Origin of the sequence: Cellulophaga baltica (assembly GCF_900102165.1) — a bacterium.
In the GTDB taxonomy this organism is placed as follows: Bacteria; Bacteroidota; Bacteroidia; order Flavobacteriales; family Flavobacteriaceae; genus Cellulophaga; species Cellulophaga baltica.
In genome coordinates this window covers 57,100-114,770 of the sequence record NZ_FNBD01000005.1, presented here as the reverse complement: position 1 = coordinate 114,770, position 57,671 = coordinate 57,100, and the positions used below count along the sequence as shown (strand labels likewise).

Annotated in this window: 48 protein-coding genes (2 of these 48 only partly in view); 25 read left to right on the top strand and 23 right to left on the bottom strand. The window is 34.8% G+C overall.

From position 1 onward, the window contains the following. Positions 1-58, top strand: partial view of a peptidylprolyl isomerase gene (locus BLQ19_RS10125; RefSeq protein WP_074538276.1) — the 3' portion only. 2,063 nt of this gene lie to the left of the window's left edge; 58 of the gene's 2,121 nt are visible here — the last part of the coding sequence; its start codon lies beyond the left edge, outside the window; the stop codon is at positions 56-58. A 71-nt stretch (positions 59-129) separates the two neighbouring features. Here the strand turns inward: BLQ19_RS10125 and BLQ19_RS10120 are convergent, their stop codons facing one another. Next, a complete protein-coding gene (locus BLQ19_RS10120; protein WP_074538275.1) occupies positions 130-1,038 on the bottom strand; it encodes a GYDIA family GHMP kinase in 909 nt (302 codons plus the stop codon). Beyond that, positions 1,035-2,357, bottom strand: coding sequence for a hydroxymethylglutaryl-CoA reductase, degradative (locus tag BLQ19_RS10115; RefSeq protein ID WP_074538274.1), 1,323 nt, complete (start codon positions 2,355-2,357; stop codon positions 1,035-1,037). The genes BLQ19_RS10120 and BLQ19_RS10115 overlap by 4 nt, the downstream gene beginning before the upstream one ends. A gap of 263 nt (positions 2,358-2,620) precedes the next feature. On the opposite strand from BLQ19_RS10115, the gene BLQ19_RS10110 reads away from it, so the two are divergent. Further along, positions 2,621-4,786: a S9 family peptidase gene (locus BLQ19_RS10110; protein ID WP_074538273.1), complete on the top strand. Its 2,166-nt coding sequence runs from the start codon at positions 2,621-2,623 to the stop codon at positions 4,784-4,786. A gap of 32 nt (positions 4,787-4,818) precedes the next feature. Then, the gene (locus BLQ19_RS10105; RefSeq protein WP_074538272.1) at positions 4,819-6,351 is read left to right on the top strand and encodes a peptide MFS transporter; all 1,533 of its coding nucleotides are present in this window, start codon (positions 4,819-4,821) and stop codon (positions 6,349-6,351) included. On the opposite strand, the gene BLQ19_RS10100 is transcribed toward BLQ19_RS10105, so the two are convergent. From BLQ19_RS10100 to surE, 5 genes are all read right to left on the bottom strand, one after another. Continuing rightward, positions 6,348-8,366 (bottom strand): ComEC/Rec2 family competence protein, encoded by a 2,019-nt coding sequence (locus tag BLQ19_RS10100; RefSeq protein ID WP_074538271.1) that lies wholly within the window; start codon positions 8,364-8,366, stop codon positions 6,348-6,350. The genes BLQ19_RS10105 and BLQ19_RS10100 overlap by 4 nt on opposite strands. Before the next feature lie 13 nt (positions 8,367-8,379). Further along, a complete protein-coding gene (locus BLQ19_RS10095; RefSeq protein ID WP_074538270.1) occupies positions 8,380-8,949 on the bottom strand; it encodes a C40 family peptidase in 570 nt (189 codons plus the stop codon). Between the two features lie 93 nt (positions 8,950-9,042). Next, positions 9,043-10,161: a lipid-A-disaccharide synthase gene (gene lpxB / locus BLQ19_RS10090; RefSeq protein ID WP_074538269.1), complete on the bottom strand. Its 1,119-nt coding sequence runs from the start codon at positions 10,159-10,161 to the stop codon at positions 9,043-9,045. A gap of 60 nt (positions 10,162-10,221) precedes the next feature. Next, complete coding sequence (locus BLQ19_RS10085) at positions 10,222-10,503, bottom strand: hypothetical protein (RefSeq protein ID WP_029444945.1); 282 nt, start codon at positions 10,501-10,503, stop codon at positions 10,222-10,224. Next, on the bottom strand, positions 10,503-11,282 hold the full coding sequence (surE, locus tag BLQ19_RS10080) for a 5'/3'-nucleotidase SurE (RefSeq protein WP_024478988.1): 780 nt from the start codon (positions 11,280-11,282) through the stop codon (positions 10,503-10,505). The genes BLQ19_RS10085 and surE overlap by 1 nt, the downstream gene beginning before the upstream one ends. A gap of 180 nt (positions 11,283-11,462) precedes the next feature. Here surE and BLQ19_RS10075 point away from each other — a divergent pair, with 180 nt between their 5' ends. Then, positions 11,463-13,601 (top strand): carboxy terminal-processing peptidase, encoded by a 2,139-nt coding sequence (locus BLQ19_RS10075; RefSeq protein ID WP_074538268.1) that lies wholly within the window; start codon positions 11,463-11,465, stop codon positions 13,599-13,601. Between the two features lie 50 nt (positions 13,602-13,651). Here BLQ19_RS10075 and BLQ19_RS10070 read toward each other — a convergent pair whose 3' ends face one another. Next, positions 13,652-15,217, bottom strand: a complete 1,566-nt coding sequence (locus BLQ19_RS10070; RefSeq protein ID WP_074538267.1) for a protein adenylyltransferase SelO — start codon at positions 15,215-15,217, stop codon at positions 13,652-13,654. An 84-nt stretch (positions 15,218-15,301) separates the two neighbouring features. Here BLQ19_RS10070 and BLQ19_RS10065 point away from each other — a divergent pair, with 84 nt between their 5' ends. Beyond that, positions 15,302-16,102 carry a DNA/RNA non-specific endonuclease gene (locus BLQ19_RS10065; protein WP_074538266.1) on the top strand — a complete coding sequence of 267 codons (801 nt, stop codon included), beginning with the start codon at positions 15,302-15,304 and terminating at the stop codon, positions 16,100-16,102. On the opposite strand, the gene rodA is transcribed toward BLQ19_RS10065, so the two are convergent. The 6 genes from rodA to BLQ19_RS10030 form a co-directional block, all read right to left on the bottom strand. Further along, entirely contained in the window at positions 16,099-17,382 is a 1,284-nt protein-coding gene (gene rodA / locus BLQ19_RS10060) for a rod shape-determining protein RodA (RefSeq protein WP_025613752.1), read from the bottom strand. The two genes, BLQ19_RS10065 and rodA, sit on opposite strands and share 4 nt — an antisense overlap. Beyond that, entirely contained in the window at positions 17,372-19,240 is a 1,869-nt protein-coding gene (locus tag BLQ19_RS10055; protein WP_074538265.1) for a peptidoglycan D,D-transpeptidase FtsI family protein, read from the bottom strand. Before BLQ19_RS10055 ends, rodA begins: the two co-directional genes overlap by 11 nt. 574 nt (positions 19,241-19,814) lie before the next feature. Then, on the bottom strand, positions 19,815-20,648 hold the full coding sequence (gene mreC, locus BLQ19_RS10045; protein WP_029444939.1) for a rod shape-determining protein MreC: 834 nt from the start codon (positions 20,646-20,648) through the stop codon (positions 19,815-19,817). An 88-nt stretch (positions 20,649-20,736) separates the two neighbouring features. Further along, complete coding sequence (locus BLQ19_RS10040) at positions 20,737-21,765, bottom strand: rod shape-determining protein (protein ID WP_024478980.1); 1,029 nt, start codon at positions 21,763-21,765, stop codon at positions 20,737-20,739. Positions 21,766-21,820: 55 nt separating this feature from the next. After that, positions 21,821-23,353, bottom strand: a complete 1,533-nt coding sequence (gene purH / locus BLQ19_RS10035; RefSeq protein WP_024478979.1) for a bifunctional phosphoribosylaminoimidazolecarboxamide formyltransferase/IMP cyclohydrolase — start codon at positions 23,351-23,353, stop codon at positions 21,821-21,823. Between the two features lie 93 nt (positions 23,354-23,446). Next, entirely contained in the window at positions 23,447-23,899 is a 453-nt protein-coding gene (locus BLQ19_RS10030; protein ID WP_074538264.1) for a GAF domain-containing protein, read from the bottom strand. 132 nt (positions 23,900-24,031) lie between these two features. Between BLQ19_RS10030 and BLQ19_RS10025 the strand changes: the two genes are divergently transcribed. The 3 genes from BLQ19_RS10025 (at position 24,032) to BLQ19_RS10015 (ending at position 27,266) form a co-directional block, all read left to right on the top strand. Next, the gene (locus tag BLQ19_RS10025) at positions 24,032-24,451 is read left to right on the top strand and encodes an HYC_CC_PP family protein (RefSeq protein WP_074538263.1); all 420 of its coding nucleotides are present in this window, start codon (positions 24,032-24,034) and stop codon (positions 24,449-24,451) included. A 140-nt stretch (positions 24,452-24,591) separates the two neighbouring features. Then, a complete protein-coding gene (locus BLQ19_RS10020) occupies positions 24,592-26,880 on the top strand; it encodes a TonB-dependent receptor plug domain-containing protein (RefSeq protein ID WP_074538262.1) in 2,289 nt (762 codons plus the stop codon). Between the two features lie 29 nt (positions 26,881-26,909). Then, on the top strand, positions 26,910-27,266 hold the full coding sequence (locus tag BLQ19_RS10015; protein ID WP_029447786.1) for a heavy-metal-associated domain-containing protein: 357 nt from the start codon (positions 26,910-26,912) through the stop codon (positions 27,264-27,266). Between the two features lie 94 nt (positions 27,267-27,360). Here BLQ19_RS10015 and groL read toward each other — a convergent pair whose 3' ends face one another. From groL to miaB, 7 genes are all read right to left on the bottom strand, one after another. Then, positions 27,361-28,989 (bottom strand): chaperonin GroEL, encoded by a 1,629-nt coding sequence (gene groL, locus BLQ19_RS10010; RefSeq protein ID WP_024478974.1) that lies wholly within the window; start codon positions 28,987-28,989, stop codon positions 27,361-27,363. Positions 28,990-29,097: 108 nt separating this feature from the next. Beyond that, positions 29,098-29,376, bottom strand: coding sequence for a co-chaperone GroES (locus BLQ19_RS10005; protein WP_024478973.1), 279 nt, complete (start codon positions 29,374-29,376; stop codon positions 29,098-29,100). 146 nt (positions 29,377-29,522) lie between these two features. Further along, entirely contained in the window at positions 29,523-29,858 is a 336-nt protein-coding gene (secG, locus tag BLQ19_RS10000) for a preprotein translocase subunit SecG (RefSeq protein WP_025613748.1), read from the bottom strand. After that, the gene (locus BLQ19_RS09995) at positions 29,855-30,790 is read right to left on the bottom strand and encodes a DUF8458 domain-containing protein (protein ID WP_074538261.1); all 936 of its coding nucleotides are present in this window, start codon (positions 30,788-30,790) and stop codon (positions 29,855-29,857) included. Before BLQ19_RS09995 ends, secG begins: the two co-directional genes overlap by 4 nt. Before the next feature lie 4 nt (positions 30,791-30,794). Then, complete coding sequence (locus BLQ19_RS09990; protein ID WP_034667713.1) at positions 30,795-31,313, bottom strand: LptE family protein; 519 nt, start codon at positions 31,311-31,313, stop codon at positions 30,795-30,797. 37 nt (positions 31,314-31,350) lie between these two features. Next, positions 31,351-32,622 (bottom strand): sigma-54 interaction domain-containing protein, encoded by a 1,272-nt coding sequence (locus tag BLQ19_RS09985; RefSeq protein ID WP_074538260.1) that lies wholly within the window; start codon positions 32,620-32,622, stop codon positions 31,351-31,353. 9 nt (positions 32,623-32,631) lie between these two features. Next, positions 32,632-34,074, bottom strand: a complete 1,443-nt coding sequence (gene miaB, locus BLQ19_RS09980) for a tRNA (N6-isopentenyl adenosine(37)-C2)-methylthiotransferase MiaB (RefSeq protein ID WP_024478968.1) — start codon at positions 34,072-34,074, stop codon at positions 32,632-32,634. Positions 34,075-34,227: 153 nt separating this feature from the next. Here miaB and BLQ19_RS09975 point away from each other — a divergent pair, with 153 nt between their 5' ends. The 9 genes from BLQ19_RS09975 (at position 34,228) to BLQ19_RS09935 (ending at position 46,119) form a co-directional block, all read left to right on the top strand. Further along, complete coding sequence (locus tag BLQ19_RS09975) at positions 34,228-34,896, top strand: class I SAM-dependent methyltransferase (protein WP_074538259.1); 669 nt, start codon at positions 34,228-34,230, stop codon at positions 34,894-34,896. Between the two features lie 66 nt (positions 34,897-34,962). Next, positions 34,963-36,198 carry an LVIVD repeat-containing protein gene (locus BLQ19_RS09970; RefSeq protein WP_074538258.1) on the top strand — a complete coding sequence of 412 codons (1,236 nt, stop codon included), beginning with the start codon at positions 34,963-34,965 and terminating at the stop codon, positions 36,196-36,198. Between the two features lie 151 nt (positions 36,199-36,349). Further along, positions 36,350-38,860 (top strand): type I DNA topoisomerase, encoded by a 2,511-nt coding sequence (topA, locus tag BLQ19_RS09965; protein WP_074538257.1) that lies wholly within the window; start codon positions 36,350-36,352, stop codon positions 38,858-38,860. A gap of 120 nt (positions 38,861-38,980) precedes the next feature. Continuing rightward, positions 38,981-40,138, top strand: a complete 1,158-nt coding sequence (locus BLQ19_RS09960) for a formimidoylglutamase (protein ID WP_034667709.1) — start codon at positions 38,981-38,983, stop codon at positions 40,136-40,138. 113 nt (positions 40,139-40,251) lie between these two features. Beyond that, positions 40,252-41,619: a T9SS ring complex lipoprotein PorK/GldK gene (porK, locus tag BLQ19_RS09955; protein WP_024478963.1), complete on the top strand. Its 1,368-nt coding sequence runs from the start codon at positions 40,252-40,254 to the stop codon at positions 41,617-41,619. 80 nt (positions 41,620-41,699) lie between these two features. Further along, entirely contained in the window at positions 41,700-42,353 is a 654-nt protein-coding gene (gene porL, locus BLQ19_RS09950; RefSeq protein WP_024478962.1) for a type IX secretion system motor protein PorL/GldL, read from the top strand. A 55-nt stretch (positions 42,354-42,408) separates the two neighbouring features. Further along, positions 42,409-43,968, top strand: coding sequence for a type IX secretion system motor protein PorM/GldM (porM, locus tag BLQ19_RS09945; RefSeq protein ID WP_074538256.1), 1,560 nt, complete (start codon positions 42,409-42,411; stop codon positions 43,966-43,968). 103 nt (positions 43,969-44,071) lie between these two features. Continuing rightward, positions 44,072-44,974: a type IX secretion system ring subunit PorN/GldN gene (gene porN / locus BLQ19_RS09940; protein ID WP_029447779.1), complete on the top strand. Its 903-nt coding sequence runs from the start codon at positions 44,072-44,074 to the stop codon at positions 44,972-44,974. Positions 44,975-45,036: 62 nt separating this feature from the next. Further along, complete coding sequence (locus BLQ19_RS09935; RefSeq protein WP_083332231.1) at positions 45,037-46,119, top strand: NAD(P)/FAD-dependent oxidoreductase; 1,083 nt, start codon at positions 45,037-45,039, stop codon at positions 46,117-46,119. A 5-nt stretch (positions 46,120-46,124) separates the two neighbouring features. Here BLQ19_RS09935 and BLQ19_RS09930 read toward each other — a convergent pair whose 3' ends face one another. Next, on the bottom strand, positions 46,125-46,529 hold the full coding sequence (locus BLQ19_RS09930) for a DUF983 domain-containing protein (protein ID WP_074538389.1): 405 nt from the start codon (positions 46,527-46,529) through the stop codon (positions 46,125-46,127). Positions 46,530-46,619: 90 nt separating this feature from the next. Here BLQ19_RS09930 and BLQ19_RS09925 point away from each other — a divergent pair, with 90 nt between their 5' ends. From BLQ19_RS09925 to BLQ19_RS09890, 8 genes are all read left to right on the top strand, one after another. Further along, positions 46,620-48,536: an ABC-F family ATP-binding cassette domain-containing protein gene (locus tag BLQ19_RS09925; protein WP_074538254.1), complete on the top strand. Its 1,917-nt coding sequence runs from the start codon at positions 46,620-46,622 to the stop codon at positions 48,534-48,536. Positions 48,537-48,706: 170 nt separating this feature from the next. Further along, positions 48,707-49,606, top strand: coding sequence for a leucine-rich repeat domain-containing protein (locus tag BLQ19_RS09920; RefSeq protein ID WP_074538253.1), 900 nt, complete (start codon positions 48,707-48,709; stop codon positions 49,604-49,606). Positions 49,607-49,626: 20 nt separating this feature from the next. Continuing rightward, entirely contained in the window at positions 49,627-50,514 is an 888-nt protein-coding gene (locus BLQ19_RS09915; RefSeq protein WP_074538252.1) for a leucine-rich repeat domain-containing protein, read from the top strand. Between the two features lie 170 nt (positions 50,515-50,684). Beyond that, complete coding sequence (locus BLQ19_RS09910; protein WP_074538251.1) at positions 50,685-51,569, top strand: leucine-rich repeat domain-containing protein; 885 nt, start codon at positions 50,685-50,687, stop codon at positions 51,567-51,569. 164 nt (positions 51,570-51,733) lie between these two features. Then, a complete protein-coding gene (locus BLQ19_RS09905; RefSeq protein ID WP_025613734.1) occupies positions 51,734-52,864 on the top strand; it encodes an efflux RND transporter periplasmic adaptor subunit in 1,131 nt (376 codons plus the stop codon). After that, positions 52,864-56,088: an efflux RND transporter permease subunit gene (locus BLQ19_RS09900; RefSeq protein WP_074538250.1), complete on the top strand. Its 3,225-nt coding sequence runs from the start codon at positions 52,864-52,866 to the stop codon at positions 56,086-56,088. Before BLQ19_RS09905 ends, BLQ19_RS09900 begins: the two co-directional genes overlap by 1 nt. After that, the gene (locus BLQ19_RS09895) at positions 56,088-57,437 is read left to right on the top strand and encodes a TolC family protein (RefSeq protein WP_074538249.1); all 1,350 of its coding nucleotides are present in this window, start codon (positions 56,088-56,090) and stop codon (positions 57,435-57,437) included. Before BLQ19_RS09900 ends, BLQ19_RS09895 begins: the two co-directional genes overlap by 1 nt. A 1-nt stretch (position 57,438) precedes the next feature. Then, the gene (locus tag BLQ19_RS09890; RefSeq protein ID WP_074538248.1) at positions 57,439-57,621 is read left to right on the top strand and encodes a CPXCG motif-containing cysteine-rich protein; all 183 of its coding nucleotides are present in this window, start codon (positions 57,439-57,441) and stop codon (positions 57,619-57,621) included. A gap of 4 nt (positions 57,622-57,625) precedes the next feature. On the opposite strand, the gene BLQ19_RS09885 is transcribed toward BLQ19_RS09890, so the two are convergent. Then, positions 57,626-57,671: the end of an SDR family oxidoreductase gene (locus BLQ19_RS09885; RefSeq protein WP_074538247.1), read on the bottom strand. The gene runs 584 nt beyond the window's last position; only the last 46 of its 630 coding nucleotides appear in the window; the start codon falls outside the window, past its right edge; its stop codon occupies positions 57,626-57,628.

Below are 57,671 nucleotides of genomic sequence, written 5' to 3'. Positions count from 1 at the left end.
ATACCAAGCCTTAAAAGCGGCTTCTGAAATTGAAGATAATAGATCAATGTTTTACTAGAGTTCTAGTATTTAAAATAACAAAAAAGGCTTCCCAACGGGAAGCCTTTTTTGTTATGGGCTGTTTTAGAATCATAAAATCATGTCTTTGTAAGAGCGTATGGTATTATAACCTTTTTCTTTAAAATAATTAGGAGTGGTATTGTCTCCTGCAGCTAAAATAAAATCACCTCCCCAGGCTCCTAAGCTCTTAATAGCGCCCTTATAATCTGAGAATAAGAGTTCTTTTACAGGTTTCATGTTTAAGACCTCACTGACGGTTGTTTCATGTTGCATGAGCAGGCTTTTGAATACAGTACTATCTTCACAGGCTATAATTGCTTTTGTTAAAGCATTTATCTCTGAAATAAATGCCTGTTTACTAAAGTCCGCTTTGCGATAGGTGGAAATACCTTCTCGACTATTCTGTTTTTTATTCAGATGTACAAAGTATATATCATCTTTAAACGTTGGCTGAAAGGTTGTTTCGGTTACGTTGGGTGTTGTATTGTCTAGTTGATATAGAATAGGGGTGTTGTGCTTAGCGCAGGCAATATCATAGCCACTTCCGGAAAATGAATTCCATAATAAGGTATAAGGGCTTACTTTGGCCCATTGTGCTATATTGTTGAGTAAGGTTGAAGAGGAACCTAGGCCCCAATCTCTAGGAAAGTCTAAGGAAGTTTGTATATTAAATCCTAATGTTTCGGATAAGAAAGTTGGATTTAATTTTTTAGCCTCCAAAAGCATTTTCTGTAAAACCGATGCAGTTTCTTGATTTCTAGAACTTATAATTTCTAAAGTATTTATTTTAAAATGTACTTCAAACCAAACCTTTTTTAAATGATCTATACTTTGCCATTGTATAGTGTGGGTAGTGTTTTGCGTTACCGATAAAGTTTGGCCGTATTTGGTAGGCAGTGCTAAGCTTATAGCGCCATCTAAAACACCATATTCTCCCGTGATTAATAATTTTCCGTTACTGTAGAAATTCGTAATCATTCTTTTTCTTGTAAACTATTATAAGCTGCTATTACGGCGCTGTGTGTAACAGTGTTGTGTTTAAAATGGTGTACTAAAGTTTTTTTATCCCCTTCAGAAGCCCCTAATTGATTTAGGATATTCATCAGGTGCATTTTCATATGTCCTTGTTGTATTCCTGTAGTAACTAAGGATCTTACTGCTGCAAAATTTTGTGCTAAACCTGCTACAGCTACTATTTGCATTAAATCTTTGGCAGAAGGGTTTTGAAGTATTTCTAAGGCTAATTTAACTAAGGGGTGTAAACCTGTTAGTCCGCCTACTGTTCCTAAAGCAAGTGGAATTTCAATCCAAAATTTGAATATGCCATTTTCTATACTAGCATTAGTTAAACTGCTATAACTTCCATCTTTCGCAGCATACGCATGTATGCCAGCTTCAATGGCTCTAAAGTCGTTCCCTGTAGCTAAGACAACGGCATCAATACCGTTCATGATTCCTTTATTGTGCGTCACAGCACGGTATGGTTCTACTTTTGCAATTTGCACGGCTCTAACAATTTTTTCAGCAAAATCTTGAGCAGTACTATTCTTATCTTCGTTTAGTTGGTCTATAGGGCAGCTAACTTCTGCGCGGACTAAACAATTAGGTACATAGTTGCTCAATATGCTCATTACAATTTCTAACTGCTCCTCATGTTCTTTGAATTCTGGTGATTTAGCAAATTCATTCTTAAGTGTTTCTGCAAACTGCTCCAAACAAGAATTGATGAAATTTGCCCCCATGGCATCGAGGGTTTCAAAAGTGCAATGGAGTTGATAGTAGTTTTCTAAATCTGCTGTCTTATTACGTAAGGTTATAGCGGAGATACCGCCTCCACGTTTTTCCATGTTTTTGGTAATATCCTTGGCATCTTTTTTTAATTTAGGGGCTATCAAATTAAAAAAGGATTCCAATTTTTCAAAAGCTCCAGTATACATAAAGTGTACCTGTCCTACTTTTTCGGTATTAATTACCGTTGTCTTAAAACCTCCTCGTTTTAACCAAAATTTAGCCGCTTTACTAGCCGCCGCTACCACAGAACTTTCTTCAATGGCCATTGGTATGGCATAAAGGGTATCGTTAATAAGAAAATTTGGCGCAATACCAAGAGGTAAATAATAATTAGTTATGGTATTTTCAATAAACTCATCATGGAGTTTTTGTAATGTTTCGTCAGTATTCCAATACCTTTTTAAAATGGCAATCGTTTCGTTAGAATTTGTAGTATAGCTTTTCGCTATCCAAGCTATTTTTTCTTCCTTGGTAAGCTTGGAAAATCCTTCAATAGGAGTGTTCATATTTTGTTTGGTTTCAAGTGTCAAAGATAGTAATTACGAATAAAAAATATTTGGTAGAATAAGATCTTTGAAGGTGTGCTCCAATTTGTGATATTTTTTGTTAAAAGTTTATTTTTATATGAAATTATTACTAAACTTGGTGTTTTTAATCATATTTTGAGAATAAGTGAAATCAAACTTTAGAAAGTAAGTCTTTTAGTACTCGTATGTAGCTAAATAGCTTTCAGATTTTGCAATTCAAATACTAACAAACAGGAACATAAATGAAAAAATTAGGTTTTATTTTCTTTTTTATTTTAAGTGCTACTAGTCTTACGTTTGCACAAAAAAAAGCAATTACTCTTGAGGAGATATGGGGTGGTGCATTTAGAACAGAAGGACTAGATGAAATTAGGTCTTTAAAAAATGGAACACAGTATACCGTATTAAATTTTGATAGAGCGGCAAAAACAACAAGTGTAGATATCTATGATTATGCTAGTTTGGCAAAAGTAGGTACTGTAGTAAATTCTGCAAACCTTGAAAACATACCTTATTTTACATCCTATGAGTTTACGGCAGATGAAAGTAAAGTATTGTTGGCTACAGAAGTTGAGTCTATATTTAGAAGGTCTTCTTTAGGTATTTATTATATCTATGATGTAAAAACGGGTAAAACCATCAAAATTTCAGAAGATAAAATTCAAGAACCAACATTATCTCCTGATAATAGTAAAGTAGCTTACGTTTTTGAGAATAACATTTATATCTATGACATCTCAAAAAATAGCACAGCTATGGTTACAAAAGATGGTGTTAAGAATAAAATCATCAATGGGGTTACAGATTGGGTATATGAAGAAGAGTTTGCATTTGTAAGAGCATTTGATTGGAATGCAGATGGAACTAAAATTGCCTTTTTAAGATTCGATGAAACTAATGTTCCAGAATTTTCAATGGATGTGTATGGTGCTGAATTGTATCAAACTCAGCAAGTTTTTAAGTATCCTAAGGCCGGTGAGAATAATGCTATTGTTAGTTTGCATATGTTAGATGTTAAATCGTCTGAAATTTCTAAAGTAGCGTTGCCGTCATCATACTATATTCCACGAATTAAATGGATGAACAATGCAAATATGGTTAGTGTTCAAACCTTGAATAGACACCAAGATAATTTAACGTTGTATGCAGTAAATGCTAAGAATAATAAAGTGTCTGTTCTTTTAGATGAAAAAGATAAAGCGTATGTTGATGTTACAGATAATCTAACCTTCTTAGCAGATGACAGTTTTATCTGGACGAGCGAGAAAGATGGTTTTAACCATATTTATTTGTATAATGAGAATGGTAAATTAATGAACCAGATTACCAAAGGCTCTTGGGAAGTAACTAATTATTATGGCTACGACCAAGAGGAGGATAGAGTTTACTATCAATCTACAGAAGATGGTTCTATCAATAGAAGTGTTTATAGTATAGACAGTAGTGGTAAAGATAAACGCCGACTTACAACTAAAAATGGTCAAAACAATGCCGACTTTAGTGCTGACTTTACTTACTTCATTAATAATTTTTCAAATGTAAATACTCCTTCAGAATATAGTTTGCATGAAGCGCTAACCGGTAAGCGGGTAAAAGAAATTCTGGATAATAAAGCCTTGCTTTCTAAATTGGATGCATATGAAATTAGCCCAAAAGAATTTTCTTCAATAGCTATAAATGGGAACGAGTTAAATATGTGGATGATAAAGCCTGCAGATTTTGATGCCTCCAAAAAGTATCCATTATTTATGTTTCAATATAGTGGTCCTGGATCACAATCGGTTTCAAATTCTTGGATGGCATCTAATGATTACTGGTATCAGTTATTAGCATCAGAAGGTTATATTGTAGTTTGTGTAGATGGTCGTGGTACAGGTTTTAAAGGTAGAGATTTTAAAAAAGTAACACAGAAAGAATTAGGGAAATATGAAGTGGAGGATCAAATTGCTGCGGCTAAAAAGCTAAGTGATTTGCCATATATTGATGCAGAAAGAACAGGTATTTGGGGATGGAGTTATGGTGGTTTTATGTCTACTAACTGTATTCTTAAAGGAAACGATACTTTTGAAATGGCGATTGCTGTTGCGCCAGTGACTTCATGGGCATTTTATGATACCATTTATACAGAGCGTTACATGCAAACACCGCAAGAGAATCCTAGTGGTTATGACGATAATTCTCCATTTAATTATCCAGAGCTTTTAAAAGGTGATTATTTATTGGTTCATGGTACAGGCGATGATAATGTACATGTGCAAAATACTATGCGAATGGTAGAGGCCTTAGTACAGGCAAATAAACCATTTGATTGGGCTATTTACCCAGATAAAAATCATGGTATTTATGGCGGTAATACAAGACTTCACTTGTATACCAAAATGACCAATTTTATTAAAGAAAACTTATAATCTAACTACTCAAAAAAATCTAAATATAGTATATGGAAAAGACGATTAAACCATTCGAAGACCCGCAGTTATTTGGGCATCCAAAAGGATTGTTTTATTTATTTTTTGCGGAGCTTTGGGAGCGTTTTAGTTTTTATGGAATGCGTGCATTGCTTACGCTTTACATGGTTGATGTTGTTTTTGCGGCACTTACCACTAGAGATTTTGCTGCCGCTGCCGTATATGCCTCTTATGGTTCACTAGTATATGCTTCTACAGTAATTGGAGGTCGTATTTCAGATAAGATTTTAGGCATGCGAAATTCTATCTTCTTAGGCGGAATTTTAATGGCTATTGGTCACTTTGTATTAGCGGTAGAAAACAACTATGCTTTCTTTATCGCTTTAGCCCTAATCGTTGTTGGAAATGGCTTTTTTAAGCCAAATATCTCCACATTCGTTGGCTCTCTTTATAAAGAAGATGATATTCGTAAAGATTCTGGTTTCGTTATTTTCTACATGGGTATTAATATCGGTGGATTTGCTGCGCCATTACTTTGTGGATGGTTAGGTAGAGAATACGGTTGGCATTATGGTTTTGGTCTTGCAGGTATTGGGATGCTATTGGGGCTGATTGCTTTCTGGAGCGGAATTAAAAAGAATGTTTTTGGACAAAGAGGTTTGCCGCCATCAGAAACAATTCTAGATAAGCCAATATTAGGGGTTAAACAAGGTTTGATGATTCCTATCCTAGCAGTTGTTGCAGTGCCAGTAATAGCCTATTTACTTTCTTCTTATAAAGCCTTGGGAGAAAAAGGTAGTTTCTTAGAAGATGATAACATTGTCAATATTATCTTTTATATTATTGCTATTGCAATTGGTGCTTTCTTAATTAAAATATTAGTAAAAGCAACTTCGGAGGAACGTAAAAAATTAATTGTAGCCATATTAATAACCTTCTTTATTACTATTTTTTGGGGTTTTCATGAGCTATCAGGAAGTATAATTACGTTGTTTGCTGCACGTAATGTAAATCTAACATTTATAGATGCTTCTCAGACAAATGCATTAAACTCTATGTATATCATTATTTTGTCTATTCCAATTTCAATGTTATTTACTTATTTGAAGAAGAAAAAGTTAGACCCAAGAACACCTTATAAATTTGGACTAGGCTTAGCTTTTGCAGGGATTAGTTTTTTAATTCTTTCTATGAGTAGCGGCAGCGCGGATGAGAATGGGATGGTTCCGTTTTTTTATTTGCTAATTATGTATTTCTTAATTTCGGTAGGGGAGTTGTTCATGTCTCCTGTTGGATTGTCTAAAATAACTGATTTATCGCCAAAAAGAATTGTTGCTTTTATGATGGGAATTTGGTTTTTAGCTTCTGCATTTGCATTTCAAATTGTAGGTTTTATTGGTAAGCAATTGGCAATAGAAAGTACGGATAAGAATGTAGGTGGTTTTGAAACCTTAGGTATTTATACAGATGGGTTTGGCTTAGTGGCTAAATACGCTCTTGGTGCCGCGGTGATTGTTCTTTTAGCATCGCCTCTAATTAAAAAATTAATGGGGAAAGTACATTAGTCTTTCTGTTTTAAATAATAAGCTCCCTTTTCACCGGTGTCGTGAAAAGGGAGTTTTCTTTTTATACAAGTGGCTTTCCATCGGGCTACATCACTTCTGTAATTGCTTCCGTCTGCTATAAGCTCTAGGGGTTGTATAGAATCTATTAAGCGTTCTAAATTTAGGTTAGGAGATTGGGTCAAAAGAATTGTACTGTGTTTATGGCTCGGGTAAATAGCTAAGCTGTCTATAATCGCAATTCTCTTACCTTCTAAAAGATAGCTGTTCCTTAACGTATCTATAGCAAAGGTTTCTATCCGTTCTTCTATTTGATAATTTTTGAGTGTATATTCAAACGCGGTGGCATTCGTACTCAAAAGGTGTAAACTTGTTCCTGTTTTTTCTAAAATTCCTGTAGCTCTAGATTGATGAAGTACCATACTTTCATGAGTAGTGCTAGCCTTGTATTTTAAAAAGAAAGTGTATGATTGCAGCGCAATAAGTCCTATGAGAAAAGCAACAATCACCTTGTGTCTTTTGGAGCTAAAAGCAATAACAATTAGGAATGTAAGACTGTAAAGCACCAGTAACTGTAAGAAATCAAAAGAAATGCCTTTAAAAACAAAAGTATCTTGATGGGCAATCCATCGTACTATAAAATTCATATAGCTAAGGATTGTATTGTAAGCATCTGCAACAAATGCAGGTAAGGTATTTGTAAGGGATAAGATAATGATGACAATACCGATACCTAGTATAATTCCCAAAAATGGAATAATTAATAGATTGGCAACGAAAAAGAGTCCCGGGAATTGGTGAAAATAGAATAAGCTGATGGGGAGCACTCCTAGCTGCGCCGCAATACTTACACTTAATAACTGCCAAAAGTATTTTACGATTTTATTCTTAGGAAACCAGAATCGTTGTAACATTGGATAGATCCATAGGATAGCAAATACGGCAGCATAACTCATTTGAAATCCTACTTGAAAAAGATAATTTGGTTGTATTAGTAGAATAAAGAAAAGCGATAGCGCAAGTATATTAAAGCTGTTGGTGGGCCGGTTTAAGAACATGGCATAAGCAAGGAATGAAAACATAGTAACGGCTCTCACAATTGATGCAGATAGGCCTGCAAGTAGGGCGAAGCTCCATAGGAAGAGGAGGATTACTACTAATTTTATTTTCTTTCCGTGCGGTAAACGTTCTAAGGGCTGTAAGAGAAACTGAAGAATAAGAAGTAAGATGCCAATATGTAAACCAGATAGCGCTAATATATGAATGGCTCCTGCGTCTTTATAATTGTCATAAGTTTCTTCAGAAATATCATTTCGTTGCCCTAATAATAAGGCTTGAATAACACTAAGGTTTTCTGGAGTGAAATTTTGTTCTTTTAGTTTTGTGATGATGGTAGCTCTCCAATGGGCTGCATGGCCATATAGAGTACTTTTTGAATCTTTTAGAAGGATGCATTCAGCAGAGGTTGTGTAGAGTTGATCAAATACGCCTAAGCCTTTCAAGTATTTTTTGTAATTAAATTGATGGGGGTTTAGTGGTACTTTAACGCTTGATAACGTATTGAAGGTGATAAGCTCGTCATCAACCTTTAAACCTTGAGAGCTACTATCTTTTTTAATGGATAGTATAATCTTCCCTGTTGTTCTTCTTTTATCTGCTTCAAGAATCGTTGCAAAATAGCGTCTCGAAAACGAATTTGGTTTTAATACTTCTGTTATTTTAATCCGAAGCTCTTTACTGCCGGTATTAGAGATTTTAGCGTAATGATTAGGGGTGTTTATGGGATTGGCTAATGTAATTGCTAAAAATCCAATACAAGAGGTTAGAAGTAGTACTGCGCTTCCAAAAAGAACACTTTTTATTTTTCTTGTGGTATAAAGTAAAATGGCTACTACGATAAGGGTAGAGATCGTAGCTATTAATGGTATGCTAATGGAGGTTTCAATAAATCTCCCAAAAAGAATTCCTGCAACTAAAAAAAGTGTCAATTTTATTGGCACAAATTTCAGGAGCTGCATAGGCGTTAATTAGTTATAATATTCTTGTTGCTTTTACAAAAGCATAATTCCAATATCCTTCCTTCAAGGAAGATACTATGACTCCTCTAGAGGTCGTAGAGTGAATAAATTTTATGCCATCGTCATCAACAGAAACCACAAGGCCAACATGGTTTATTCTCTTAGATCGTTTACTCGTTTTGAAAAAAAGTAAATCGCCTTTATCTACATCTTTTACTCGAATGTCTTTTCCTTCTTCGGCAATAACGTAAGAGGTTCGCGGTATGGAAATATCTTGATCAGCAAAAGCAACATATAATAATCCAGAGCAATCCATTCCTTTTTTGGTAGTTCCGCCATATTTATAACGGGTACCTGTAAATGCTAAGGCAGAACTTATAACAGATTCTGCAACGCTATGATATCTTGGTGATTCAGAATTTGCACGGGGTAAACTACTTGCTGTAGTAGCTTTAGTTTCCGATTTATTAGCTTCTACGGTAATTTTTCTGGCGTCAGTATTGCGATTGTTGGAAGTGCTTTTTTTTGCGCCGCAGCTAGTAGCTAATACAACTAAAAATAGGTAAAAAATTTTACGATTCATGGTTGAGAAATATGGGACTCTAAATTCAAATTTAAAGAATTAAAGTGAATGATAGCCGCATGTCTTAACGTTCTTTTAATAAAAAATTGATTTTTATTTTATTAAGTTACTGATAATGAGGCTCGCGGTTTTTGCACTAGCGCCTGTTCCACCAAGCTTTTCTTCTAGTTTTTCGTAGTTATTCAAGACAATTTTTCGGGTTTCAGGATTTAAAATTTTTGTTAATTCTGCCGTAAGGTTTTTGGTGGTTAAGGCATCTTGTATCAATTCTTTTACCACCTCTTTATCCATGATTAAATTTACTAACGAAATATATTTCAATGTAATTATTCGTTTTGCAATTTGATAAGAAATCCAATTACCTTTATAACAAACCACTTGTGGTACTTTAAATAATGCAGTTTCTAGTGTAGCGGTTCCACTTGTTACCAATGCGGCATGTGCTATTTGTAAAATACCATAGGTTTGGTTGGCAATTAAGCTGATGTTTGATTTTTTTAAAAATGGCGCATAGAACTCTTGGTCTAAACTTGGTGCTCCAGCAATTACAAATTGATAGGTGTCAAATTTCTCGGCGACAGAAAGCATCACCGCTAACATTTTAGAGACCTCTTGCTTTCTGCTTCCTGGTAATAATGCGATAATTGGCTTCTCTTGGTCTAGGTTGTATTCTTTTTTAAAAGCAGCAACGTTAATTTTTGGAGCTTGTGCGATTTCATCAATTAAGGGGTGGCCAACGAAATTTACAGAGAAATGATGTTTCTCTTCATAAAATTCTTTCTCAAAAGGTAGCGTCACATACATTTCATCAATAGTAGTTTTGATCTTCGCAATGCGTCTTTCTCTAGATGCCCAAATTTGTGGTGCAATATAATAGTTGGTCCTAAAACCTGCTTCTTTAGCCCATTTAGCAATGCGTAAGTTAAAACCAGAGTAATCAATAAATACAATTACGTCAGGGTTAAATAAGGCAATATCTTCTTTGCAGAAACTTATATTTTTGAAAATGGTATTGATGTTCGTAATTACCTCAATAAAACCCATAAAGGCAAGTTCCTTATAATGTTTTGCTAAAGTTCCGCCAGCCTCTTGCATTAAGTTTCCTCCCCAACATCTAATATTGGCCTCTGAATCTTTTTGTTTCAGTGCTTTAATTAAATTAGAACCATGTAAGTCGCCCGAAGCTTCTCCTGCAATGATGTAATATTTCATCTGTTTTTAAATTAAAGGTAATAGGCAGATTTTGAATCTATATAACGCAAAGAAATCACCTTAAAAAATCTTGTAATACATAATTAACAAAGCGGTAAGTAGGGTGGCAATCAAAACTCCTCTAGCTCTTAAATCGCGCTTTATTTTTAAAAAGCCAAAGAATGCTGCTAGGTTTAAGACTGCTCCAAGAGCAAGCAAACTCCCAACATGCCCTTGCGAAACAGCAGCTAGATAGGTTTCTTTAATACTTAATTCTGAAAAAATAATAATATATAAAAGCGTGCCGATGGTATTTGCTATAATTCCGATAACAAAACCAATAAGTATTTCTTTTTTATTCATTAGTTTAATTTCCAATTATTTATGGTTTGGATGGCATGGTGTGCGGTTAAATCAAATTGTGTAGGGACTACAGAGATAAAACCATTTGCTAAGGCCCATTCATCCGTATCTTCGCCCTTGTCCAACAATTCAAATTCTCCCGTTAACCAGTAATATTCTTTTCCAGTAGGGCTAGTTCTTTTGTCAAATTTTTCTTTCCAGTTGGCTCTAGCCTGTCTGCAAATTTTAATTCCTTTTATCTTTTTTGCTTCAAGCTTAGGAATATTTACATTCAATACTACGCCAGTTGGAATGCCATTTTCTAAAGCTTCTCGAATAATTTGTTGTATAAAATTTTTCGCAGGAGAAAAATCTGCTTCCCATTTATAGTCACACAAAGAAAAACCAATGGCAGGTATGCCTTCTATTCCTGCCTCTATGGCAGCACTCATGGTGCCAGAATAGATCACATTAATAGAAGAATTAGATCCATGGTTAATACCACTCACACATAAATCTGGTTTTCTATCTAGTAATTCTTGTAAGCCTAATTTAACGCAATCGGCAGGAGTACCACTGCAGCTATATTCTACAGTGCTTTCATCTTGATCTAAATCGAGCGTCATTTTCTTAGAATACAACAGGTTATCTATAGTTATAGCGTGGCCCATACCAGATTGCGGACTGTCTGGTGCTACCACCACAACTTCGCCGATTTCTTTCACGAAACTTACTAATGCTCTCAAACCAGGTGCGGTTATTCCGTCATCATTTGTAACTAAAATCAAAGGTTTTTTCATTCCACATAATTTATATTGTAAAAATACGTTTTTCATTAAGATATGTCCGATAAACTGTTTAACAAAAAATTTAGATTGCCAATATTATACTGGCACGGTTTTTTCAGTATCTTAGAGAACTCAATAAGTATTGGAGCAAAACAGTGATAATAATGCTGAGATTGATTAAATAATAAGTAGATGAAGAATAAATTAGCCTACGCACTTTTAATGATGCTATTTGCGGTAGCATCGTGCAGTTTTACAAATAAATCTTTCGAAAATGACGATAAGGATAAACTTTTATTAGATCTGATCACTTATGTTCTTGAAAAAGGTCATTACGATCCTAAAAATATAGATGACGATTTCTCCGTAGAGGTTTTTGAAGATTTTATTAATGGATTAGACCCAACAAAAAGATATTTTTTAGAAAGTGATATCAAAGATTTTGAGCAGTATAAATTTCAGATTGATGATCAGATAAAAAATACGGACATCACATTTTTTAATGCGGTTTACGAACGTTTAATGGTTCGTATGAAAGAAGCTAAAGGTATTTATAAAGAAGTTCTTTCTGATCCCTTTGATTATTCTGCTCAGGAAAATATTGATATGGACTATGAAAAGCAAAATTTTGTAGGTTCTAGGTCTGATTTAAAAGAACGTTGGAGAAAACAATTGAAGTATGCTACTTTGGGGAATTATGACTCTAAAATAAAAGTAGACGAAAAAGATAATAAGAAAAAAATTAATTTAAAAGAAGCAGAAAAGGAAGCACGTGTAGATACGGAAGAAACCTTAGATGAATTTTTTGATTTTGTTTCTGATTTAGAACGTAAAGATTGGTTTGTACAATATATTAATACGATTGTAGAAGAGTTTGATCCTCATACTTTCTATTTTGCACCAGAGGAAAAAGAAAAATTTGACACCAGAATGTCAGGGAAATTTGAAGGTATTGGTGCTCGATTACAGAAAAAACAAGATGGTGTTAAAATAGTTGAAATTATTTCTGGTGGTCCCGTATGGAGAGATCGCCAAATTGAAGTGGGAGACGAAATCATTAAAGTAGGTCAGCATGGAGAAACTCCTGTAAGTATCGTAGAAATGAGACTGGATGATGCCATAAAATTAATAAAAGGTGCCAAAGGTACTATTGTAGATTTGACAATGCGTAAAGTAGATGGTACTACAGAAGTAGTTTCTATTACAAGAGATGTTGTGGAGATCGAAGAGACCTTTGCGAAATCTGCTAATATTATAAAAGGAAACGAAAAATTCGGAATTATTAATCTTCCACAATTTTACGTGAGTTTTGATGATTATGAAGGGGAGAGAAATGCAGCTTCTGATGTTGAAAAAGAAGTAGAACGTTTAAAAGAAGAAGGTGCCGAAGGATTGATCTTAGATTTAAGAGACAATGGAGGAGGATCTTTAAAAACGGTTGTGGAAATGGCTGGCTTGTTTATTAAAAACGGACCAATTGTTCAAGTGCGTTCTAATGATGATCAAAAAGAAGTTCATGATGATGTTGATGATCGCATCCAATGGGATGGACCTTTAGTAATCCTTGTAAATGAATTATCAGCTTCTGCTTCTGAGATTTTAGCAGCAGCAATGCAAGATTATAAAAGAGCTGTTGTTATAGGTAGTAAACAAACCTTTGGTAAAGGAACTGTGCAAAATGTAATTCCTTTAGATAGAATTGTGCGTAGTAATGAGCATGGAGATTTAGGAGCTATTAAATTAACAACGCAAAAATTCTATAGAATTAATGGTGGGTCTACCCAATTAGAAGGTGTAAAATCTGATGTTGTGGTACCAGACAAGTATAGCTATATAGATTTAGGAGAGCGTGATCAGCAAAACCCACTTGCCTGGGATAAAATATCTCCGGCAAACTATACGCCTTGGGATGGTCATATAGATTATGAATCTACCGTTTCTAATAGTAATAAGCGTATGGCTCAAAACCCTCAAATAAAATTAATAGAGGAGAATGCTAAATGGTTAAAAGAGCAACAGAATGAAACCGTAGTATCTTTAAATTATATAGATTATAAGGAAGATGAAGCGAAGAGTTTAGAGAAGTCTAAATATTTTAAAACCCTTTCTGCTTATGATTCTAAATTAACCTTTGAGTCTTTAAAATATGAAGAGAGTTTGTTTACGCAAGATTCTGTCTTAAGACAAAAGCGCCAACGTTGGCATGAAGATCTTGTAAAAGATGTTTATGTAGAAGAGGCGGTAAATGTTTTAGAAGATCTAAAAGATAATTCTTTAAAATCAGGAAAGCTTGCAAGTGTTAATAAGCATAATCAGAAGATAAAAAATTAGATTAAATTATAAACAAAAAAAGCCGTTCTACATGAACGGCTTTTTTTGTTTTAAGAACTACACGATAGCATAGAGCAACCTACTTTGTTTCTTGCCCATTCTGGACGTTTAGCAAACCATTTTTCAAACTCTGGTTGTTCATCATAGGGGTGTTTTAATAAGGTGTATAATTCCTCTACTAAGCTATAATCTTTTTCATCTGCTTTGTCAATAGCTAATTGCGCCATATAGTTTCGCAGCACATACTTAGGGTTTGTTGCGTTCATTTTTAAAGCTCGTGCTTCATCAGCTGTAGTTTCTTTTTGCAATCGCTTTATATATAGATCAAACCAAATTTTCCATTTTTCTAAGGCATCATCTTTTAATTCTTCTAGGGTGTAAAAAGAAATTTCTATTTTAGCTAAAACACTGTCTACTGTATCATTTTTAGTAACTAAGCTTAAGTTTCTAAAAAATAAGGTCATATCTGTTTCAATAATCTGCAAAGTGGTTTCTAAGGCGCTTAATAAATCAGCATCACCATCATCAGTGCTAGAAAGACCAATTTTATCTTTCATCATGGCTACATACTTTACAGCATAATCATTTTTATAAGCCTCCAGAACGTCTTCAAAAGGTTCTGCATCTTCAACAAGTGGGTATAATGCATTTGCTAGTTGGTATAAGTTCCATAAGCCAATATTAGGTTGGTTGCCATACCTGTACCGTTTGTGTTGTCGGTCTGTAGTATTTGGTGTCCAGCCTTCATCATAACCTTCTAACCAGCCATAGGGGCCGTAATCTATGGTGAGCCCTAAAATAGACATGTTGTCTGTATTCATTACGCCATGTACAAAACCAACACGCTGCCAGTGAATAATCATTTCTAAAGTACGTTCAGCGACTGTTTTAAATAATTGTATGTACCCTTCTTTTGAGCTGTCTTTAATCTCCGGAAAAAATTGGGCTATGGTGTAATCAACAAGAGTAGTGAGTGTTTTGTAGTCTTGTCTAGAGCTAAATATTTCATAGCTTCCAAAACGTAAAAAGCTAGGTGCTACTCTAGATACAACAGCGCCTTTTTCATAATCGGGATTGCCATTGTATAAGACATCTCTCAATACTTGATCACCAGTAAAGGCTATAGAAAGTGCGCGTGTAGTGGGTATGCCTAAATGATACATTGCTTCGCTGCACAAGTATTCTCGAACAGAAGATCTTAATACGGCCAAACCATCGGCAGTACGGGAATATGGAGTTTCTCCAGCGCCTTTTAATTGAAGTGTCCACCGTTTATCATTATACACCTTTTCTCCTAGATTAATAGCACGACCATCTCCTAATTGTCCCGCCCAGTTTCCAAACTGATGACCGCCATAACACATGGCATAGGGTCGAGAATTTTCGCCTATCTTATTTCCTGTGAATATTTCTAAAAAAGAAGTGCTCTTCAATTCCTCATCAGATATGCCTAGCTCAGAAGCCATTTCTTCAGAACTGTGAATCAATTCTGGCTTTGCTGTTCTCTTTGGGGTTGCCAAAGAATAACAAGCGCCACTTACTTGGCGTCTGGTATTTTCCAAAATTGGGTCTTGAGGTAGGGAATGGGTAAAGCTGTCTTGAGGTTCAAATTTCATAATTAAGGCTACTTAATAAGTTGATGTCTTCGTCGTAAAAGAATATACAAAATTAAAGTAACTTGCCAGTCTGACGGATCAATTATGAAAAATAAAACAATTTACTCACTTTTAATGGTGGTATGTCTGGTAGGCTTTTGGCTGTTTGAGAATTTCTATACACCAGATACATACACAGCTCCAGAAGGAACAGTACCTGTTGTGCCAATTTCAGCAGATTTTCTTCCAAGTTCTACCACAGGAGAAATTGTACAGCATAATTATTATACCCTATCATATAGCGAAAGACATGAGCAGGCAGAATGGGTGGCTTACCAATTAGATCGAAGTCAGCTTACCTATGATGATAGAAAGCGGCCTTATTTTATAGAAGACCCTCAGGTACGTACCAAGTCTGCAGATTACAAAAATTATAAAGGTTCTGGTTATGATAGAGGGCACCTTTGCCCTGCGGGAGATCGTAGGTTTTCTGAGTACGCCTATAATGAGACTTTCTATACAAGTAACATTAGTCCGCAGAATAATGAATTTAATGCGGGCATTTGGAATGATTTAGAAAAGAAAGTACGCTATTGGGCTAAGAAATATGACGGCGTATATGTGGTAACTGCAGGGGTGCTAAAAAATGGTTTGGAAACTATAGGTGATGAGGAGGTGACTGTTCCTGAGTATTTTTATAAAATAATAGCAAGAAAAGAAGCAGGCGGTGTAAAAGCCATAGCTTTCTTGTTTAAGAATAAGGAAAGCAAGGACGCTCTTAAAAGTTTTGCCGTTAGTATTGATGAAATTGAACGCCAAACAGGGATAGATTTTTTTGAAAAAATACCTGAAGCTACACAGCAAAGCTTTGAGGGCAACGTGCGTATTTCCGATTGGAAATTCTAGAAACCTTCTTTCAATCGGTTGGAGTCCATCTTCAAAAAGATAAAAAGTAACGCCGTAAATCCTAGAAGACCAGAGCCTCCATAGCTAAAGAAAGGTAGTGGAATTCCAATAGTGGGTAATACGCCTATTACCATCCCTATATTAATGAAATAGTGGACAAGTAGTATAGATATCACACCATATCCATACATACGGTTAAATGCGTTTTTCTGTCTTTCTGATAGGAATACCAAACGCAATAAAAGAATTGTAAATAGGATGATAACAATAGTAGTTCCTAAAAACCCCCATTCTTCTCCTACGGTACTGAAAATATAATCTGTGTGCTGTTCTGGTACAAAATCTCCTTTGGTACGCGTACCTTCCAGAAAACCTTTCCCGAAAAAGCCACCAGATTCAATTGCTTTTTCTGATTGATAGGTGTTATATCCAATGGTTTTTCTGATCTCTTCTAACTTAGAAGGGTCTTTCTCTAAACTTAACCATAAGCTAAAACGGTCTCTATGGCGTTGTTCAAAAACATTTTCAAAAACAAAATTTACAGAGAGTGAAAATAAGAGTGTGATAATAAAAACACCGACTACAGGAAGTACCGGAATTTTGTACGATTGTTTTTTAAGTAATAAAAATATGGCTAATAGTAGGCCTATGATTATGGCAATCCAGATGGTGCCAAACATAAGTGTACACACAAAAATTAAAATAGTATATAAGCCAATACCTAAATAAAATAAGGGGACACCTTCTCTGAAGAGTACAAATACCAAAGAAAAAAAGACTAGGGCACTGCCAGGATCTGGTTGTGGGATAACAAGTATGGCAGGTATTAAGAGTATTAAAAAAGAATAAAGTTGATCTTTTCTTCTTCTAATATCGGTTTGTATATCACTTAAATATTTAGCGACAGCCAATGCCGTTGCCACTTTTGCTAATTCTGAAGGTTGTAGGTTAAAAAAGCCTAAATTGTACCAAGAGGTAGCCCCGGCTATAGTAGTACCAAAAACAAAGAGGCCTAATAATAATGCTAATGAAATAACATAAAGTAAGCTAGAGAAGCGTTCAAAGAAATTACTCTCTAGTGCTAGAATAATCACGATTAAAGCAATGTCTAGCGCTATAAAGATTAATTGTTTGCCATAAATGGTAGAGAAATCAAATATATTGTCTTGCCCTTCTGCATAGGTGCTAGAATAGATGTTGATCCATCCAATCGCAACAAGAAGTACAAAAATTAATATGGATAGCCAATCTACACGTTTTAAAACTCCTTTACCAGACACGCTCATTAATTATAAATGGTTCACCACTAATTGCTTTAGCGTATTCTTTTTCTAAAGTTCTGTCTAGCATTCTTTTTTCTAAATCTTTTCTAGTGATATCTCCTTTAAGATATTTTTCTATAAGAAGAGAGGCTATATGGCCTGCATATCGCCCTCCATAATAACCGTTTTCTATGTAAACGGCTATTGCAATTTTAGGATTGTCAACAGGGGCAAAGGCCACAAAAACCGAATGATCTGTAAGCTGTGTCCGTACTCCGTCTATACGGGTATAGTTTTCTACCGTACCGGTTTTACCTGCAATTTCTAAATCAGGAATTTGAACACCTCTACCAGTTCCATGTTTGTAGACATTGGCCATACCTTGAACCACCGGTTCAAAATGTTTCTTGTCAATGGTGGTATAATGCTTTTCAATATATTTTTGATTTGTAATTTTCTGCCCTTCTACTTCTTTCAGTACGTGAGGAACTACGTAATAACCGCGGTTAGCGATTGCAGCGGTCATGTTGGCTAATTGTATAGGGGTTACTAAAATTTCACCCTGACCAATAGCATTTGATATGAAATAGGATGATGACCATCTATTATCGCCATACATCCGGTCATAGGTTTTTTTGGTAGGTATTGATCCGCTTCGGCCTGTAGGGATATCAGAACCTAAGAAGTTTCCTAATCCAAAACTTTTGACATGTTTATCCCAAACATCCATTCCTTCATCAGTAGTAGGGAATTTTTCGAATATTTTTCTAAAAGTACCTGCAAAGTAGGCATTGCATGATTTGTAAATTCCAACATCTAAATCTCGTAATCCACCACCGCAATGACATCCTCTTTTTTTATTTCCTACATAAAAACCGTTATAACACTGAATTTTTGTGTCTGGTGTAATGACATTCTCTTGCAAAGCAATTAGCGCGTTAATAGCTTTAAAAGGCGATCCTGGAGAGGTTTGTGCCAGTACGGAGCGGTCATAAGTTGGTTGAGCAATAGAATCATTGTAAAGTTTGGTGTAATTTTTAGAACGTTCACGTCCTACCAATAACCCAGGATCATACGTTGGGCCAGAAATCATAGTTAAAATTTCACCAGTAGTAGGCTCAATAGCCACAATGCCGCCACGTTTTCCGTGCATTAATAATTCTCCGTATTCCTGTAATTTTTTATCAATAGTAATTTTAATCTCTTTACCTTGTTCGGGTAAAGTGTCTAGAATACCATTTTTGTACGGACCTATATCTCTGTTAAACCTATCTTTCTGTATGTATTTTACGCCTTTTCTCCCACGAAGAATTTCTTCATATTGCTTTTCTATTCCAGTTCTTCCTTTGAGTTCTCCAAGTTTGTAATATGGATTCTCGTTTAATTCGTAGTCATTTACTTCAGAGATAAAGCCAAATACGTTGGCCCCACTATGTGTATCATAATATCTCAATGATCTCTTCTGAATATAAAAGCCACTGTATTTACGCATTTTCTCTTGCAGACGTGCGTAATCTTTCTTAGATAATTGTGGTACTAAAACAGAAGGTAAACGTGGAGAGTAATTTTTTGCTTTTCCAAACTGCTTCAAAAACGTAGCTTTTTCTATGCCTAATAGAGTGCAAAACTCTAAAGTGTCTAGTTTTTTAACTTCTCTAGGAATTACCATGACATCATATGCCGGTTGGTTCGCAACAAGTAATTCTCCATTACGGTCATAAATATAGCCGCGCTCTGGATAGTCATAAATTGCTTTAATAGCTGTATCTTCTGTAACCTGCATAGAGGAGTGCCTGAATACCTGCAGGTAAGACAGTCTTCCAATGAAGGTTAAACCAATGATAACAATGATTGATGATAATAATATTTTTTTCATTTTTGGATGAAAATCTAGAAATTAGGGGCAAAAGAGATTTATAAAGGTCCCAAAATTAGATAGAATTTTTGACTAGTTTTCTTTTTTAACACTGAAAAGAGAGCTTAATAAAATACACAAAAATAGAGACGCAATACTCACAACAAGTATTTTCTTTAAAATTAGAAGAAAATTATCAAAATTAAAAACTTCTAGGGTAAAGAAAACAGTATGGTGTATCACAATTAACAAAGCAAGGTATGTTAACTGTTGTATTCTAGGAGCAGCATTTAGTCTAAAACTTTGAAATTCAAAATTGACTCCAAAACAAAAACGCATAATAGTAGGGCGTAGGTAGGCAATAGTAAGTGTTGCTGCGGTGTTAAAAGCTAAGGTGTCAGAAAAAATATCTACAGTAAATCCTAGGAAAAATGAAATGATTATAAATACAGCTCTGTTTTGTTTGATGGGGTACCAGTATAAAAACAAGATATAAATTATCGGGTTTATAAAACCCCAAAAATTAATATTATTACAAATTAAGACCTGAGCCAAAACCAGCATAATAAAGCGGACGATATTTATAAAGTAATATTTACTTGCCATTGGTTACTGGAGATTCTAATTCTTCAAGTACAACACGGTTGGTGTTGTTAATGATATACACGTTTTTAAGGTTTGACATATCATTGAAAAGTGAAATATTTATTGTGTACGAACTTTTAGAAACATCTAATCCAAAACTTTTTATAGTTCCTATTGGAATATTTTCCGGAAAAATACTAGAGGCAGCACCTGTTAAAATAGTGTCACCAACTTTGATAGGTATACGTCTAGGGATATCTATAAGTTGTACCGTATTGAAATCTTTGGTGTCCCAAATTAGAGACCCAAAGTTATCTGTATTTTTTAGTTTGGCATTCAAATTAGATTTACGATTTAAAATACTTTGTACCCTTGAAAATTTTCCACTAGTATTTTCTATAATTCCAAGAATACCATTAGGGGTAATAACACCCATGTCTTGTTTGATACCGTCTTTAGAACCCTTGTTAAGGGTAATATAGTTGTCTAAATTGGAGTAACTGTTTTTGATAATTTTTGCGGATACAATCGTGTAATCCAATAAGGTGCTGTCAAGTGCTGTGCTATCTATGGCAACTTCTTCGTTGTATTCATTATTGATAATAATGCGTCTTAAACGCATATTTTCATCTACTAATTTCTGGTTTTCTTTCTCTAGATTGAAATAAGAAAAAATACCGTTAGTAGTTTTGTAAACACCACCAGTTAACCAATTAGCAGAATTAAAAAATTTTGATTGGTGGTAGGAATGCGATTGAATGGTAAAGGCAAGTGAAATAAATAATAGGAATAAATAAAGGAGCAGATTTTTATTCCGAAATATAAAATTGATAATCTGTTGCATTCACTTTAATTATTTTTAAGTGCGGCAAAATCATTAAAGCACTTTTGTAATGTGATATTATAAAAGTGCTCTACGATTACGCTTTTCGCTATTTAATCAAGATACTTTTGTAGCGTTCAAGATTCTTTAATGCGATTCCTGTTCCGCGTACAACCGCTCTTAATGGGTCTTCTGCTATATATACGGGTAAATCTGTTTTTTGAGATAACCTACGGTCTAATCCTCTTAACATAGAACCACCACCTGCTAAATAAATACCTGTATTATAGATATCTGCAGCAAGTTCTGGAGGTGTTTGTGATAAGGTTTCCATTACGGCATCTTCTACACGTAGAATAGACTTATCTAAAGCTTTAGCAATTTCTCTATAAGAGATTTGTACTTGCTTAGGCTTACCGGTTAATAAATCTCTACCTTGAACAGACATTTCGTCTGGAGGTGTTTGTAAATCTTCTGTAGCAGAACCTATGGTTATTTTTATATTCTCTGCAGTACTTTCTCCAACATAAAGGTTGTGCTGTGTACGCATGTAATAGATAATGTCATTTGTAAATACATCACCCGCAATTTTCACCGATTTATCACATACAATACCTCCTAAGGCTATAACTGCAATTTCAGTAGTACCACCACCTATATCTACAATCATGTTACCTTTTGGTTGCATAATATCTAGTCCGATACCGATAGCCGCGGCCATAGGTTCGTGTATTAAGTAAACTTCTTTACCATTAACACGCTCTGCAGATTCTTTTACAGCACGCATTTCTACTTCGGTAATTCCAGAAGGAATACAAATAACCAATCGTAATGCTGGTGGAAACCATTTCTTCTTTAATGCAGGGATATTCTTTATGAACATCATTAACATTTTTTCAGAAGCATCAAAATCGGCAATTACACCATCTTTTAGTGGACGTATTGTTTTGATGTTTTCATGGGTTTTTCCTTGCATCATATTGGCTTCTTTACCAACGGCAATTATTTTTCCACTAATTCTATCTCTGGCTACGATAGAAGGGCTATCAACAACAACTTTGTCGTTATGTATTATAAGAGTATTAGCTGTACCTAAGTCAATAGCTATTTCCTCTGTCAAGAAATCAAAAAATCCCATTTCTATTTATTTGGTTGTGGACTAAATGTAAGTTTTATCGACGAAAGTAACAAAATTAATGTTTAAAATGACGTGTACCGGTCATTACCATAGAAATTCCGTTAGAATTACAATAATCTACACTTAATTCGTCTTTAATTGATCCTCCAGGTTGAATGACACTTGAAATTCCGCTATTGCCAGCTATTTCTACACAATCTGGGAAAGGGAAAAATGCATCACTCGCCATTACAGCGCCTTTTAAATCAAAATTGAAAGTGTTTGCTTTATGTATTGCTTGGTTAAGGGCGTCAACTCTAGACGTTTGACCCGTACCGCTAGCAAATAATTGTTTGTTTTTAGCAAGAACGATGGTGTTAGATTTTGTATGCTTACATAATTTAGAAGCAAATATTAAATCTTCAACCTCTTCTGCTGTAGGTGCTACTTTTGTTGCTGTTTTTAAATCGGCCTTAGCGTCAGAGATAAAATCTTTATCTTGAACTAATACGCCATTTAAACAAGTGCGAACTAAAGTTTGTGGAAGCGCTACATTATTTTGTACTAAAATAATTCTGTTTTTCTTTCCTTTTAAAATTTCTAAAGCATCTGCAGCATAGCTTGGAGCAATAACTACTTCGCAGAATAATTTATGAATTTCTTCAGCGGTAGCTTTATCAATTTCTGTATTGCTAATTAAAACACCTCCAAAGGCAGAAACAGGATCTCCTGCTAATGCATCAACATAGGCTTGGTGCAAGGTGCTTCTGGATGCTAGACCACAGGCATTATTATGTTTTAAAATAGCAAATGTAGGTTCATCATCCTTAAACTCCCCCATTAAATTTACCGCAGCATCAACATCTAAAAGGTTGTTGTAGGATAATTCTTTTCCGTGAAGCTTGTTAAACATAGCTTCAAAATCTCCAAAGAAAAAGCCTTTTTGGTGTGGGTTCTCTCCGTAGCGTAAAACCTGACCTTTGGTTTCGCTAATTTTTAAAACAGTTTCTTGATGGTCTTTATTGAAGTAATTAAATATAGCCGTATCATAATGAGAAGAAACATTGAATGACTTTGCTGCAAAACGCTTACGATCTTCCAATGTTGTTGTTCCATCATTAGCCGAAACCAGTTCTAAAACTTCAGCGTAATCTTCCATAGAAGAAACACAAAGTACATCTTTGAAATTTTTGGCTGCTGCACGAATTAATGAAATACCACCAATATCAATCTTTTCAATAATATCTTGCTCAGATGCACCGCTAGCTACTGTTTTTTCAAAAGGATACAAATCAACAATAACAATGTCTATTTGAGGAATATCAAACTCTGTTAATTGTTTTTGATCATTTTCATTATCCTGACGGTTTAAAATACCACCAAATACTTTTGGGTGTAATGTTTTTACACGACCACCTAAAATAGAAGGGTAGCTTGTAACATCTTCCACAGGAACTACATCTATACCTAAATCACGAACAAATTTTTCTGTACCACCAGTAGAATATATGGTGATGCCCAGTTCTTGAAATTTTTTAACAATTGGCTCTAAGCCATCTTTGTGAAATACTGAAATTAATGCTGATGTAGCTTTTTTGGTGGTGCTCATTTTTGTGTGCTTATGATTAATATCTTAAGCACACAAAAGTAATTTTTTTGAAGTTAAAAAAGCACCGATCTTATCAACAAAAAATATAAAGTTTTAAAGAATTTTTGCAACTTCAGTATTTATGAACTCTAAAAAGCGCTCATCTTCTGCTGTGAAAGGATCTGGAGTGTTAGAATCGATGTCTATTTGTCCAATATTTTCACCGTTTACAAACAATGGGACTACAATTTCTGCTTTTACAGTTATACTGCACGCAATATAATTGTCTTGTGCTTTTACATCTGGCACCACAAAGTTTTCGTTACTCACTGCAACTTGGCCGCAAATACCTTTTCCAAAAGGGATAATAATATGATCTGTTGGTGCACCTGCATAAGGGCCTAACTTTAATTCATTTTTGTCTCCATTTTTAAAATAGAATCCTACCCAGTCATAATGAGGTATATTCTCTTTAAGTAAATCGCAAATTTGCTGTAATTGTGTATCTGTATTAGCGTCAGAATTGCTAGTAATAGATAGGATTTGTTCTTTTAGCGTGTCAAACATCTTTTATCTGTTGATTTTTTGCTTCAAAAGTCGAATATTTTATTCAAAAATGACAAAACAAATACAATAAATATTCGTTAATCTTTATAGGTATTTAGGCGTAGCGAATGAATATTTTGTAATTTTGCAGGAATGAAAAAAGGACTTTTCAATATAGTTGCTGTAACCATGGCGGTATTGCTGTTGGCTTCTACGATTTCGTGGAAGGTAGAGAAGCATTATTGTTTAGGACATCTTATGGATATTGCTTTATTTACTTCTGCACAAGATTGTGGTATGGATATGGTTTCCCAATCTGATGAGAATGGTGAGCATGTTGAGGACTTAAATTCTTGTTGCAATGATGAAACAATTATTACCAAAGGCCAAGATAATTTAGTAGTTCAAACTAATGATTTTGATTTAGCGCAGCAGTATTTCGTAATTGCTTACGCTTATTCTTATTTTAATTTATTTGGCAATAGTTTTGAAGAGAAACCTTCTTTTGATCACTATCCACCGCCAATTATCGTCAAAGATATACACGTACTAGACGAGGTTTATTTAATTTGATTTTTTATTTATAGTGGACTGCATGCCGTTGTATCTTGTTTTTAGAACTAGATTTTCTGTATGCTATTTAGTGCTTTCCAGTTTTGGGTCTGACACTGAATATTTTTTTGCTTAAATAATTTTTTAAATTTAATTTTCAAATGAATACATATATAAAACTACTAATTGCAGTACTGTTGCCTTTTGCGGCGCTTTCTCAGGATAAAGTAGAAGGAATGGTGGTTGATGGCGGTGCTATTAATGCTACTTTAGGCTTACCAGGGGCAAATGTGTACTGGATGAATTCTCAAATAGGTGTGGTGACCGATTTTGATGGAAATTTCTCAATTCCCTACGATGCACAGTACCATAAGTTGATCATTAGTTATGTGGGTTTTGAATCTGATACCTTAACTGTAGATCAACCAAGAAAAATTAAACATACATTAAATCCATCAAACGCTCTTAATGAGGTGGTGGTAAACCAAAAGCGAGATGCGGTGCAGAAAGCCTATTTTAGTTCGCAGAATGTCGTAACTATAAATAGTGCAGAACTGCTAAAAGCAGCATGTTGCAATTTATCAGAAAGTTTTGAAACCAATCCTGCTATAGACGTCAACTTCTCAGATGCATTAACGGGTACAAAGCAAATTCAAATGCTGGGGCTTACCAGTCCTTATTTATTAATTACCCAAGAGAATATTCCTATGGTGCGTGGGGCGTCTCAGGCATACGGTTTAACATTTACACCTGGTACTTGGGTAGAAAGTATTCAAATTACGAAAGGTGCTGGGAGTGTTGTAAACGGTTATGAAAGTATTTCTGGGCAAATTAATACAGAGCTTGTAAAGCCACTTACGGATAATGCTGTTTTTGTAAATGGCTATGCCAACCAAAATGGGCGCTATGAATTAAACACGCATTTGAATAAGAAGTTAACCGAAAAATGGAGTACAGGATTGTATATTCATGGTAATAAACGTACGCAGAAAGAAGATAATAATGGTGATGGGTTCTTAGACGCTCCTTTGGCAAATCAAATAAATGTGATGAACCGTTGGCAATACCAAGATCCGGAGAATGGATGGGTGAGTTTTTTAAATGTGCGTTTTTTGAATGATGAAAAACAAGTAGGGCAACTTAATTTTAATCCAGATACGGATAGGGTAGACCAGAAATTTACTGCCGCTAACCTGTTGGGAGCCCCTGTGTTAAACGGAACTGAAATATGGGGAAGTGAGATTAATACCCGCCGCTTTGATACGTCTTTAAAGTTAGGCTATGTTTTCCCTGAATTACCTTTTCAAAGTGTAGGTTTTCAAACTTCGTATAGTTTGCATAAACAAGATTCGTATTTTGGACTTAATACGTATGATATTACGCATGAAAGTATATACGCGAATCTGCTGTTTAATTCTATTATAGGTGATACCAAAAACAAATTTAAAACTGGAGTTACCTTTGCCTATGACGGCTATGATGAAATGGTGCTTACAGATGATTATTCTAGAGTAGATACCTCTATAGGGGCATTTTTTGAATTTAATTATGATAATTTAGATAATGTAAATCTTACTGCGGGTCTGCGGGTAGATAACCACAACCGATTAGGGACTTTTGTAACTCCGCGATTGCATGTGAGATATACCCCTTGGGAGAAAGGGAGTTTACGAGGCTCTTTTGGTAGAGGTAAACGTGCTGCAAATATTTTTGCCGAAAATCAACAACTTTTTGCTTCTTCAAGAACCATAAATATTACAAATGCCGGTGGAGATATATATGGTCTAGACCCTGAAGATGCCTGGAATTATGGCGTAAGCTTCTTGCAAGGGTTTACTTTTTTAGACCGCCCAGGAAATGTGAGTGTAGATTTTTATAAAACCGATTTTAAGAATCAGATTGTGGTAGATTGGGAAAATCCTCGTGAGATTTCTTTTTATAATTTAGACGGTAAAAGTAGTGCAAGTAGTTTTCAAGTAGAAGTGAATCATGAGATACTTCCTAAGCTGGAGCTCAGAACAGCCTATAAATATTATGATGTGAATACAGATTATACAGCTGGTAATTTGCAAAAACCATTACAAGCGCAACATAGATATTTTGCTAACTTAGGGTATACAACAGAAGTAAAGGAAAATGGTGCACAGTGGCGCTTTGATTATACGGTTCATGCTTTGGGAAAACAACGATTACCAGATACTTCATCTAATGAGGAGGCGTATCAATTAGGAGCCTATGCAGATCCTTATAGCCTAATGAATGGACAGATTACCAGGGTATTTTCAAATACTTTTGAACTCTATGTAGGCGGGGAAAATTTAACCAATCACACGCAGGATAATCCTGTTTTGGGAGCGGATAATCCGTTTGGCTCAAATTTTGATACTAGTATTGTATATGCGCCGATTATGGGACGCATGTTTTATGCTGGATTTCGATTTAAACTTTAAAATACTATTATATACTAATACCTATTACTATGAAAAAAATAATTTTAACAGCAGTAGTGGTTTTGATGGCTACTATTAGTTACGCTCAGGACAAGAACAAAAAAATGACTTTTGATGTCAATGGAAAATGTGGTATGTGTAAAGAGCGCATTGAAAAAGCTGCACTTGGCGTAAAAGGCGTGAAGTTTGCTACTTGGGACATTCCATCGCATCAATTATCGGTGATTATGGATGAGAATAAAACAGATGCTATGAAGATAAAAACGGCAATAGTGGCTGTTGGTCATGACACTAAGGAGTTAAAGGCTACTGAAGAAGCATATAATAGCGTACATCCTTGTTGTTTGTATCGGGAAGATAATTCTGATGACTCTGGTCATCATTAAATATATATAGTAGCTCATACGAGCTATATGTTTGAAACTAAAAACGCTCCAATTTTCATTGGAGCGTTTTTTATTTACTTGTAGTGGTTCATTACTACATCATTCCTGGCATACCGCCACCCATTGGTGGGCCTGCAGGAGCTTCTTCTTTAATATCGATTAAAGCACACTCGGTAGTTAAGATCATACCAGCAACAGAAGCAGCATTTTCTAATGCAACTCTAGTTACTTTTTTAGGATCAATAATACCAGCTTTCATCATATCTGTGTAAACTTCAGCTTTTGCATCGTAACCAAAGTCACCTTTGCCTTCTAATACTTTAGAAACAACAACAGAACCTTCGCCACCCGCATTTTCAACGATTGTACGTAATGGAGCTTCAATGGCTCTAGCTACAATTTGCATTCCTGTTTCTTCGTCAGCATTTTCAGCTTTTAATTTAGAAAGAACAGCTTTTGCGCGAACAAGAGCAACACCACCACCGGCAACAATACCTTCTTCAACAGCAGCTCTAGTTGCATGCAATGCATCATCAACTCTATCTTTTTTCTCTTTCATTTCTACTTCAGAAGCAGCACCAACATAAAGAACAGCAACACCACCAGAAAGTTTAGCTAAACGTTCTTGTAATTTTTCTTTGTCGTAATCAGAAGTTGTAGACTCAATTTGAGCTTTAATTTGATTTACTCTTCCTTTAATATCTTTAGCAACACCAGCACCGTTAACGATCGTTGTGTTGTCTTTATCAATAGATATTTTTTCACAAGTACCTAATAAATCTAATGAAGCGTTTTCAAGAGAGAAACCTCTTTCTTCAGAGATTACTGTACCACCAGTTAAGATAGCGATATCTTCAAGCATTGCTTTTCTTCTGTCTCCAAAACCTGGAGCTTTTACAGCAGCAATTTTTAAAGAACCTCTTAATTTGTTAACTACTAAAGTGGCTAATGCTTCTCCATCAACATCTTCTGCAATAATTAAAAGAGGTTTTCCTGATTGAGCAACCGGCTCTAAAACAGGAAGAATATCTTTCATAGAAGAAATTTTCTTGTCAAAAAGTAAAATGTAAGGATTCTCTAATTCAGAAACCATTTTTTCTGAATCGGTAACGAAGTAAGGAGAAAGGTATCCTCTGTCGAACTGCATTCCTTCAACAACATCAACATAAGTATCAGTTCCTTTAGCTTCTTCAACAGTAATAACCCCTTCTTTACCAACTTTTCCAAAAGCTTTAGCGATTAACTCACCAATAGTTTCGTCATTGTTAGCAGAAATTGAAGCTACTTGTTTTATTTTATCAGAAGAGTCACCTACTTTTTTTGCTTGCTTAGCTAGGTCTTCTACGATAGCTTCAACAGCCTTGTCAATCCCTCTTTTTAAATCCATTGGATTAGCGCCGGCAGCAACGTTTTTTAATCCTTCTTTTACGATAGCTTGCGCTAAAACTGTAGCGGTAGTAGTACCATCACCAGCTAAATCGTTGGTTTTAGAAGCAACTTCTTTAACCATTTGAGCTCCCATGTTTTCAAGAGGATCTGCTAATTCTATTTCTTTAGCTACGGTAACACCATCTTTAGTTACTGCAGGAGCACCAAAAGATTTACTGATAATTACGTTTCTACCTTTAGGTCCTAAAGTTACTTTTACTGCATTTGCAAGAGCATCAACGCCTCTTTTTAGTCCGTCACGTGCATCTATATCAAACTTTATATCTTTTGCCATTTTTGAATTTTGTTTTAAGTCATTCTCAACATATGTGGAGAATTTGTTTAATTAATCGTATAATTTAGTTTAGTAGATTTCCGGATTAAGGGAAATAAAAAAAGTAATTTATATAATTGCTAAAATGTCGCTTTCGCGCATCATTAAAAAGTCAGTACCTTCTAATTTAAGCTCGGTACCTGCATATTTACCATAAAGAACAGTGTCGCCAACTTTAACAGTAACAAGCTCGTCTTTAGTTCCAGGACCAACTGCAACAACTTTTCCCTTTTGAGGTTTTTCTTTTGCAGTATCTGGAATGTAAAGTCCAGAAGCAGTTTTTGTTTCAGCTGCCATTGGTTCAATAAGCACTCTATCTGCCAATGGTTTAATATTAACTTTAGCCATATGATTAAATTTTATTAAATTAATTTTGTTTTATCCCTCTATTAATGGCAGAAATTATGCCATTGCTAAATACCTGACATATTGTAAAACAAAAATGCCAGCTTGTCATCCAAGCTGGCATTTTTTAATATGTATTGTCGTATTGTTTATTCTGAATCAGGAGTAGAAATAGGATCTGGTAATGCATCAGGAACCGTATTTTCTATTTCACCACCTTGTAAAAGTTTAGAGTCTGTTGCTGCATAATTCTCTTTCAAAGAAATATTTGATAATAGGATTAGTACGATAAGTAAAGTTGCAAGAGTCCAAGTACTTTTATCTAAAAAGTCTCCTGTCTTTTTAACTCCACCAACTACTTGGCTACCACCACCTCCTAAAGTGGAAGATAATCCTCCGCCTTTTGGGTTTTGTACCATTATAACCAGCATCAATAAAAGACTCACAATGATTATAAGGATTAAGAATATTGTAAACGTGCTCATTTATTTTCTTTTTGTATTTTTTCTACTAATTTTATTTGGTTTGCAAAGAAACTACTTTTTTCTGGATATTTCAAACTTAAAATTTTGTAAGCTTGAATCGCTTTTTTAAACTTTTTTTGTTCCAGATATACTTTGGCTAAAGTTGCCGTCATTAACTCTGTGGTGTCAATCTTTACAGGGTCATTGATAGGCACGGGAATTGCATTTTTTTCTTTAGGTACAATCTTAGGATTCTTTTCAATAAATTGATCTATTAAATCAAATTTCTTCTTTCTAGAAGTTTTTTTTACCCCAGTTTTTGGCTGTTCTTTTAATGATTTTGGTGCTTCTTCTTCCTTGGTAGGGATTTTTTGGCTTCTATCAATAGGTTTTTTAGATGCTAATTGCATCCATTCTGTAAAAGAATACTTTTCTTTCTTTGTAAAAGGGAGTGGCTCACCAATCGTTAGTTCCTCCTCTTTTTTTTTAGCATCCGCAATCGCTATGTCTATTTTAGGATCTTTAGAAGCAAATAATGCAGGGTCTAATATTTGTTCTGCATCTTTCGTGTTTTGAGGAAGTGCTTTGTCTTCTACGGTTTCGTCTAATAAGGGTTTCTTTACGGCCTCAGGAGTAATCGTTTCAAATTCAATTTCTTTTTCTTCGATCGGAGTTTGTCTCCCGGAAATACTATCTGCAATGCCGTTCTGTAAGAACTCCTTAGAGGTGATAAAATCAAATAAAACCTCACGATCTGTTGTATACGCTGCAGTAGTTTTTAGTGCGCTATTGTATTTAAAACTATTGAGGTTTTTGAGGCCTTTTAATTGCAATGCGCGCGCAGCTTGAAAATAAGGAAACTCCTCTAGAATATCATCCAACTGATTCGTCTGCACGGGTGAGACCAATTTTTCTGGATGTTGCAAAAGATATGTAAAGTCTGATACATTCATAGGCTTACCAATCTGCTAATGATGCGTTGAAAATATCTTGAGTGATACGCTCAAAAATCTCCTCTAAAGCGGTTGATTTTATAGAGCTATAACTCGTGGTTGCCCCGTAATCATAGAAGAAAGAGAAGCGTTGATCAAAATCTACGTCTTCTTTTTTATTATTGAAAAACCTAACAGTTACGGTCATCGTTAGTCTGTTTTGTGCAGAGGTCTGATTTGCAGTTGCAGTCATTGGAGTAATTCTGTATTCCGTAATCTCTCCTTCATACACCAGGTCACCGCCGGAGGAAACTAAATCTAGACTGGTTTGGTTCAAGATTAAATCTTGTAAATCTCTAGTGAAATCACGATCTAAACCTGGTTCAAAGGTAGACCCTGGACTCTGAGCAGCATAGTTTTGAAATAATCGTACTTCAAAGGTTTTTGCGTCGCCAACATCACCCCCTGTAAAGTTGTAAATACCACATCCATTTAAGCTAAGAGCTGTAAATAGTATTGCAATTAAGTAGCTTATTTTTTTCAATTTATTTTAATTAAGGTTTAATTTTTTATAGGTCCTATTACAGATCATATTGTTTGATCTTACGGTATAAAGTACGTTCAGAAATGCCCAGTTCTGCTGCGGCAGCTTTTCTTTTGCCTTTATTTCGTTCCAGAGATTTGGTAATTAATTCAATCTCTTTTTCCTGTAAAGATAGGGTTTCTTCTACTTCAATTTCTTCCGCAAAGTGGTATTTGTCCTCTACGACAGGTTTAGTATAGTTGCTCTCTGTTTGCGGTTCGGGAAGGTGAAGCATTTCATTCTCTTCTTCTGTTTCATTAGAAAAATCATCATCGTCATGGTTACCATATATTTTACGGATGAGGTTTTCATTATCTTTCTGTACCTCTTCGCTATCATTATTTTTAAGTAGCTCTAAGGTTAATTTTTTAAGATCATTCAGATCGGCCTTCATGTCAAATAATACTTTGTAGAGTATTTCTCGTTCATTACTAAAATCGCCATCTTTTTTCTGTTTGTCTACGATAGCAGGAAGATTAGAGCCTCCAAAATTGGGCAAGTAGCCATTTAATGTGGCAGCAGAAATACTTCTGTTCTCTTCTAATACAGAGGTTTGTTCTGCAATATTTCGCAATTGACGGATGTTACCTGGCCAGCGGTATTTTAGCAAAAGCTCTACCGCATTATCTTCTAAGCGGATGGTAGGCATTTTATATTTCTGCCCAAAATCTGATGCAAACTTTCTAAAAAGTAAGTGTATGTCTTCTTTACGTTCTCTAAGTGGCGGCAGTGCAATTTCTACCGTACTTAGCCTGTAATATAAATCTTCACGGAATTTTTCTTTTTTTATGGCATCAAACATATGAACGTTTGTAGCGGCCACAATTCGCACATTTGTTTTTTGAACTTGCGAAGACCCTACTTTTAAAAATTCACCATTTTCTAGCACACGAAGTAAGCGCACTTGGGTAGTTAAAGGAAGTTCTCCAACTTCATCCAAGAAAATTGTTCCGCCATCGGCAACTTCAAAATACCCGCTTCGCGTAGCTGTTGCTCCTGTAAATGCACCTTTTTCATGTCCAAAAAGTTCACTGTCAATAGTTCCTTCTGGGATTGCTCCGCAGTTAACAGCAATATATTTTGCGTGTTTTCTGTGGGAGAGTGAATGTATAATTTTAGGAATAGCTTCTTTACCAACACCACTTTCACCGGTAACTAATACAGAAATATCTGTAGGGGCAACTTGTATTGCTTTTTCTATAGCACGATTAAGTTTTAAATCGTTACCAATGATTTCAAATCGTTGTTTTGTTGCTTGTACTGATTCCATTTTAAAATCTTAATTATCTGCTAGTTCAATAGCCTCGCCAAGTAAAGTAGCAGAGGTGCAATCGGTTATTTTTACGCGTACTAAATCGCCTATATTATAATTTCCTTTAGCAAAAATTACTACGGCATTTTGAGAGTTTCTTCCCATCCAATCTTGGTCCGATTTTTTTGAGGAACCTTCAATTAAAACTTCTTCAATTTTACCTAAATGTTGTCTGGTTTTTATATGTCCGTTTTCTCTTTGAACGGCAATAATTTCTGCAAGACGTCTCTTTTTTACTTCCTCAGGAACATCATCTTCTAATTTACGTGCAGCCATGGTTCCAGGGCGTTCTGAGTAAGAATACATGTATCCAAAATCATACTGTACTCGTTTTAAAACATCAAGGGTGGCTTGGTGGTCTTCTTCTGTCTCTGTAGGGAAGCCAGAAATCATATCTTGTGAGATAGCACAATCGGGTAAAATTCTTCTAATATTATCAATGAGCGCTATATATTCCTCGATGGTATGTAAACGATTCATTTCTTTAAGAATACGATTACTACCACTTTGTACCGGTAAATGAATATGGTTACAAATATTCTTATGTTTTGCTACAGTTTCAATAACATCAAGCGTCATATCTTGAGGATTTGAAGTAGAAAAGCGAATTCGCATTTTTGGAAATTTTTTCGCTACCATATCTAAAAGGGCAGAAAAATTTACAGCCGTTGCTTTTTGCATGTCTGTTGCTTTTTCAAACTCTTTTTTTAAGCCGCCACCATACCATAAGTAGCTATCTACGTTTTGTCCTAAAAGTGTAATCTCTTTAAAGTTTTTATCATGAAGGTCTTGAATCTCTTTTAAGATAGATTGTGGTTCTCTGCTTCGTTCACGTCCGCGAGTAAAAGGTACTACGCAAAAGGTACACATATTATCACATCCTCTCGTGATAGATACAAATGCGCTTACCCCATTACTTTGTAAACGAACAGGGCTAATGTCTCCGTAAGTTTCTTCTTTTGATAAAATTACGTTTACGGCATCTCTACCTTCATCAATCTCTTGGATTAAATTGGGTAGGTCTTTGTAGGCATCTGGACCTACAACCATATCTACGATTTTTTCTTCTTCAAGAAATTTACTCTTTAAACGCTCTGCCATACACCCTAAAACACCCACTTTCATATGGGGGCGTGTTTTTTTTACAGCATTGAATTTTTCCAAACGCTTACGAACAGTAAGCTCTGCTTTTTCTCGAATAGAACAGGTATTCACTAAAACAAGATCTGCTTCTTCTAAAATTTGAGTAGTATCAAATCCTTCTTTAGAAAGAATTGAAGCAACAACCTCGCTATCAGAAAAATTCATGGCGCACCCGTAACTTTCAATATAAAGCTTGCGGGTATTTCCAGTAATTTTATCAAGAGCAATAGATTGTCCTTGGTTTTCTTCATTAATAATTTTCTCCATGTACTATGATAATCAACAGAATATTTTTCTTAGGATTGCAAAGATAAGATTTTTAAGAGTGTTCTGTCAAATTGGCAGATAAAAATTAGTGAAATTTGTGATCTGGATTTATTTTATGAAATTTAACCTCTCAATAGAATTGCGCTATTTAAAATGAAAGAAGAAGGAAATCCATCGAATAAAAAAAGATGGCCCACTAAGGCTGTTATGACTCAGATTTATGAAGAACATTTATGGGGAGGTCAAGAGTTTGATTTTTATTCTGGTGAAGGTTCTCATGATAAAGCGATAATTACACCTTATATAAAGGAGGTGTCTGCGTTTTTAAATTCTTTTGAAAGTCCGCTTAAAGTTTGTGATGTAGGTTGTGGCGATTTTAATATTGGAAAGCAACTATTAACTTATACCCAAAAATATATTGCAATAGATATTGTTCCTGCTTTGATAGAAAGGAATAAGAAAAAATTTAAGGATGACAAACTAAGCTTTTTATGTGTAGATATCTGCAAAGAAGATCTGCCTGTGGCCGATTGTATTTTTGTAAGGCAAGTCTTGCAGCATCTTTCAAATGCAGAAATCCAATCTTTTTTATCCAAGCTTAAAAGCTATAAATACGTGGTGCTTACAGAACATGTTCCGCAAGGAAATTTTGTACCAAATAGAGATATGGTAACCAGTATGGGAAACCGTGTTAAGAAAAATAGCGGTGTAGTAATTTCGGAGCACCCGTTTAACCTTAAGGCTTTGACTTCTTATGAGTTGGTGCAGGTTGTTTTGAAAGATGCTAGTAGCATCCAGACAGTGGTGTATCAAAATTTTTAATTTTTCTCGCAACCATTATAGTAATTAAGTATCTATCTGGTAACCAACTCATAAAATGAGAACCTCATGAAAACAACTTTGAAAATAGTACTTTTTATAGTAGCCATTGGATTTATAGCCTGTGATGATAAAGAAGATGATAAATATGCGGATTATCTTGTAGCAAAGCCTTTGACTATTTCTAAAGAAGAATTTAAAACGGGAGTAGCAATTTTGCCGCCTAAGTTTATAGAAGAATCTGGGAAAATCTATGCCTATGAAAATTATATTTTTATTAATGATAAATACCAAGGCGTTCATGTAATTGATAATAAAAATCCTGAGGCACCAGAGAAAATTGCTTACATAAAAATTCCTGGTAATGTTGATATTTCTGTTAAGGGCAACTATTTGTTTGCAGATAGTTTAACAGACTTGGTGGTTCTTGATATTTCTAATATCACTGCCATTAAAGAAGTAAATAGATTGGAAGGAGTTTTAGGGAGTTCTATTATTTGGCCTATGGCCGATTTTTATGAATATGACGACGTAGATTCTGAAAATGAGATCGTAATAGGATGGGAAACAGTATCGGAACCTAGACTAATATCAGAATATGAAGCACGTTTTGTGGGTGATATTATGTTAGATGCGGTAACCAATAGTGCTTCGGTAGGTCAAGGAGGCTCTTTAGCACGTTTTAAAATTGTAGAAGACTATTTATATGCCGTAGATAGTCATACCATCAATGTTTTTGATATTGTTAATTTAGAAAGTCCTAAAACGCTAGAAAGTGTTTTTGCAGGTTTTGATATTGAAACAATTTTTAATCGCGGAGACTACTTATTTCTAGGCAGTAGGAGTGGAATGTATATCTACGATATTTCTTCGCCAAGTGTACCGCAATTTGTTTCAGAATTTCAACATGGTACCGCCTGTGATCCTGTGGTGGTAGATGATAAGTACGCCTATGTGACCCTGCGTGGAGGTAATTCTTGTGGAGCAACAGAAAGCGGATTGTTTGTTATCGATATTCAAGATATTGAAAATCCAACACTTTTAAAATCTTATGAGATGGAAGAACCGTATGGTTTGGGTCTAAAAGATAATTTACTATTTGTGTGTGATGGAAAAGCCGGATTAAAGGTATATGATAAAACAGATGTTGAAAATTTAGGAATGCTAAATCATTTTAAAGACATTGTTACTTTTGATGTTATTCCGTTGGAAAATAGCCTTTTAATGGTTGGTGATGATGTATTGTATCAGTACCAATATCAAGAAACTTCGATAACTTTACTAAGTACGTTTTCTTTGCGATAAATTTTAGGAGTAGGTGCTTTACTGTGGTTCTAGATAGACGATTTTTAAGTGGTTTTTTAGTTCCTGAAAAATGCTAATTATCACCTATATACTAAGGATAGCAGATAAAATAAAAAAATTGGTATACTTTTGTAATACCAAAAACTAGTCAATGGCAAAGAATTTAGTAATCGTAGAGTCTCCTGCAAAAGCAAAAACAATAGAGAAATTTTTAGGAAAAGACTTCCAGGTAGAATCCAGTTTTGGTCATATAGCAGATTTACCTTCTAAAGAATTAGGGGTAGATGTCGAAAATGATTTTGAAGCAAAGTATATTGTGAGTAAAGATAAATCTGCGTTAGTAAAAAAGCTAAGAGATTTATCAAAGAAAGCAGAAACTATATGGTTAGCGAGTGATGAGGATCGAGAGGGAGAAGCAATCTCTTGGCACTTAGAACAAGAATTAAAATTAGATAAAAGTAAAACCAAACGAATTGTTTTTAACAGTATTACAAAATCTGCAATACAAAAAGCAATAGAAAACCCAAGAGAGATTAATTATGATCTTGTAAATGCACAACAGGCAAGAAGGGTTTTAGATAGATTAGTAGGGTATGAGTTATCTCCGGTTCTTTGGAAGAAAATAAAACCAGGTCTTTCTGCAGGTAGAGTACAATCTGTTGCCGTACGTTTAATCGTAGAGCGCGAAAGAGATATTGAAGGATTTACTCCAGAGGCAGCATTTAAAATTACAGCGCAGTTTAAAACTAATGAAGGCAGTATTTTTTCGGCTAAACTGAATAAAACATTTGCAACAAAAAAAGAAGCAGAAGCTTTTCTATCAGAAAACATGAATGCTACCTTTGCTGTAGCAAGCTTGGATAAAAAACCTGCAAAAAAATCTCCAGCAGCACCTTTTACTACATCAACCTTACAGCAAGAAGCTTCACGTAAATTATATTTTTCCGTAGGACGAACAATGCAAGTAGCGCAACGTCTGTACGAAGCGGGTTTAATAACCTACATGAGAACAGATAGTGTAAACTTATCTAAAGAGGCTTTAGATGCAGCTAAAGAAGCTATTGTAGAAAATTACGGAAAAGAGTATAGTAATACGCGTAATTATAAAGGAAAAAGTAAAGGAGCGCAAGAGGCGCATGAGGCTATTAGGCCTACAGATATGAAACTTCAGAATGTTTCATTAGAGCGCGATCAAGAGAAATTATATGAACTTATCTGGAAACGTACCCTTGCTTCACAAATGAGTGATGCGCAGTTGGAGCGTACCAATGTTAAGATTAGTTGTTCTGGACATAATCAAGAGTTTACAGCAAACGGAGAGGTGATCAAATTTGATGGTTTCCTTAAAGTATATATGGAAGATGTAGATGATGAAGATGTTGCTGAAGAGCAAGAAGGAATGCTTCCTGCCATGAAAAAAGGTGAAGCATTGATAAATAATTACATTACGGCTACAGAGCGTTTTAGTAGACCTCCATACCGTTTTACGGAAGCGTCACTAGTAAAGAAATTGGAAGAATTAGGTATTGGTAGACCATCTACCTATGCACCTACAATTTCTACAGTTCAGAATAGAGGTTATGTGGAAAAAGGAACTATTGAAGGGGTAGAGCGTAAGTATGTGCAGTTAGTTCTTGAAAACAATGCTGTAGCGACCAACAATCTAACCGAAAACGTAGGATCTGATAAAGGAAAACTAGTGCCTACTGATATTGGGATGATTGTGACCGACTTTTTGGTTAGTCATTTCTCTGGAATTATGGAATATAATTTCACGGCTAAAGTAGAAGAAGATTTTGATGAAATAGCTGAAGGGAAAGAGGATTGGAAAAAAGTGATGAAGAACTTTTATAAAGATTTTCATCCTAAAGTAATAGATGTAGAAGAAAATGCAGATCGGGCTAGTGGAGAACGTATTCTAGGAAAAGACCCAAAATCTGGCAGACAAGTACTGGTTCGTTTAGGTCGCTTTGGACCTATGGTACAAATAGGTTCTTCGGAAGAGGAAGAGAAACCTATTTTTGCAAGTTTATTGCCAGAGCAATCTTTGAATACCATAACGTTCGAGGAGGCCATGGAGCTTTTTACTTTACCAAGAGCATTGGGAGAGTATAAAGGAGAAGAAGTTTTAGCAAATGTTGGAAGATTTGGTCCTTACGTTAAATTCGGAGATAAATTTATTTCATTAGAAAAAGGAGAAAGTGCTTTTGATGTGGTCTTTGATAGAGCGGTTGAGCTCATTAAAGCTAAGGAATTGGCAGATGCGCCAATTGCTCATTATGAAGATAAAGAAGTTACAAAAGGAACTGGCCGTTTCGGTCCATTTATTAAATGGGACGGCATGTTTATCAACGTGAATAAGAAATACGATTTTGATAATCTGTCAAATGATGATATTATTGAACTTATCGAAACCAAAAAACGAAAAGAGATTGATAAGGTTATTCACGATTGGAAAGAAGAAGGTATTCGTGTAGAAAAAGCACGTTGGGGTAGACACAATGTAATAAAAGGAAAGATTAAAGTAGAATTGTCAAAAGAAGTTGATGCTACAAAAATTACATTGAAAGAAGCTCAGGCAATGATTGAGAAGAAAACGCCTAAGAAGAAAGCCAAAGCAGCACCAAAGAAAAAAGCTGCGCCTAAGAAAAAGGCAAAATAAAACTACACTACTAATTTTTAGATACACCTTCTTGATGCGTATTTTTTTGCGACAATTCAAGAAGGTGTATTATATTTGAGTCAATAAGTTTATAGTAATCCTCAAAACATTCAATTTTTAATGGCATTTGATTTTTTAGTTCCTGTTGATGATAAATTAATAGCACATTGCGAATTACTTCCGGCGCAAGCATTAGGGAATAAAATTCATAAGCATACACAACGTAAAGGCTTGCCTGTATTGGCTAATGCTTCCTTTGCTATTATTGGTGTAAATGAATCCAGAAATGCATTTGAGAAGAAAACAGAAACTTTAGACCTGTTTGAGGTACGCCGTCAGCTTTATAAGTTAATGATGGGGAACTGGAGTAATACCATCGTAGATTTAGGAGATATTAATGAAGGAGAAGCGGTTACAGATACTTATTTTGTTGTAAAAGAAATAGTAGCAGAGCTTATTGAAGAAGATGTGGTGGCTATTATTATAGGCGCAACACAGGACATAACTTACCCCTCGTATAGAGCTTTTGATGGCTTGCGTAGTATGGTAAATTTGGTGTCCGTAGATAGTCGATTTGATTTTGGTGACGCAGATGAACTTATTTCTTCGCATTCGTATTTAAGTAAGATTATTACAGACAAGCCTAATAATCTTTTTAATTTTTCTAATGTTGGCTATCAGAGTTATTTCTGTGCTCAAGAAGAAATAGATTTAATGGAGCATCTTTTCTTTGATGCATATCGTTTGGGAGAAATTTCAGCCAATATTACCTTGGCAGAGCCTATATTACGTAATGCTAATATTGTAAGCATAGATTTACGGTCTATTAAAGCGAGTGAAATTTCTATGTCAGAGAATTTTTCACCTAATGGATTTAATGGAAAAGAAATTTGTGCGATTGCTCGTTACGCGGGAATTAGTGATAAAGTAAATGTTTTCGGGATTTATGAAGGAGAAAATACACCCCAGTCTTTTCAGTTAACAGCACAAATTATTTGGTATTTTATAGAGGGGCATAATTATAGGGTAAAAGAATCTCCTTTTGTGAAAAGTGAGGACTTTACCAAGTTTATTGTGCCTACAGATGATGAGGATTTAATATTTCATAAAAGTAATCTTACCAATAGATGGTGGGTAGAGGTGCCAACTATTTTATCTTCACATAATAAATCAAATATACCTGCGTTATTATCTTGCATGGAACAGGACTATTTTGATGCTTGCAATCAAATTATTCCAGAACGATGGTTTAAAGCTTATAAAAAGGGCTTTAATTAAAATAAAAAAAGTAAAGGATAATACAATTGACACAATATTTTAATCAAAACGTAGTTTTAGAGAATAATAAAAGTGTTTTTAAATTACAGTCTTAATCGAAATTTAACCTAAGTATGAAGAAGCTATTGTTATCATCTATAGCGTTTGTTGTTTTACTCAGCAGTTGCGGATCTAAAACAAAAGGAGAACTAGTTGGAGTCCAAGGAAAAAAATGGTATCCAGAAAAGCCTCATGGTATGGAATTGATCCCCCAGGGATCCTATATTATGGGTAAAAGTGAAGAAGATCAGGCTAAAGTTCTCAACGCGCCAACCAAAACAGTTACTGTACGCTCTTTCTATATGGACGACACAGAAATTACGAACAGTGAATACCGACAATTCGTAGAGTGGGTACGAGATTCTATCGTAAGAACCAAGCTGGCCATCCTAGCAGATGAATTAGGTTTAGGTCCAGATGATGGAGGAATTGGTGACTATGCATTTAAAGATGCGGATACCACTAAATTATCATCTTATGACAAGTATATGCTTGATAACTACTCAGGAATGGGTGATACCGGATATGAAGGTAGAGGGTTAAACCTTGATCAAGATTTAGTTTGGGATACTTCGGAGTATCCAGATGAATATTATGTTGAAGTAATGGATAAATTATATATTTCTGAAGAAGAAGCTTATAATGGACAACGTACTATAGACGTAACACAATTAAAATACAAGTATTCTTGGATGGATATTGAGGCAGCTGCTCGTGCTAAAGGTAAGGGTAGTAGAAAAGACTTCATTAAACAAGAAGAATTAGAAATATACCCAGATACAACGGTTTGGATTCGAGATTTTGAATACTCTTATAATGAACCAATGCATAATGATTATTTCTGGCATGACGCTTACAGTGAGTATCCTGTAGTTGGTGTGAGTTGGAAACAAGCAAAAGCATTTTGTAACTGGAGAACTAAGCTTAAGAATGATGATCAAAAATCTAAAGGAGCTCAGTTTGTAAATCAATTTAGATTACCAACAGAGGCAGAATGGGAATATGCAGCAAGAGGTGGTATTGAAAGTGGAACATACCCTTGGGGTGGACCATATGTGATAAGTGACACCGGTTGCTTTATGGCAAACTTTAAACCACAACGTGGAGATTATGCCGCAGATACAGCATTATATACTGTAGAAGCAAAATCTTTTGAGCCAAATGATTATAACTTATATAACATGGCTGGTAACGTTTCTGAATGGACAGATTCTAGTTATGATCCTAACTCTTACGAGTATGTTTCAACAATGAACCCGAATGCTGGTTCTGGACAAAATGCAAGAAAAGTTATCCGTGGAGGATCTTGGAAAGATGTTGCTTATTTCCTACAGGTAAGTACAAGAGATTATGAATACCAAGATTCAGCACGTAGTTATATTGGATTTAGAACCGTACAAGATTATATGGGCGTTGAAGAGAATAAGCCTTTAAATAAGTAATACAATAAATTTTACATAAAGTCGAATTAAATTAAACCAAATCGTTATTATTAACATTAACCTGAAATTAAATTAAAATTATGGCACAGTCAAAAGCAACAAAGAAATTATTTAACATGGCCTATGGGCTAGGAGCATCAATCGTAATTATCGGTGCATTATTCAAGATTTTACACTGGGAGTTAGGACCATTAAATGGTGGTGTTCTTCTTGCAATTGGTCTTATTACAGAGGCACTTATTTTTGCTATTAGTGCATTTGAACCATTAGAAGACGAATATGATTGGTCTTTAGTATACCCAGAATTAGCTGGTGGTGAAGGTGTTGCAAGAGCTAACAGCGTTGCTGCAGAAGTACAAGAATCAGAAGCTTCATTATCTAAAAAATTAGATGATTTATTAAAAGAAGCTGGTGTAGATGCAAGCTTAATGGAAAGCTTAGGAACTAGCATTAGAAACTTTGAAGGTGCTGCAAAAGGTATCGCTCCTACAGTAGATGCAATGGAATCTACTCGTAAGTATTCTGATGAAATGGTACAAGCTGCTTCTCAAATGGAATCTTTAAACAGTCTATATAAAGTACAATTAGAAAGCGCTAGCAAACAAGCTTCAATTAATGAAGAAGTTGTTCAGAATTCTACAGCTTTAAAAGACCAAATGGCATCGTTATCTACAAACTTATCGTCTCTTAACGGAGTATACGGTGGTATGTTATCTGCAATGACAAGAAACTAATTAGTTTTAGTAATAATCAAACCCCAAAAATTAACTAAAATTTAATTAGAAAAACATGGCAGGAGGAAAACAGTCACCACGTCAGAAAATGGTTAACTTAATGTACTTAGTGTTCATTTGTATGTTAGCCCTGAATATGAGTAAAGAAGTTCTAGCGGCATTCGGTCTTATGAATGAGAAGATGGAAGTTTCTAACCAAAAAACTTCAGATAACAATTTGGCATTCTTAGATGGTCTTGAAACAAAGGCTTCAGAAGATGCAGCTAAATATGCTGAAGATTTCAAAAAAGCACAGACAGTACAAAAATTATCTCAAGAGTATTATGATTATTTAGAAGCTCTTAAGAAAGATATGACTGCAGGTGTTGAAGACCCAAAGGATTATCAAGTAATGGATAAGTCTGACTTTTTAGATCAAAAATTCTTCGCAGGAGATAATTTGGCAGAAGGCGGTAAAGAGTTCATGAAAAAAATCGAAGAGTACCGTACTAAAGTTTCAGTATTAGTACCGGCTAAATTAAAATCATCTGTTATTGCTAGATTTGAAACTGGAGATGCTAATGGTAAAGTAGAAAAGAAAGATAAGACAAAGCAAGATTGGTTAAACTACCATTATGAAGGCTTTCCTTTAATTGCTTCTTTAACTAAAATTACAGCTTTACAAGCTGATATCAAGTCTACAGAAGAAGATGCTTTAAAATCGATGTTAGAAGGTAACTTAACAGATCAAGTTTCTTTAACAAACTTTAAAACTTCTCTTTTTGGATCTAAATCTGCTTTTTATTCTGGAGAAAAATATGATGGTAAAATTATCATTAGTAAAACAGATAACTCTTCTACACCTGTTAGAGCAGAATTAACTCTTGATGGGAAGAAATTGACAGCTGATACAGATTATAAGCTTGAAGCTGGTGGTGTTAAAATGTTGATCAGTACTGGTAACCCAGGAGATCACGTAGTAGCAGGTACAATCTTCTTTATGCAAGATGGTACAGAAGTTCCTGTAGAAGTGAATAATTCATTCGCTACAATTTCTAAGCCAGGAGCTGCTTTAATTGCTGCTGACAAAATGAATGTAGTGTACCGTGGTGTTGCTAACCCAATGTCTATATCTATACCAGGTATTCCTGATAATAAAGTAAGTGCTAATGCAGCTGGATTATCTAAGCGTAGCGGAAGTAGTTATGTTATGAACCCGGGTACAGGTAGAACAGTGACGATTAGTGCATCTGGTAAGTTACCTGACGGACAGGTAGTATCTTCTAAATCTGAATTCAGAATTAAAGATATTCCAAGACCTAATGGATCTATTAGAGGAGAAACTAACTCAGCTAAAATGCCAAGAACTAACTTAGAAATATCTACTGTTGGTGCATTATTAGAAGATTTCGATTTCGATTTAAATCTTGCTGTAAGTGGATTCAAATTTAAAGTTCCTGGGCAACCAACAGTGGTAGTTAGTGGTAACAAATTAAATGGTGCTGCTAAGTCTGCTTTGAAAAGAGCTGGTCGTGGAGATGCTGTTCAGATATTTGATATTGAAGCTTATATAACAAATAACAAGTCTTACAGGTTGAAAAAAGTATCACCAGTAGTGGTTGAACTTACAAACTAGTAATAAAATTTATTGAAAAGCGTTATAAGTTAATAAGAACGTAAATTCTAAACGACTTATAACGAATTTCAGTAAAGGTGTAAAAACAAATAAATTTTTAAAAATGAATTGGAAAAATGTTTTATTAATTGGTGCGGTAGCTTTATTGCCAATATCTACAATGGCTCAGGCAAACATATTAAATGCCAAAAGACCAGAGGAGATAGGTAAGAAAACTGAATCTCAAATAGAGAAAGATAATGACGCTCCTTTAGATTACGGTTATGTTGATGATAGAGATATTCTATGGTCAAAAACAGTATGGGAAGTTATCGATTTAGATGAAAGAGTTAACTTTCCGCTATACTACCCAATTGATACTGTAGATATAGGTTCTGATAGAAGATCTTTATATGATGTTTTAATCAAAAACATTAAAAACGGTAAAATTAAAGATATCTATGCCGATTCTTATTTTACTGAAAAAAGAGAATTCGCAGACTTACAAGCTACAATGCAAAAAGTTGATACGACCGATTATGGTTACGAACAATACAATGCAGGTGAGCAAGTATCTCCAGAATACATTAACAGAAGAGATTTAGCAGCAGCAGATTTAGAAGAGTATTTAGTTAAAGGTATTTGGTATTTTGATAAGCGTCAAGGCGAATTAAAATACAGACTTTTAGGTATTGCTCCAAGAGCGCCAGATGTTAACTTTATTGATGATGAATCTATGGATCAGGAAGAGAACAAAGTTGCCTTATTCTGGGTATGGTACCCAAGTGCAAGACAAATTCTTCATGAAGCTAAAGTATTTAATCAAAGAAACTCTGCACAACCTATATCTTTTGATATGTTGTTAAATGCAAGAAGGTTTAATGCAACAATTTATAAAGAAGATAATGTTTATGGTGATCGTGCTATTAAAGATTACATTTCAGATAACTCTTTATTCCAATTGCTAGAATCTAATCGTATTAAAGAAACAATTAGAGATAAGGAACAAGATATGTGGAGTTATTAATTTAAAAATTCCAATTCAACATAAAACAAAAAAGTCTTAGCCAATGGTTAAGACTTTTTTTTATGCCAATTAGCTACCTTTGCAGTATGATAGATTATTTAATTGTAGGCCTTGGGTTGGCAGGGATTTCTTTTTGTGAACAACTGGAAGAAAATCATAAAACATATCGTGTAATTGCAGATAAATCGCAAACATCGTCGGTAGTTGCAGGGGGTTTATATAATCCAGTAATTTTGAAACGTTTCACCTTGGCATGGAATGCAAAAGTGCAATTAGAAACAGCACTACCTTTTTATGAGAAATTAGCTAAAAAGTTACATACGCAGTTAGATTTTAAAGTTCCAGTACTGCGCAGATTCGCCTCTATCGAAGAGCAAAATATGTGGTTTGAAGCTTCAGATAAACCTCAATTAGGGTATTTTTTAGCGACGAATATCAAAAAAAACGAAAATACATGTATTGATGCTCCATTTGGCTATGGAGAAGTAAACTATACCGGAAGGATCGCAACCAAAGTACTTTTGGCTAGTTATGAGAAATACCTTTTGACTAATATGCTCTTGCAACAAGAGACTTTTGATTATGAGGCACTGGAAATAAAAGCAGATCATATAGCATATCAAGGCATAGCGGCAAAAAGAATCATTTTTGCAACAGGATTTGGTCTGCATGAGAATCCATTTTTTAACTATTTACCTTTAAATGGTACTAAGGGAGAATTACTAACGATAAAGGCTCCAGATCTAAAGGAAGAGAATGTTATAAAATCATCTGTGTTTATCATTCCGTTAGGAGATGATTTATACCGAGTAGGGGCCACGTATAAATGGAAAGATAAAACAAACTTACCTACGGCAGAATCTAAACAAGAACTTCTAGAAAAGCTAGAAACGTTCTTGACGTGCAATTACGAGGTCGTAGATCATGTGGCGGGTATACGCCCAACGGTAGCAGATCGTAGACCTTTAGTAGGGCAGCACCCAGAGGAGGATAAGTTATTTATTTTAAATGGTTTTGGCTCTAGAGGAGTTATGATTGCGCCAACAGCATCCGCATCTTTATACCAATTTATTGAGCATGCTACTGCAATTCATCCCGAGATGAATAGTGCGCGTTTTACTAAAAAATACTACCAGAAAAAATAAAGAAATTAAGAGGTGGTTTTTTTGTCATGATTTACAATCGCACTAGGATCATAGCTAATAAACATATTGATCCATATATTACGAGATAAACGCATGATAAGTGGCATGAAAACAACTAAGGTACCCATAATAGCAAAAAAACTAGTTTTTAATCCAGTACCCATAAATAAAAATGTGATAACAAAAGCGGCTACAGCAAAAGCAATTCCAACACCATAACTAACATACATTGCACCATAAAAAAAAGAAGGTTCTATTTTGTATTTAGTGCCACAATGAGCGCAACGCTCATGCATTTTAAAAATTTTGGTCAAATGAAAAGGGTTTTTGTCCACATACATGCTCTCATTTTGACATTTAGGACAAGTTCCTGTTAAAATACTGTAGAGTTTGTTTCCTTTTTTTAACATTTGCAAAAGTTTTAGCAAAAATAAGATTTTAGGAGGTCTTCTTATGTAACTAAAGTCACAAAAAACTAATAAAGAAAATAAAAATACTACATGCTTAATATTCATAATCTTTCTGTTTCATTCGCTGGCGAATATCTATTTGAAGAAATTTCATTTCGCTTAAATACTGGCGATAGAGTTGGCCTAATTGGTAAAAACGGGGCAGGAAAATCTACCTTATTAAAATTGTTGTCTAAAGAAATGCAACCAGATACGGGTATTATCGCTTCCGATAAAGAAGTGCGTATTGGTTTTTTAAAGCAAGATTTAGATTTTGAGCAAGGAAGAACAGTTTTAGAAGAGGCTTATCAAGCATTTGAAGAAATTATCGCTTTAGAACAAAAACTAGCCTACACTAATGAGCAACTTGCAGAACGTACAGATTATGAAAGTGATGGATATTCAAAACTTATAGAAGACTTAAGTGATATTACACACCACTATGAAATTTTAGGGGGGTATAATTACCAAGGGGAAACAGAAAAGATTTTACAAGGTTTAGGCTTTAAAAGAGAAGATTTTGATAAGCATACAGACACGTTTTCTGGTGGATGGCGTATGCGTATTGAGTTGGCAAAATTATTGTTGCAGAATAATGATGTATTGCTTTTAGATGAGCCTACCAACCACTTAGATATAGAATCTATTATTTGGCTAGAGCAATTTTTGAGAGGTAGCTCTAGCGCTGTGGCTATTGTATCGCATGATAAAATGTTCTTAGATAATGTTACCAATAGAACTATTGAAATTTCATTAGGGAGAATTTATGATTATAATAAACCTTATTCTGAGTTTTTAGTGCTTCGTAAGGAGATTCAAGAGCAGCAATTAAGTGCGCAAAGAAATCAGGAAAAACAAATACAGCAAACAGAGAAGTTAATAGAAAAGTTTAGAGCAAAAGCTTCAAAGGCAACGATGGCACAGTCTTTAATTAAAAAATTAGATAAGCTAGACCGCATAGAAGTCGATGAGGATGACAATAGCGTTATGAATCTTAAATTTCCGATATCCGTAACTCCAGGTAGAGTGGTGGTAGAAATTGAAGATCTGTCTAAGCATTATGGGGAAAAAGAGGTTCTTAACAATATAGATTTATTGATAGAACGCGATATTAAGACTGCTTTCGTTGGGCAGAACGGTCAAGGGAAATCTACCTTGGCTAAAATCATTGTTGGAGAATTAGAGTATCAAGGACGTTTAAAGCTAGGGCACAATGTTCAAATAGGATACTTTGCTCAAAACCAAGCAGAATATTTAGATGGGAATAAAACGATACTAAATACGATGATTGATGCGGCTAACGAGACTAATAGAAGTAAGGTTCGAGATATACTTGGTTCTTTTCTCTTTAGAGGCGATGAGGTAGATAAATATGTGAAAGTACTATCAGGAGGAGAACGGAACCGTTTAGCCCTGGCTAAAATGCTTTTACAGCCTTTTAATGTCTTGGTAATGGATGAGCCTACTAACCACTTAGATATAAAATCTAAAAATGTTTTGAAGCAAGCCCTTCAGAGTTTTGAAGGTACTTTAATCTTGGTTTCTCACGATAGAGATTTTTTACAAGGCTTAACTAGTAATGTGTATGAATTTAAAGACGGAGCAATAAAGGAATATCTTGGAGACATAGATTTCTATTTAGAGCAACGTAAAGTAGAAGACTTTAGGGAAATAGAGAAAAAGCAGGTCCAGGTGAAACAGAAAGTGAAAAAGGTCGTTGCTACAGAAATAAGCTATGAAGATCAAAAAAAGCTAAAATCTCTTAATAATAAATTAAGCTCTGTTGAAAGTACTATTTCACAATTAGAAAAAGAAATAAAGCAGATAGATAAAGACCTATTAAATAATTACGAAGCAACCATTGCGAAGCCTAACTTTTTTGAATCTTACGAGAAAAAGAAAAAAACATTGAAGCAATTGATGGAGCAATGGGAGGAAATTACTATAAAATTAGAAGAATTTTCATAAGCAATTTTACCAATCATCTTCTATTTACTACAGATTATCGTTGTTTCACAACGTAAATGGATGATTTACATGTAGTTCATCGAAATCTTATGTTTCGTACGATATAATATTCTAAATTTGTAGGAGTATTCCTATAGCAATCAAAAAGGGATGTTTTTAAAATTTAGCGTATGACTATTAAAATTTGGAAATCACTATTGGTAATTTTGTTGTTTACAACGGCTGCATTTGCTATTCCAAAAGCAGAGAAAAAGGCACTTGTAGATTTATATAAAAGTACGAATGGCGATGGTTGGAAGACTTCTTGGAACTTAGCTACGAAAGTTTCTAAATGGGACGGTGTAGTTATAGAAGATAATCATGTTGTTGCTATTACGCTATTCAATAATAACTTGACGGGGGTACTTCCTTCAAGTATTGGAGATTTGCAGTATTTGAAAATTTTGAACTTAGCTTTTAATACTATTGAAGGGCAATTGCCAGTTGGCTTGTTTCAGTTAACAAACTTAGAGGTTTTAAGGTTGGGTAAAAATAAATTTCAAGGTGCAATTCCAAATGAAATTGGAGCATTAAAAAAATTAGAGCATTTAGATTTGTATCATAATAATATGTCTGGTGCATTGCCAGAAGTTATTGGTTCATTGTCTCAGTTAAAAGTAATCTCACTTTCAGATAATAGGATTGAAGGGAAGCTTCCTGAATCTATTAGTAGTTTATCCAATTTAGAGCGCTTAGAGCTTTCTGAAAATAATTTAATGGGTGACCTTCCTAAAAACTTAAGTGCATTGCAAGAGCTAAAAATTTTAGCCATCGCAAATAATTCATTCTCAAATAAATTTCCGTCAGAGATCTTAAAGATGCAAAATTTAGAAGTTTTGCAGATTCAGAAAAATAACTTTGAAGTAAATTTCTTGGCAGATTTTTCTTCTACGGCTTCTAGTTTGGTTGTGTTTGACTTTGATGGCAAGACCAATGTATCCTACAGTAAAAGAAATTTAAAAGATCTTTATTTAGATTCTAATACGCGTACAGCAAAGGCGAAGTTTGAAGATGAAGAGGAAAAAAATTAATTAAGTTAAGTATCATAGCTATGAAAAACATGATAAAGACATTTTTGGTAATTGCAGTATTCGGAAGTTATAATTCGTATGCGGAAATTTCTAAAGCAGAAAAAGATGCTTTGATCGACCTATACACGCAAACAGATGGTCAAGGTTGGAATACGACCTGGGATTTAAACAGTCCTGTGAGTAATTGGCACGGTGTAACCGTAAAAAATGATCAGGTAATAAAAGTAAATCTGTTTCATAATAACCTTAGCGGTGTATTGCCCGCAAGTATTGGCGCTTTAAAAAACTTAACAGAATTAAATTTAGCGTTTAACCAATTAACAGGGGTATTACCTTCGGAAATTAGCGCCTTAGAAAATTTAATCATTCTAAAATTAGAAATGAATAGATTAAAAGGTTCTTTGCCAGAAAATTTAGGTAAAATGGTTTCCTTACAAGAATTAACTGCTTTTAATAATTTTTTATCAGGAGAAATACCAAACAGCATTGGAGAATTAAAAACACTTAGGACTTTAAATCTATCAAGTAATAATTTTAAAGGAGCTATACCATCTTCTATAGGAAATTTAGAGCACTTAGAATCTTTAGGTTTGTTTGAAAATGGCTTACAAGGCGTAATGCCTTCAGAGCTAGGGAACTTAGGGAAGTTAAAAGAGTTAGTGTTGGCAAATAATAAATTAAACGGGGCTATACCTAAAGAAGTAGGGCAATTGGCGAGTTTAGAAATTTTTCAAATTCAAAATAATGGCTTTGATTCTTTTGAAGATATTAGTAGTTTAAAAATAAATAGTTTATTGGTATTTGATTTTGACGAAGAGAAAATTGAAACTTCTCCTAAATTTAAAGACATAAAGAAATATACAACAAGAATGGCCGATACCAAGTTTGAGGACGACACCGATAATTAGGGATTATAAACTAAATTAAAGAAAAAGAGGTACTGTAGAGTACCTCTTTTTTTATACATTTATCATAAATAGATAGATTTTACGTTATAGAGTTTACGTAACCTATTTATAAACCATAAATGAAAGGTGTTTCACAACATATCCTTTTGTTTAAATGTATTGACCAAATCATGAAACCAATAAGCAAAAAGTTATTATTTGTTTTTTTGTGTTCGTATTGTTTCATCTCGAAAGCGCAAATTCCTGATGATGAAAAGAACGCATTATTGTCATTATTTACTGCTACTAAAGGTGCTCAGTGGAATATTCAATGGGACTTATCACAACCCGTCACGGAATGGTACGGCGTAAGAATCAGAGAAAATCATGTAGTTGGGATTGAATTAGGACGAAATAACTTAACAGGAATACTTCCTAAGGAAATTTCGAATTTAAAAAAGCTAGAAATTTTAAATTTATCTTTAAATAATTTAAAAGGTAATTTTCCAAAAGAGCTTTTAGGTTTGGTGGAATTAAAAGAGATTAGTCTTGAAATGAATAATTTCAGAAATCAAATTCCCTCTACGATCAATCAATTACAGCAATTAGAGATATTATCTCTATATAACAATGCGTTCACAGGGGTAATCCCAGAAAGTCTTGGCAGGATTAAGAACCTCAAAGTCATTAATCTTTCTGGAAATTATTTAGAAGGCACTATTCCGTTATCTTTTGGGGGCTTATGTAACCTAGAGGTTTTAGGCTTGTTTGGTAACAAATTGAGTGGAGTTATTGGGCTTAATTTTGATAAATTACCAAAATTGTATGAAATTACATTAGCTTATAATAAGTTTTATGGACCTGTACCTGAAGGTATAGATGTGCTAGGAGATTTAAAATATTTACAGCTTCAAGGCAACAATTTTAATTCATTTGATAGCCTAAAAAATATTAATAGGGAGCGTTTAATTACATTAAATACAGATAGTTTAGCGCTACAGAAAGGTGCTGATTTATTTGAATTAGAGGTAGTTCCTGAAGCAAACGCTAAAGGAAAAGAGCTAATATTAGAATAAAAGTCAAAAAATATCGATTAAAAAAAAGGGATGCAATTTTTGCATCCCTTTTTTATGTCGTAAGATATAGTGATGGTTGCGATTTTTTAAGAAATGTTTAACTAAACTAGCTTAAACTAATGGATAGTTTTGTAGTCCAATACAATTCCAACCAGAATAAACTCATGAGAAAAATTATAATATCAATTTTAGGGGTGCTTTTAATAGTTGCTTCTGTTTTTATTGCTAATGCTATCGTAGATAGTAAAACCACTTCTAAACCAAAACCTGAGAAAGTTATTAAGTCGGTTTTTACTGAAAAAGTAAAAAATGGGACGGTTGCGATTGTTGTTCCTGCTAACGGAACTATCATAGCAAAAAGGCGCGTAGAATTGTATGCTGAGGTTCAAGGTGTTTTTAGAGGGAACAATAAATTATTTAAGGCAGGAGAAACCTACAGAAAAGGCGAGGCTATAATTAGAATAGATGCGGCAGAGTATGCGGCAAGTGTTCAATCTGCAAAAAGTAACTTATATAATTTGATAACGTCTATTATGCCAGATTTGCGCTTAGACTATCCAGAAATATTTGATAAATGGCAAGCGTATTTAAGTGGGTTTGATATGGATGCAACTACCCCAGCGTTACCGGAATTGTCTTCAGAGAAAGAAAAATATTTTATTAGTGGTCGTGGTATTTTAACTAGCTTTTATAATGTAAAGAATTTAGAACAACGATTAAGTAAGTACAGAATTTCTGCGCCGTTTGATGGTGTGCTTACAGAAGCCTTGGTTACAGAGGGAACCTTAATTCGTTCGGGACAAAAATTAGGAGAGTTTATAAATACGGAGGTGTATGAATTAGAAGTGTCTATAAGTAAGACTTACAGCGATCTACTCAAAATTGGAGAGAAAGTAAATTTGGTAAACTTAGAAGGTACAGCAGAATATACTGGTGTTGTGACACGAATAAATGGGAGTGTAGATCAAGCTTCACAAACTATAAAGGCATTTATAGAAGTAAATGATAAGCGTTTAAAAGAGGGCATGTATCTAGAAGCAAAATTAGATGCTAAGAAAGAAGAAAATGCAATAGAAATTAATAGGGGCTTACTGTTAGAAAGTGATCAAATTTTTGTGGTAAGAGATTCTATTTTAGATTTAATAGAAGTAAAACCCGTATATTTTTCGGATAAAAAAGTGGTTTTAAAAGAAGTGCCAGACGGAACCGTCATTGTTTCAAAGCCAGTGGTTGGTGCCTACGCAGGTATGTTGGTTAAAGTTTTAGAAAATGAATCTGAAAACCCAACAAAGTAATGAGAAATATAATAGCATATTTCATTAAATATCACGTAGCCGTTACCGTATTTCTTATTGCAATTACGATATTCGGTGCCGTAGGAGCTTTTTCTTTAAAATCATCCTTTTTTCCGCTTACAGATTCTAAAAACATTACGATCTCCGTGGTATATCCAGGGGCGTCTCCTCAAGAAGTTGAAGAGGGTATTGTTTTAAAAATCGAGGATAACTTAAAAGGTTTAGAAGGTGTAGATCGTGTAACCTCTACTTCAAGAGAAAATAGTGGTTCTATCAATGTAGAGATAGAGAAAGGAAGAGATGTTGACTTTATGCTGCTAGAAGTTAAAAATGCAGTAGATAGAGTGCCTTCTTTCCCAACGGGAATGGAGCCCTTGGTGGTTTCTAAATTAGAGGCCGTCAGACAGACAATTAGTTTTGCAATCAGTGGTAAAGACATTCCGCTAGCTACCTTAAAGCAAATAGGTAGGCAGGTTGAAAATGACGTGAGGGCTATAGAAGGTGTTTCTCAAATAGAAATGTCTGGATACCCAAATGAAGAAATAGAAATAGCAGTCAATGAAAATAGCTTACTTGCGTACAACATTTCTTTTGATGATGTAGCGCAAGCTGTGGCGAATGCCAATATTTTAGTAACGGGGGGTAATATAAAAACCAGTACGGAAGAATATCTTATTCGCGCTAATAATAGGTCTTATTATGGAGATGAGATTTCTAATTTAATCATAAGAGCAGAAAGTTCAGGTCAAACAGTTCGTTTAAAAGACGTAGCTATCGTCAGAGATCGCTTTGAAGAGAGCCCGAATGCCTCTTATTTCAACGGAAATTTAGCTGTAAACTGTTCTATAACCAGTACAAATACGGAAGATTTGATCTCCTCTGCGGAGAAGGTTAAAGAATATATTGAAGAATTTAATCAAAAATACAATAATGTACAGCTCAATGTAGTGAGTGATCAGTCGAAGACTTTAGTGCAACGAACGGAGTTACTTACAGAGAATGCTATTGTTGGAATGATTTTAGTACTTGTATTTTTATCCTTATTCTTAAATACGAGACTTGCGTTTTGGGTAGCTTTTGGATTGCCAATCTCTTTCTTAGGGATGTTTATTTTTGCAGGCTTTTTTGATGTTACCATAAATGTATTATCGTTATTTGGGATGATTATAGTTATAGGTATTTTGGTAGATGATGGTATTGTTATCGCAGAGAATATCTATCAACACTATGAGAAAGGGAAAACACCAATACAAGCAGCCATAGATGGTACAATGGAAGTTATTCCTCCTATTGTCTCTGCAATTATTACCACACTTCTAGCATTTTCAATTTTCTTATTTTTAGACGGTAGAATTGGTGAATTTTTTGGAGAGGTCTCCGTGGTGGTAATTCTCACCTTGGTGGTGTCTCTAGTAGAAGCACTGATAATTCTTCCGGCTCACCTTGCACATTCTAAAGCATTACAGCCTTTAGATTCTAAGCCTAAATCAAAATTAGCAGAAGCATTTGCTAAGTTGCGTGTCATCAATCAAGCAGGAGATCGTTTTATGAACTGGATGCGGGATAAATTATATGGTCCTGCTTTACGTTTTGCGCTAGAGTATAAAATATTGTTCTTTTCATTTTTTGCTATAGCCCTAATTTTAACTTTTGGCGCTATTGGAGGAGGAATCATTAGAACAACATTCTTCCCTAATGTGGCAAGTGACCGCGTGTCTATATCCTTAGAGATGCCTAATGGCACCAATGAGATTATTACAGATTCTATTATTAGTTTAATTGAAGATAAAGCAGAAATTGTCAACCAAGAGTTTACCGAGAAGTATTTGAAAGGTACAGATAAGATGTTATTTGATAACATGATTAGAAGAGTAGGGCCAGGCTCCTCTTCTGCATCTTTGACCTTAAATTTACTACCAGGAGAAGAACGTCCTGATGAGATTTCTTCAGAGTTGGTTACTAATAGATTACGAGAATTGGTAGGGCCTGTTGTTGGAGTAGAAAGCCTTATTTTTGGTTCTGGTGGGAATTTTGGAGGAAGTCCGGTAGCTGTTTCTTTGTTAGGAAATAATATTGAAGAATTAAAAGCTGCAAAAAAAGAGCTTAAATCCATACTAGAGAATAATGCTACGCTAAAAGATGTTGCGGATAATGACCCTGCAGGTATTAAAGAAATTAAGTTAGAACTTAAGGAAAATGCCTATTTGCTAGGATTAGATTTACGGACAATTATGAATCAGGTTCGTGCAGGATTCTTTGGAACACAAGCCCAACGTTTTCAACGTGGGCAAGATGAGATTAAGGTATGGGTGCGTTATGATAGAGCAAACAGGTCATCTATTAATGATTTAGATGATATGAGGATAACAACACCTACAGGGGATAAGGTTCCTCTAAAGGAAATAGCAACCTACACCATAGAGCGTGGAGATGTCGCAATCAATCACCTTGAAGGACAGCGTGAAATACAAATCACAGCCGATTTAAAAAATAGCAAGGAAACAAGTGCAACCGATGTGATGCTAGAAATAGAAAACACCATCATGCCAGATATTCACTCTAAATATCCAACGGTATCTGCTTCTTATGAAGGGCAAAATAGAGAGGCAAACAAGCTGTTGTCTTCGCTTCAATTTGTAGGATTGTCTGTTCTTGCACTAATTTATATCACGATAGCCTTTACGTTTAGAAGTTTTAGCCAACCTTTAATGTTGTTACTTTTAATTCCGTTTAGTTTAACCGCAGTAGCCTGGGGACACTGGGTTCATGATTTTCCTATAAATATCCTTTCTATGCTAGGAATTATAGCCTTGATAGGAATTATGGTGAATGATGGTTTGGTGCTTATTGGGAAATTTAATGTAAACCTACGTGAAGGGATGAAGTTTGACGATGCAATGTATGAAGCTGGGAAATCTAGGTTTAGAGCTATATTTTTAACTTCTATTACCACTATAGCAGGACTAGCACCACTTCTTTTGGAGAAAAGTAGACAGGCGCAATTCTTAAAGCCTATGGCAATTTCTATTGCATACGGTATTGCATTTGCAACCGTGTTAACCTTATTGATGTTACCGCTATTCTTATCCTTTGCCAATAGAATTAAAGTTTCTGGTAAATGGTTAGTTACTGGTAATAAAGTAACCAATGAAGAGGTAGAACGAGCAATTAAAGAGCTTGAAGAAGAAAAACATTTAAGAGGAGAATTGAATCATAAAGAATAATGGGAAAAAAGATCATTATAGCAGTACTTTTTTTAAGTGCTTACACAGCTGTTTTTAGTCAAGAAAAACTTCTGACCAGAGATGAGGCTATGAAGAAGGCTCTTGAGAACAATTTTGGAATAAAAATAGCAGGCAATCAAGTAGCAATTGCAGACAATAATCAAGGGATATTGAATTCTGGATATTTGCCGACCCTTACGGGTACTGCAAATGCTAGTTACAGTCGTGATGATTCTACCATAGAATTCCCAGGGCAACTCAATGATGATAACTCGGTTCGTGCAGATGTTGAAATAGATAAGGCAGAGGCACAGCGCTATAGTTCTGCTTTAAATTTAAACTATACGCTTTTTGATGGCATGGGGCGTTTATATAATTATAAGCGACTCAAAGAACAATATCAATTAAGTGAATTGCAAGCTAGAGAAACTATTGAAAACACGCTTTTACAGTTGTTTAGTGTTTACTTTGACGTGGCTAGATTAACAGAAAATAATAATGTTTTAAAACAAGCATTAGAAATTTCTAAAGATAGATTTAAGCGGGCAGAATATTCTTTTGAATACGGGCAGAATACCAAATTGGATATTTTAAATGCTCAGGTAGATGTGACCAATGATAGTATTGCTCTTTTAAATGTGGAACAGCAATTGATTAATGCGAAACGCGATTTAAATGTTGTTTTGAATCAGAAATTAGAAGAGGATTTTCAAGTAGATACTACGCTAACATTTATTCCATCCCTGAAGTTAGAAGAATATTTAGGGCAGTCTATAGAGAACAATGTTGCTTTATTGCAAACCGAACGAAATCTAAAGATTAATGAATATGATATTAAGGTGAGTAAATCGGGCTATTTGCCAACGGTAGGTCTTACAGGCTCTTATGGTTGGAATTTAAACCAAAGTGCTGCTTCTGCCTTCTTTCCGGGGACAAACAATACCACATACAATTTAGGATTAGGTGCTAGTTTATCATGGAATTTGTTTGATGGAGGTAAGACTACGGTAGCAGTAAGGAATGCAAAGATTACCTATGAAAATCAAGAGCTGGTAAAGCAACAAGTGGCTTTAGAAGTAGAAAGAGATATACAGAACGCACATACCGTCTATAAAAATTTATTAAATATTTTCAAAATTCAAGGGCAAGCGGTAATTACCAATGAAAATAATTTTGAGCGTTCAAAAGAACAATTTCAATTGGGGAGAATTACTTCCATAGAGTTTAGACAGGCTCAAATTAATTTATTGAATGCTGAGACCAATAAAAATCTAGCAAAATATGATGCTAAGCTAGCAGAGCTGCAGCTTTTGCAATTAACGGGTCAGCTATTAAATATAAATTTCTAAGATGTACGAGCATTTTTTTCAATGTCCTTATTGCTGGGAAGAGATTTCTATGCTGCTAGATACTTCGGTACGGCAACAGACGTATATAGAAGACTGTGAAGTTTGTTGTAATCCAATAGAGCTCACGCCTGAATTTCAGGAACATGAGCTCGTAGGGTTTTCTGCAAATGATATTGACCAGTAAAGATTTATTCTACTGTATCTAAGGCTTGACCAATTAAGGTTTCGCCCTCT

Bases quoted from the DNA above. Each gene is read 5' to 3' on its own strand.
- BLQ19_RS09900 (WP_074538250.1), top strand. From the start codon at position 52,864: ATGAGAAATATAATAGCATATTTCATTAAATATCACGTAGCCGTTACC.
- miaB (WP_024478968.1), bottom strand. From the start codon at position 34,074: ATGGAGAAAATTATTAATGAAGAAAACCAAGGACAATCTATTGCTCTT.
- BLQ19_RS10030 (WP_074538264.1), bottom strand. From the start codon at position 23,899: ATGTTTGACACGCTAAAAGAACAAATCCTATCTATTACTAGCAATTCT.
- BLQ19_RS09970 (WP_074538258.1), top strand. From the start codon at position 34,963: ATGAAAACAACTTTGAAAATAGTACTTTTTATAGTAGCCATTGGATTT.
- BLQ19_RS09895 (WP_074538249.1), top strand. From the start codon at position 56,088: ATGGGAAAAAAGATCATTATAGCAGTACTTTTTTTAAGTGCTTACACA.
- BLQ19_RS10100 (WP_074538271.1), bottom strand. From the start codon at position 8,366: ATGCAGCTCCTGAAATTTGTGCCAATAAAATTGACACTTTTTTTAGTT.
- BLQ19_RS10105 (WP_074538272.1), top strand. From the start codon at position 4,819: ATGGAAAAGACGATTAAACCATTCGAAGACCCGCAGTTATTTGGGCAT.
- BLQ19_RS10020 (WP_074538262.1), top strand. From the start codon at position 24,592: ATGAATACATATATAAAACTACTAATTGCAGTACTGTTGCCTTTTGCG.
- BLQ19_RS09915 (WP_074538252.1), top strand. From the start codon at position 49,627: ATGAAAAACATGATAAAGACATTTTTGGTAATTGCAGTATTCGGAAGT.
- BLQ19_RS09925 (WP_074538254.1), top strand. From the start codon at position 46,620: ATGCTTAATATTCATAATCTTTCTGTTTCATTCGCTGGCGAATATCTA.
- secG (WP_025613748.1), bottom strand. From the start codon at position 29,858: ATGAGCACGTTTACAATATTCTTAATCCTTATAATCATTGTGAGTCTT.
- groL (WP_024478974.1), bottom strand. From the start codon at position 28,989: ATGGCAAAAGATATAAAGTTTGATATAGATGCACGTGACGGACTAAAA.
- BLQ19_RS10040 (WP_024478980.1), bottom strand. From the start codon at position 21,765: ATGGGATTTTTTGATTTCTTGACAGAGGAAATAGCTATTGACTTAGGT.
- BLQ19_RS10070 (WP_074538267.1), bottom strand. From the start codon at position 15,217: ATGAAATTTGAACCTCAAGACAGCTTTACCCATTCCCTACCTCAAGAC.
- BLQ19_RS10095 (WP_074538270.1), bottom strand. From the start codon at position 8,949: ATGAATCGTAAAATTTTTTACCTATTTTTAGTTGTATTAGCTACTAGC.
- BLQ19_RS10110 (WP_074538273.1), top strand. From the start codon at position 2,621: ATGAAAAAATTAGGTTTTATTTTCTTTTTTATTTTAAGTGCTACTAGT.
- topA (WP_074538257.1), top strand. From the start codon at position 36,350: ATGGCAAAGAATTTAGTAATCGTAGAGTCTCCTGCAAAAGCAAAAACA.
- BLQ19_RS09930 (WP_074538389.1), bottom strand. From the start codon at position 46,529: ATGTTAAAAAAAGGAAACAAACTCTACAGTATTTTAACAGGAACTTGT.
- BLQ19_RS09920 (WP_074538253.1), top strand. From the start codon at position 48,707: ATGACTATTAAAATTTGGAAATCACTATTGGTAATTTTGTTGTTTACA.
- BLQ19_RS09905 (WP_025613734.1), top strand. From the start codon at position 51,734: ATGAGAAAAATTATAATATCAATTTTAGGGGTGCTTTTAATAGTTGCT.
- surE (WP_024478988.1), bottom strand. From the start codon at position 11,282: ATGAAAAAACCTTTGATTTTAGTTACAAATGATGACGGAATAACCGCA.
- BLQ19_RS10015 (WP_029447786.1), top strand. From the start codon at position 26,910: ATGAAAAAAATAATTTTAACAGCAGTAGTGGTTTTGATGGCTACTATT.
- porL (WP_024478962.1), top strand. From the start codon at position 41,700: ATGGCACAGTCAAAAGCAACAAAGAAATTATTTAACATGGCCTATGGG.
- BLQ19_RS10120 (WP_074538275.1), bottom strand. From the start codon at position 1,038: ATGATTACGAATTTCTACAGTAACGGAAAATTATTAATCACGGGAGAA.
- BLQ19_RS10065 (WP_074538266.1), top strand. From the start codon at position 15,302: ATGAAAAATAAAACAATTTACTCACTTTTAATGGTGGTATGTCTGGTA.
- BLQ19_RS10085 (WP_029444945.1), bottom strand. From the start codon at position 10,503: ATGAATAAAAAAGAAATACTTATTGGTTTTGTTATCGGAATTATAGCA.
- BLQ19_RS09910 (WP_074538251.1), top strand. From the start codon at position 50,685: ATGAAACCAATAAGCAAAAAGTTATTATTTGTTTTTTTGTGTTCGTAT.
- BLQ19_RS10055 (WP_074538265.1), bottom strand. From the start codon at position 19,240: ATGAAAAAAATATTATTATCATCAATCATTGTTATCATTGGTTTAACC.
- BLQ19_RS10115 (WP_074538274.1), bottom strand. From the start codon at position 2,357: ATGAACACTCCTATTGAAGGATTTTCCAAGCTTACCAAGGAAGAAAAA.
- BLQ19_RS09935 (WP_083332231.1), top strand. From the start codon at position 45,037: ATGCCAATTAGCTACCTTTGCAGTATGATAGATTATTTAATTGTAGGC.
- porN (WP_029447779.1), top strand. From the start codon at position 44,072: ATGAATTGGAAAAATGTTTTATTAATTGGTGCGGTAGCTTTATTGCCA.
- purH (WP_024478979.1), bottom strand. From the start codon at position 23,353: ATGAGCACCACCAAAAAAGCTACATCAGCATTAATTTCAGTATTTCAC.
- BLQ19_RS10005 (WP_024478973.1), bottom strand. From the start codon at position 29,376: ATGGCTAAAGTTAATATTAAACCATTGGCAGATAGAGTGCTTATTGAA.
- porK (WP_024478963.1), top strand. From the start codon at position 40,252: ATGAAGAAGCTATTGTTATCATCTATAGCGTTTGTTGTTTTACTCAGC.
- BLQ19_RS09995 (WP_074538261.1), bottom strand. From the start codon at position 30,790: ATGAATGTATCAGACTTTACATATCTTTTGCAACATCCAGAAAAATTG.
- mreC (WP_029444939.1), bottom strand. From the start codon at position 20,648: ATGCAACAGATTATCAATTTTATATTTCGGAATAAAAATCTGCTCCTT.
- BLQ19_RS09985 (WP_074538260.1), bottom strand. From the start codon at position 32,622: ATGGAATCAGTACAAGCAACAAAACAACGATTTGAAATCATTGGTAAC.
- BLQ19_RS09890 (WP_074538248.1), top strand. From the start codon at position 57,439: ATGTACGAGCATTTTTTTCAATGTCCTTATTGCTGGGAAGAGATTTCT.
- BLQ19_RS10075 (WP_074538268.1), top strand. From the start codon at position 11,463: ATGAAGAATAAATTAGCCTACGCACTTTTAATGATGCTATTTGCGGTA.
- BLQ19_RS09975 (WP_074538259.1), top strand. From the start codon at position 34,228: ATGAAAGAAGAAGGAAATCCATCGAATAAAAAAAGATGGCCCACTAAG.
- BLQ19_RS10025 (WP_074538263.1), top strand. From the start codon at position 24,032: ATGAAAAAAGGACTTTTCAATATAGTTGCTGTAACCATGGCGGTATTG.
- BLQ19_RS09960 (WP_034667709.1), top strand. From the start codon at position 38,981: ATGGCATTTGATTTTTTAGTTCCTGTTGATGATAAATTAATAGCACAT.
- porM (WP_074538256.1), top strand. From the start codon at position 42,409: ATGGCAGGAGGAAAACAGTCACCACGTCAGAAAATGGTTAACTTAATG.
- lpxB (WP_074538269.1), bottom strand. From the start codon at position 10,161: ATGAAATATTACATCATTGCAGGAGAAGCTTCGGGCGACTTACATGGT.